Source organism: Peribacillus sp. YIM B13477 (assembly GCF_042787955.1).
Classification (GTDB): Bacteria; Bacillota; Bacilli; order Bacillales; family DSM-1321; genus Peribacillus; species Peribacillus frigoritolerans.
The window spans coordinates 57,672-99,598 of sequence record NZ_JBHZPD010000011.1 but is presented as its reverse complement, the minus strand read 5'-3'; the positions used below and the strand labels follow the sequence as shown (position 1 = coordinate 99,598).

Below are 41,927 nucleotides of genomic sequence, written 5' to 3'. Positions count from 1 at the left end.
CAGACAGTCGGCGGAAAGGGAGCGGATCTCTGAAATCAACTGTAATGTTTTCTTGAAAAAACTGTAGGCTAGTCTCAGCTATGTTTAGACTAGTTAATCCTTTAAGTTTTTTTCAGTATTCCTTAAAGGGTTGAAGAGATGTGCGACACTCCTGCTAGCCAAGACCACACAGGCGCATGCTTTGATGAGGCTTGGCAGACAGTCGGCGGAGATGGAACGGGTTTCGAAAATCAGCGGAATTTTTAAAAAGAAAAACTGAAGGCAAACTCACTTTAGGAATTGTCTACACGCTATAAGGGAGCGGATTCCTACACCCGCTCTCTTTTTTAATTTGTAAAAATAAATAGAAATTTTAGAGAAGTATCTTGTATAATGAGTAGGTACTAAGAGTTCATAATTGGAGGGGAAGAATATGAAGCGTGAAGACTTATTGGCTCCGGAACATTACAACTTAGTGAGTGAAATGGAACGTTATGCAAAAGATCCAGGTAAAGTTGCCGTACTTTGGGAGAACGAAACCGGAGATAAAAAACAACTTACATATGAGAATTTATTAAAAAGTGCAAATAAAATTGGAAATGCCTTCAAGAAAAAAGGACTGGGTAAAGGTGATACGGTCCTCATCATAATCCCCCGTTTGGTGGAAGCTTATCAAGTGTATTTAGCAGCATTGAAAATTGGCATGATTGTCATCCCTTGTTCTGAAATGCTTCGTGCGAAGGACTTGCAGTACCGAGTCAACCATGGTGATGTCAAAGGAATCATCAGTTATCATGAATATACTGACGAATTGAATGAAATAGAAGGAGCGGAAAGCCTCCTGAAGTTTTCAATCGGAAAACGAATCGAAAATTGGCTGGATTTGAATGAGCTCGCCGATGAGGAATCCGATCAGCTGACCATGGCTGACACGAAGAGTGAGGATATGGCATTCTTATCGTATACTTCCGGAACGACAGGAAATCCAAAAGGGGTCGTCCATACACATGGATGGGCTTATGCCCATTTGAAAACGTCCGCTGCAAACTGGCTCGGGATCAGCGAAACGGATGTCGTTTGGGCAACGGCAGGCCCAGGGTGGCAAAAGTGGATCTGGAGTCCTTTCCTGGCGGTTCTGGGAACAGGAGCGACAGGCCTTGCCTATCATGGAAAGTTCGAGGCGAAAAAATATCTTCAGCTGCTTCAGGACTACAAAGTGAATGCATTATGCTGCACGCCAACCGAATATCGATTGATTGCAAAGGTGGATAACCTTGATGATTATGATTTATCCCATCTTCACAGTGCTGTATCGGCGGGAGAGCCTTTAAATCAAAAAGTGTTCGAGGTCTTTAAGAACCATTTCCAGATTGAAGTGCGTGATGGGTATGGACAGACCGAAAATACCTTGTTGGTTGGTGTAACGAAAGGCATGGAAATTAAATTGGGCTCCATGGGCAAACCGACTCCGGGCAACCATGTGGAAATCATCGATGACTCCGGTAAACCTTGTTCGCCTGGCGTAGTGGGGGATATTGCCGTACATGTCGATACACCTGCTCTTTTTAAAGAATATTTTAAAGATCCCGAGCGGACATCGCAGCAATTCCGCGGGGACTATTATATCACCGGCGATCAAGCGAAAAAGGATGAGGATGGTTATTTCTGGTTTGAGGGTCGTTCTGATGATATCATCATCAGTTCGGGATATACGATCGGACCGTTTGAAGTGGAAGATGCACTCGTTAAGCATCCATATGTTAAAGAGTGTGCCGTTATAGCAAGTCCTGATGAAATAAGGGGAAATGTGGTCAAGGCGTATGTCGTCTTGATGGATGATATCGATCCGAACAGCCAGGACTTGATCAAGACGCTTCAATCGCACGTGAAAGAATTGACTGCTCCATATAAATATCCAAGGAAAATCGAATTTTTAGAAGAGCTGCCCAAAACGACATCTGGTAAAATCAAACGGGTGGATTTACGGAAAAGGGAAGAAGCACTCCTTAACAATTGATTGAAATGCATGAACGTCAGCCTTCAAGGCTGGCGTTTTTTATTGACAGGGGCTTGGGTAAAAGCATAAATATGGGAATTCGTGTTATGAGATGGTACACTTACTGCATATCTGCACAGTAACAATCATTTAATAAGGAGTGTAAAGCCGGAATGGGAACGTTATGGTTCAATGGGTCGATTTATACGATGATTAAAGAAAATGATCAAGTGGAGGCAGTCTTCACTGATAAGGGGGTAATTGTTGATACCGGCAGCCTGGACCATTTGAAAAATGAACATGCCGGCAATATTTCCAGGGAAATCGACTTAAAAGGACAAACGATGCTGCCGGGATTAGTGGATAGTCACCTTCATTTGGTCGGACATGGTGAAAGACTGCTTCGTCTAGACCTCTCTTTGATGGATAGCAGGGAGTCGATCATGAAATCCTTGAAGGAAAAGTGCTTAAAGACCCCGGCCGGAAAGTGGATCGTTGCCGAAGGGTGGAATGAAAATGAATGGCCGAGACCTGAATTGATATTACGGGATGAGCTTGACGCGATATCGGCAGATCATCCCATCGTATTGAAAAGGATCTGCCGTCATGCCTTGGTGGTCAATTCCCGGGCCCTTTTGGAAGCGGATATTAAAGAAGATATAAAAGAACCTTCAGGCGGGGTGATCTGCCGTTATCCTGACGGACGTTTAAATGGATTATTTAAAGAAAGCCAGGCGCAGAACCTTATTTTAGACAGCCTTCCCGGCATTGATCAAGAGTATATCGAAAACGCGCTCACAGAGGCCATAGAAGATGCATATAAGCTAGGTTTGACTGGCGGTCATACCGAGGACCTCCATTACTACAATGGCTTCATGCCGACATATCAGGCGTTTAAATCGGTAATCGAGGGCCGGGAAATGGCCTTTCGCGCCAACTTGCTCGTCCATCACGAAGCGTTAGAAGAAATGCTGGCAGCAGGCGGCGGCTATCAGAAAGGTACGCGATATATCAAATTCGACAGCATGAAAATCTTTACCGACGGCTCCTTAGGCGGACGCACAGCCCTGTTGAGCGAACCTTATGTAGATCAAAAGAATACGAATGGAGTCGCGATATTCACTGAAAACGAGCTTCAGGAATGGGTGAAAAAGGCAAGGGCTGCCGGAATGCCGATTGCTGTCCATGCGATTGGCGATCTCGCTTTTGAATACGTATTGAATGCAATAGAAGCCCTCCCCCCGAAAAAGGGACAGAGGGACCGGCTCATCCATGCGCAGATTGTACGGCCGGAGCTTTTGGAGCGGGCGGCAAAGCTGCCGGTAATCTTTGATATTCAACCGGGGTTCGTTCCGTCCGATTTTCCGTGGGTGGAAGAAAAGGTGCCAGCCGATCTATTGGAATCCTCCTATGCCTGGAGAACCTATTTGAACTTGGGCATCATTTGTGCTGGAGGGTCGGATGCACCCATTGAACCATTAAATCCGATTTTCGGCATTCATGCCGCTGTCACAAGGATGAAAATCAACAGTGAGGACCGTACCGTATATGGTTTGCCTGAAAGGCTTTCCGTTTTCGAGGCTTTCGCATTGTATACCAAAGGGAGTGCTGCAGCAATCGGCCAGGAAAAACGCCGCGGTGTGATCAATAAAGGGTACGATGCCGATTTTACCGTGTTTAATCTGGATGTCTTTGCTGTTGCACCGGATGATCTCCTGAAAGCTAAGGCGGTCATGACGGTCATCGATGACAAAATCATGTATGATAAAAATTAACAGTTGCAAAAATAGAAACGGAAATACAAAATTGTTAGATGGAATTAGATAAAGGAATGTAAATGGAAAGAAGGCTTGTTATGAAAGTGGATCAACAAAAAGAAGGAGCGATTTATGCAGCCCTTTCTTACATGATGTGGGGAGTTGTGCCGATTTACTGGAAGTTCCTTCAGGGAGTCGGTGCAATAGAGATTTTAGCTCAGAGGGTGTTATGGTCTTTCGTGTTCATGCTGGTTTTATTGATGTTCATGAAAAAATGGCAGGCGTTTCTTGATTATGTCAAAAACATACTGGGAAATCCGAAACTCTTTACGGCATTACTAACGGCGTCACTGCTTGTTACGGCCAATTGGGGAGTGTTCATATGGGCCGTTAACTCAGGACGGATCCTCGACACAAGCCTTGGATATTATATCAATCCGCTCGTCAGTGTACTATTGGGAGTGATAGTCTTAAAAGAAAAATTGAGCGGGGCCCAAATCATTTCATTCCTGCTTGCAGGAATCGGAGTCTTGATCCTTGGCATTCATTTCGGCACGATCCCGTGGATCTCTCTTGTTTTGGCCATGACCTTTGGATTATACGGTCTGGCAAAAAAAATGATCAAGGCTGAATCGGCAATCGGGCTGACGCTCGAAACGATGATGGTAACGCCTCTGGCCTTAGGTTACCTGATTTACTTGATGAACAGGTCGGAAATGCAATTCTTTACAGACGGGAGCACAAGCTTGCTGTTGGTGGGCGGCGGGATTGCCACGGCATTACCTCTTTTATATTTTGCAAAAGGGGCCGAGAAGATCCCGTTATCGATGCTTGGCATTTTTCAGTATATCGCTCCGACCTTATCTTTATTGATCGGGGTATTCGTCTATCATGAAAGTTTCACCAAAGCACATCTTTTAGCCTTTTTGTTCATATGGTCAGCTTTGGCTGTTTATACACTATCCATAACGAAATGGGGGCAGGCAAGTGCCCGCAGGTTCAAAGGCAAAGGGAATATTGGTGCGTGAAAAGAAAAAAATGCTTGGGGAGATTTCTGCCCAAGCATTTTTTATGTCGATATTCAATAAAACGGATTTATGGCATAGGCGAAATGCCAGGGTCATGAAAGGTATATCTTCGAACCTATTTCAGAAACAATACAATTGGAAAGGCTGGCAGGACTGTTATCGGGCATGGCACGGGGGTTATTTAGTTGGAATTGTCTATAGAAGGAACTATCCAGGAAAATGATATGCGTTGTCAGGAATGCTGATATGGTGGCGAATGGCTTTCTATTGCTATTTAATTCATCGATGATTCCCTGTGCAGTGGTAATCCCGATCCCGTGGCCATAAAAGAGGTTTCTCCCTAATAATATGGCATTTTCACCTTGCCATTCAGGGGTTGCCAAGTCGTGATCAGGGTTTTTGAAGTAAACGCAATCACCTGGTGAATAATCTCTTCCCTGGTGAACGATGAGAGCCATATTCCTTGGAGGGCGCCAGTCATATAAAAATAGGTCTGAAAAAAGATAGTCGAAATTCCTGGGTCCGATTAAATCCAAAATCGCCTTTAAAAAAGTGACGACTATTGCTGTCCCGCATTCGAAGGCATAAAGCCCTCCATTCATGAAAATGTCAACGAGCGCAGCATGAGGGAGAATCCCTGGCTGAAGGGTAAAGGTGCCATCCTTTGAAAGGTGCCAATAACGTTGATTGGATTGAGACTCCTCGAGTGTGGAAAATTCCGGACCGCTTTTATCCAACGCAATAGCTGCCTCTATGACTCGGTTCCTCAGCTGTATCTCGAAATTAAAATCCCCAAAGTTCCGGTATTCAAAAACGTTAGAATCTTCCGCCAAGCATTGAAGAGTTTCAAGCGATTTGGCAGAGGCTGTGCCTGGTTGGATTTGACTGACATCTAACCATTTGTGATTAATCTTTATCATGACATATCCACCTTTTGCTTATGAAATTAAGGGTTTAATAAAACCAGTAAACAAAAATGTCTACACGTAATGCTCATTATATGAATGCTTGCAAAGAAATGACTATTTGGAACGTGTCCGCCACCGTTGCAGCCAAGAATGAGCGGAATGGAAAGAGACGGAATCATTATACTTTCAATGATTTTCGTTCCAAAAGATGTTTTGCAAGACATCCTGAAGTGCCAGGAATACCTTTCCAATTAGAGAGTAGAAGCAAATTAGTATTCCTTTTTCCCTATGAATTGATATAATGAGAGAGAAAAGTTCATATGTGCGAGAAATGTAGGGGGGCCAGTACTGCTGGCTGAGATTGCATCCATTAGATGCTGACTCTTTGAACCTGATCTGGGTGATGCCAGCGGAGGGAACATATTATGACTGATTTTCTGTTTTGTATGTTAACGTCCGAATTCATCTTCGGGCGTTTTTTGCTGTTTTATCCAGTATTTGAATAGCCCTGGAGCCCCATCATGGTTCCGGCATATGAATCTTATAAGATGTGTAGGAGGATAATGACTTGAATAAATTCTTACCACTGTTAACTTCGTTCTTCCTTTTAGCTGGATGCGGAGCAGGCGGAACTAATGAAAAAGAAGAAGTATCTAAAAATGAAGAATTAAAGAAGGTATCGGTCGTGCTCGATTGGACACCGAATACAAACCATACAGGATTGTATGTAGCCAAGGAAAAAGGTTATTTTAAAGAACAAGGTCTTGATGTGGAAATTATCATGCCAGGTGAAGCTGGAGCTGATAAGCTTGTCGCTTCAGGGAAATCTGAATTTGGCGTGAGCTATCAAGAGGGGATAACGCAGGCCCGCGTACAGGGTGTGCCGATTGTTTCGGTAGCTGCCGTCATCCAGCATAATACTTCGGGATTCGCTTCCCCTGAGGCTAAGGACATTACGACTCCGAAGGATTTTGAAGGGAAAACGTATGGTGGCTGGGGATCTCCGGTTGAAAAGGCCATTATTGATTCACTCATGAAAAAGGAAAATGCGGATGTAAATGAAGTGGACATAGTCAATACAGGAGACATGGATTTTTTCACTTCGGTTAAAAGGGATATAGATTTTGCCTGGATTTATTATGGTTGGACAGGCATTGAGGCTGAGTTGCGAAATGAAAAGCTTAATATGGTGTACTTAACCGAATACTCTGATAAGCTTGATTACTATACGCCTGTTTTGACTACAAATGAAAAGATGATAAAAGAAGATCCCGAGACTGTTAAAGCATTCGTTCATGCAGCTTCGAAAGGGTACCAGTTTGCGATTAAGAATCCTGATGATGCAGCAGATATGTTAATTGAGTCTGCACCGGATCTTGATCCAAAACTAGTGAAGAAAAGCCAGGAGTGGCTTGCAGCCAAGTATCAGGATGATGCTCCGCGATGGGGTGAACAAAAGCTTGAAATTTGGAAGAATTACAGTGAGTGGATGACTGAAAATAAGCTTCTTGAAGGTGATTTCGATCCTGAAAAGGCATTTACCAATGAATTTTTACCAAAATAGGAGGAAATACAATGGCCAATTCATTAATTAGTATACAAATTATTCCTAAAGGGGAAAATGTCATCCCTATGGTCGATGAAGCAATCAAGATCATTGAAGAATCAGGTGTCAAGTATGAGGTTCACCCGCTTGAAACGACAATGGAGGGGGAGCTTTCCGAGCTTTTTGCCGTGATAGAAAAAATGAATGTAAGAATGATTGAAATAGGATCGCCGAATGTCATTTCCCAAGTGAAAATATTATATCAGCCAAGCGGGATTACGATGGATACGTTAACGGAGAAATATCGGGCATGATCGGAAGGGGAATTTGGAAGAAGGGGGCTCCCTTCTTTCTTTTATTATTGTTGCTGATTGTATGGGAGTCAGTGACAGTCTTATTGAAAGTTGAAGAATGGCTGCTTCCCGCTCCATCGGCCATTTTCATTGAAGGAATTGAGTCGTCCCGCAATCTTTACGGACACCTTATATCCACAACCGAGCTTGCGTTGTCGGGATTTTTTATTGGAAGCTGTATCGGCTTATTGATCGCGGCCATCCTACACCTATTTCCAGGTGTGAAGGACGCGGTTTATCCTCTGCTCATACTATCACAAAATATACCTATCATTGTTTTGGCGCCGCTTTTGGTGATCTGGTTTGGCTTCGGCATGCTGCCTAAGTTAATCGTGATTTCACTTGTATGTTTTTTTCCGGTTGCGGTCGCATCATTGGACGGTTTTCGCCAGACACCATACGAGCTTAAGCATTATTTCAAGATGATGGGAGCGGGGAAAAACCAGTTATTTTGGAAGCTGGAACTTCCTCACTCGATCCCGTTCATTTTCTCCGGCCTGAAAATTTCGGCTACCTATAGTGTAATGGGTGCGGTTATTTCGGAATGGCTTGGGGCAAAATCGGGGATTGGTGTTTATATGACTCTCGCTTCTTCAGCGTTCAGGACAGATCGGGTGTTTGTAGCCATTTTCATCATTATGGGAATGAGCCTGATTTTTTTTGGAATCATCACTTTCCTGGAGAAATACTTGGTTTCTTGGAAGAGAAAGGAGGGCGAAAAGGGTGAAGCTGGAAATTAAAGACGTCTCCTATTCTTTCGATGGTAAGCAGAATATATTGGAGAATATGAATTTCCATGTGAATGATGGGGAATTTGTTACGATCCTTGGACCATCGGGAAGCGGTAAAAGTACATTGTTCCACTTGATCGGCGGAATTTTGAAGCCTGATCATGGCATCATTTCATTGGATGGTAAAAAGATAAATGGCTTAAAGGGTCATATTAGCTATATGCCTCAGCAGCCTTCCCTTTTACCATGGAGAACGGTATTGGAAAATGTTTTGCTTGGAAGTGAACTTGCTGGGACCAGAGATAAAGAAAAGGCAAATAACCTTTTGATGAAAGCTGGTTTAGAAGAATACGATAAAGCATATCCCCATGAATTATCTGGAGGCATGAAGCAAAGGGCCGCATTCATTCGGAGTATCTTAAGTCCTCAGGACTTGATGTGCCTGGACGAACCCTTTTCTGCCTTGGATGAACTGACAAGATTGCAAATGCAGCAATGGCTGTTGTCGGTTTGGGAAGAAAATCGGAGGTCGGTGCTTTTTGTCACTCACAGCATAGATGAAGCGGTTTTCCTATCAGATAGAATTTATGTGTTATCAGCAAAACCGGCTGCTGTCATCAAAGAAGTGAAAGTTCCATTTTCCAGGCCAAGAAGAGAAGAACAGCTTCTTAGTGATGAATTTATTCATTTGAAGAGAGAATTATATGCAGCACTCAAGCCAACTTTCACTACTTAAGTAAGGAGGCGATACCATTTGAGAATCATCGACAGCCATATCCATTTGGATAAGTATGATATTGTTAAGCGGAGGCAGATCCTGAAAGACATGGAAAAGGTTCAGCTTGAATCCTTGCTGACTGTTTCCATGAATTTGGCTTCTTCGATTAACAATTATCAGCTCTCACTTAAAGATTCACGAATTAAGCCTGCCTTTGGTTTTCATCCAGAGCAGCCCCTCCCCAGTGATGAAGAAGTGAATGAATTATTGAGCTGGATGCGGGAACATCGTCACAATATGGTTGCGATAGGCGAAGTTGGGCTGCCCTATTACTTAAGGCAGGAAAACCCCAATATTGATAACTCAGCATATATAGTGATACTGGAGAGGTTCCTGGCCTTAGCTAAAGAGATTGAAAAGCCGGTTATCCTTCATGCCGTCCATGACGATGCACCTATCGTTTGCGACCTTTTGGATAAGCATCAAATCACAAGGGCACACTTTCATTGGTTTAAAGGCGATATCCGGACAGTTGAAAGAATGGCCAAAAAGGGCTACCGCATTTCGATTACACCTGATGTATGTTATGAGAGGGAAATACAGGAATTAGTTTCGGCCTATCCACTTAAGCTGATGATGATAGAAACGGATGGACCATGGCCGTTTGAAGGGGTTTTCAATGGGGAATGGACCCATCCCGGCATGATGCATGAAAGTGTGCGTCAAATTGCTTCGATTAAAGGATTGCCGATTGAGGATGTCTATGAAGCCCTTTATCAAAATACGAAAGATTTTTATCATATATAAAGGTACCGGTTATCATATCCGGTACCTTTTTTCGTTTGGCTCTTTTCGTAAAGATTGTTGTTTTTAAAACGAAACTATTTAAGGTTGATTGGAGCGGAAGTGCGAGACTCCTGCGGGAGCAGCGGGACAGGTGAGACCCCACAGGCGTTTACGCCGAGGAGGCTCACCGCCCGCCCCGCGGAAAGCGAGCATCTGGAGTGGAAATCAACCACAACTCACTACCTGGTAAATAGCAACAAATTATGTGAAAACAGCCTTTCGTTTAAAGAAAGGTCCTTTTAACCTTTTCCCAAAAGGAATTGTCTTTTAGCTTAACGGTCTTGATGACCTTACCGCTTAACCGGACCTTTACCTTTTCGACATGATTGATGCTTAACGCTTCATTGTCCATTCCGACGATCGGATAGCTTGGTCCGTTTTGTTCAAGGTGGACGGTCAACGTCTTAGCACCGCTTAAAATGAATGAGGAGCCTAGGGTCCGATAGGTATTATTATTGACGGAAGCAAGCTCGCTCACTTGGAAGCAAGGGAGAAGGGGATCGACAACGGCCCCATTGACCGATTTATTATAGGCGGTGCTTCCGGTCGGAGTCGCAATGATGATCCCGTCCCCGCGAAAAGTTTCAAAATGGAGTTGATCAATGAAAATATCCATGATGAACGTTTTGGTGATCGAAGAGCGGATACTGAGTTCATTAAGGGCATAGAAGGAGGGCTGATCGTCCAATTGGATAGAGATGGTTGGATATTTACGCACCTCGATTTGCTCCCTTGTCATGGCATCAATCATTTTATCACTGTCTTCCAAGTGGAAATCGCAATACATATTCAAGTTACCTGTCGTGGAAATTCCCGCATATAAACAGTCATCCCTGAACCCGGTTTTACGTGCTGCCTGCAGGAATGTGCCGTCATCACCGATGCTTACGATGATGTTCGCTTTTGTGAAATCCTGGATGACTTCATACGAATGTTGCTTCGCCAAGTCTGATAAGTATTCAACCTTGCTGAGCATCTCTTCATTCGGTGCATGGAAAAAATAAATATTCCTTCGATTGTTCATCATGTTCCCCCCTAGTATGTATGGTAATGAAAGGGCTTTCTATATCCTGGTGACGATAAATGCAATTTGTGCAAAGTGGACCAATTCATTTCCAATTTGAGGATTCTTTGCTACAATTTTATATGTCTTAGTTTATCATGGAATGAAACATTTTTGTTATTAGTTCGTATGGTAAGAAGGATACATATATTTAAGGGGGAAAACAGATGAATGGAAAGCGTTGGGCTGCACTTGGAATCGCAGCCGTTTTATTTTTTGTTTCTATTGCTGTAGGGGCGGCCACTACTCTATTTACAGCGGATACGGAAAATATCATTGATGAATTATTTGCTTCCGAAAGTGCATTTTACGAGGAAGTCATAGAAGGCGAGGATTACTCTAATGTTATTGCCGTATTTGATGTAGAGGGCACGATTCAAGATACAGGAGAAGCCTCATTACTTAGTTCAACAACATATAATCACCGTGCCTTCATGGATAAGCTGAAGATGGCAGAGGAAAATGACGATATCAAAGGAATCATCCTTCGGGTGAATTCTCCAGGCGGCGGTGTCGTCGAAAGTGCAGAGATTCATGAAAAGATCCTTGATATCAAGAAAGTGAAAAAACCTGTATATGTATCAATGGGGTCTATGGCTGCTTCAGGCGGATATTATATTTCTGCACCAGCCGATAAGATTTATGCCAGCCCAGAAACGATGACCGGTTCACTTGGAGTCATCATGCAGGGTTATAATTACGAGAAATTGGCCAAGAAGTATGGTGTTGAGTTCCAAACCATCAAAAGCGGACCACACAAAGATATTATGAGTCCAACCCGGGAAATGACTGGGGAAGAACGTGAAATACTCCAAGACATGATTGATAATTCTTATGATCAATTTGTAAAAATCATTGCAGACGGCCGCGGTATGACCGAGAAGGAAGTAAGGGAAATTGCCGATGGACGCATTTATGATGGACGCCAGGCTAAAGAAAACCATCTTATCGATGATTTCGGCCATTTGGATGATGTAATTGCCGCTATGAAAACGGATATCGGTAAAAAGGATGCTCAAGTTATCCGTTATACAGATGAAGCAGGTTTCGGTTCATTATTCAGTATGGGTGCGCAAAAAATGTTGGGAAATGATGTGGAAACGGCAGTCTTGACAAAAATCCTTTCCTCTTCAAATTCTCCACGCTTAATGTATTTGTATGCGGAATAGGGGGGCTGAAGGATGACGGAACGAAATGAAAACAATGAACAAATCGCTTCATCCAATCTAATGGCAGATCAAGAGGTTCCCGTTCAGCAGGAATTTACACCAGCCAAAAAGGTCGTGGATGATGACGAAGTCAAGAAAGTGCATTTTGCTGGTTTTTGGATGAGGTTTTGGGCCTATTTAGCGGATCTATTGGTTATTGGAAGCTTGAACCGGATTTTGATTCATCCCATCTTTAAATTTTATGAAGGGACAGATGACCTTTGGTTCTCCGCAGAGGGCTTCTTAACGGGGGTCGTATTCTTCCTATACTTTGTTTTGATGACCAAATTCTGGAATCAAACCCTAGGAAAGATGATTTTTGGACTGAAAGTCGTTGCCTTGAAGGAAGGGAAAAAAACCATTTCATGGGGTACGATATTGTTCAGGGAGCTGATTGGCCGCTATATTTCAAAAGTAACCTGGATTGGCTATCTCTTGGCAGGCCTATTACCGAAGAAACAGGCTTTGCATGATGTCTTTGCAGACACGGGCGTTGTGTTGATCAGAAGATGATTTTTTCCATTCATAAATCTGTAAGAGCGTGAATTTCGCTTTTGCAGGTTTATTTTTTTTGCATATGCCGATAATGATAGGCTGAAGGGGTGTGGGTGCATGAAGTGGCTTTTGTTGATTATGGGTATCCTCATTTTGGTGCTGCTTATTGTTGTTTTCACTAAAGTAAAACTGTCCATCGACTACAAACGTGTCCAGACGAATGACTTAATATATATTAAATTATCAGCTTGGTACGGGCTTTTTCACTATACATTCAAGGTTCCGGTCATGAAATTGGAAGATGACTTGGTAACCGTAGCAGTAAAGGAAGAGCAAGAAATGAACGGAAAAATAAATAAGGAAGAAAAGAAAAAAATCACGGCCGAAGATTTGCGGGACGGATTCGCAGACATACTGGAAATGCTTCAGCATATAATCGGATTCCATAAGATCGTCCGTCAATTCGCTGGGAAAGTCCAAGTCAAAAAATTCACCTGGCATAGTGAGGTCGGTACTAAAAACGCTGCACACACCGGTGTTTTAACTGGTGCATGCTGGGCACTTAAAGGTTCAATCATCGGTTTGCTGACAACCTATTTCAACTTTCGGATCATGCCCTCCTATTCCATTTCACCCGACTTTCAGAGATGGCAGGCAAACACGTCGATTTCCTGCATATTACAATTCAGAATCGGGCAGGCTATGGTGACTGGAATAAAACTGCTTCGTTATTGGAAAGGCGGAAAGCCGCATTTCAAGTCGAGGAAATTAGCGAAGCTATCAGGTGATTCCAATAAACAATCGTTCTAGAGTGGAGGGAATTTAAATGTCAGATCATCCGATTCAAGGTTTAATGAAAGAAGCGATGGAAAATCTTAAAGAAATGGTCGATGTGAACACGATCATTGGGGATCCGGTAGAAACACCGGATGGAAGTGTCATTTTAACTGTATCCAAAGTGGGGTTTGGTTTTGCAGCCGGTGGCAGCGAATTTGTGATGGATGGAAACCATCAAGGACAGCAAGGCGGTTCCAAGCAGCCTTTTGGCGGCGGTAGCGGCGGTGGAGTCTCCATAACGCCAATTGCCTTTTTGATTGTCGGTTCCCATGGAGTGAAAATGATTCATCTCGATGAAGGGACGCACCTTCTAGAAAAAATGATGGATTTAGCTCCTCAAGTCGTCGATAAGATTCAGTCCATGCTATCCAAGAAAGACAATAATCAAAAGCAAGGCAATAATCAAAACCAAAAAAATAATCAATACCAAGGCGGCAGTCAACCAGCTGTGAACAGATACCAAGAACCTAAACAGGATATAGACTTCTAATTGCGACTCGGCATCCGCCGAGTTTTTCTTTTTGCTGCATTCTTCCACTACACAAAAAAGCTCGGATGCAGAACTTGTACAAGCACCATTCACATTTTCTGATTCAATTAATTGCAAAATTCCGGCAAAACAAATATTATTATGCTTGTACATATAGCAGAAAAGGGAGGAATTATTAATGGCTTCAGTTACATTTAAAAACAACCCGATCACTTTAGTGGGACAAGAACTAAAAGTTGGGGACAAAGCACCTGATTTTACAGTATTGGCTAATGACTTATCACCGGTTACTTTAAGCGACTCCAAAGGTTCTGTCCGCATTATCAGCGTTGTTCCATCCGTGGATACAGGCGTATGTGATGCACAGACACGTAAATTCAATGAAGAAGCGGCAAAATTGGATAATGTGAAAGTACTGACGATCAGTAACGACCTTCCTTTCGCGCAAAAACGCTGGTGTGCTGCCAGCGGCTTGGACAATGTTCAAGTTCTTTCCGATCACCGTGACCTTTCATTCGGTGAAGCATATGGTGTCGTCATGCAAGAACTTCGTCTATTGGCTCGCTCTGTATTCGTTGTGAACAGCTCTGATGAAATCACATATGTAGAATATGTGAGTGAAGGTACCAACCATCCAAATTACGAAGGTGCAATCGAAGCGGCGAAAGCGGCAAAATAAGATGCGAATTTAAGAAACCGGGCACAATGTGCCCGGTTTTTTGTTATAATGTTGATTTTCTTGTTGATAAACACCTTGTCGTTGAAGTGGACAGGTCCTTTTTAGGATTTAATGTTCATTGGAGTTGTGTCGATCGATACATTTCATTTCTATTGAAGGGTATCATTTTTTATATCTGGATTCAGTTAAGGCTCGAAAGTCGGACCATTTTGTGGTAAAACAACTTTGCCAGACCATTCCTGACCATTAGGTGTTCCAACTCTTATGTCAATTTCATTAGGCCACGACGGCATTTGTCTTGGTCCTCCTGGGAAAAACCCCGCTTGTTGCCCTGCTCGATAACCTTCTCGATACCCTTGTCGATACCCTTGTCGAAATCCTTGTCGAAAACCTTGTTGAAACCCCTGCTGTTGCCTGTTAAATTCATCTGCTGACTGAATATCATGTTGCTGATTTATCGGATTAACCTGCCCATGATAGTTTTGATATTGATTATCCATATATGATCACCACCTCATGCATCGTATTCTGTTTGGGCCTTCATTGAGCCTATCCAAGTAATAAAAAAATGCAGGGCAACAAAACAACCCGTTTTAGACAAAAGGTTTTCTATCTAAATTTCAAAAAACAAAGTTGCTTGGAACGTAAGGTACGAGACTCCTGCGGGAAAAGCGTGTCTAGGGGAGACCCCGCAGGCGTAAGCCGAGGGCAGACCGCCCGCGGAAAGCGAGTGCCTGAAGTGGAAATCAACGTCCCAATGGTTAAAATTTTTTGAAATGGGAGTGGGCGCGAGAGATTCCTTATCAAACGGAAAACGGTACGTTAAATAATCGAAGAATGATGAGCAGGACGTACGGCTTGTATCTCTTTCTTCTTACCTTTAAAATAGGGACAGAAGCAAACAGGAGGAATTAATAAGTGAAGTCTACCCCAGTTGAACAATTATTTTATGAATTTGATGAAACAGCTCAAATATTGCAAAGTGAACTATCATGTACGTATCTGGACGCCTTGGGCGAAACGGGCGAGAATTTCTTCCAAGGGAAAGTCCTGCAGGATGAAATCAGTGAAGTATCAAAGAAAAGGTTAGCGAAGCATTATGCAGATTTTTCACCAGAGAAATATGAGAAGGAAGCAATCCGTAAAGCATATCAGCTTGCCATTTTAAAAGGCATGCAGCAGAGCGTTCAGCCGAATCATCATATGACTCCTGATGCAGTCGGCATGTTCGTCAGCTATTTAGTCGGTAAATTCACCAAGGACCAAAAAGAGATAGTCATGCTCGATCCAGCCATTGGGACGGGGAACTTACTATTTGCGATCATGAATCAACTTACTGATAAGAACATCGCTTCATATGGTGTCGAGATTGATGAAACCTTGATCAGGCTTGCTTATGCTGGTGCCAACCTGCAAGAACATCCACTGGAATTTTTCAATCAGGACAGCTTGGAGCCACTTTTCATCGATCCTTCGGATGTTGTGGTCAGTGATTTGCCGATTGGTTATTACCCGAATGATGTGCGTGCAGCTGAATATGAATTGAAGGCCGACAAGGGACATTCGTATGCACATCATTTGTTTATTGAACAAGGTGTTAAACACGCGAAGGATGGCGGACACCTATTCTTCATTGTCCCGAATAACCTGTTCGTCTCGGAGGAAGCTCCGAAACTCAATGATTTCCTGAAGAAGCATACACATATCCAAGGGATGGTGCAACTGCCGCTTTCCATGTTCAAGAATGAATCGGCAGCCAAAAGCATCCTGATCCTTCAAAAGAAAAAAGAGGGGATCGAAGCTCCGAAGAAGGCATTGCTTGTACAACTTCCGAAGTTGTCGGATTTCGAAGCGACAAGGTCTGTCATGCAACAGATGGATGATTGGTTTAAAGAGGAAAAATAATCAATGAAAGCTGATGCCGCAGGCATTGGCTTTCATTTTTTTTTGGAAAAGTGATGATTGGCCAATTTTTCATTATTATTTGGTTGTAATCGCATGCCATGATAAGATTGTACAATACACTGCACGTCTTCATTGAGATACATATGGAAGAACTAACTTAGGGTAAAGGAGCAGGATCGATGTCAAAAGTCATGGCTATTAATGCGGGCAGCTCTTCATTGAAGTTTCAGCTTTTTGAGATGCCTAGTGAAAAAGTAATTACAAAAGGTATTGTAGAAAGAATCGGCTTGAAAAATTCCGCATTCACTTTAAGCGTCGAAGGCGAAAATGTTTCTGAAACGGTGGATATACCCAATCATGAAGTGGCTGTAGGGCTTTTATTGAAAAAGCTCATTGACCATCGTATCATTGACTCCTTTGAAGAGATAGATGGCGTAGGGCATCGGGTGGTGCATGGCGGTGAGGTATTCAGTGAATCGGTTTTGATCACGGAGGATGTAATAGAGGAAATCGAAAAGCTTTCCGAGTTGGCGCCCCTTCATAATCCAGCCAATATCACCGGGATCCAAGCCTTCAGGCGAATACTTGATGATGTGCCAGCGGTTGCGGTGTTCGATACCGCCTTCCATCAAACGATGGCAGCAGGTTCCTATTTATACAGCTTACCTCTTGAATATTATGAAAAGTACGGAATAAGGAAGTATGGGTTTCATGGTACTTCACATAAATATGTATCGCAGCGTGCTGCCGAAATGATTGGCCGCCCAATTGAACAGCTTCGATTGATATCCTGCCATTTAGGGAATGGTGCAAGCATTACGGCCATAAAGGGAGGCAAATCGATTGATACATCAATGGGGTTTACTCCCTTGGCCGGTGTTACCATGGGAACGCGGTCAGGGAACATCGACCCTGCACTGATTCCTTATATCATGGAGAAGACGGGAAAAACGGCAGATGAAGTGCTGGATGTCCTGAATAAGGAAAGCGGAATGCTAGCCCTTTCCGGATTTTCCAGCGACCTGCGCGATATTCAAGTTGAAGCGGATAAAGGAAATGAGCGGGCTGAACTCGCACTTAAAGTATTTGCAGATCGGATTCACAAGTACATTGGCTCCTATTCAGCTAAAATGGGAGGTGTGGACGGCATCATTTTTACAGCGGGCATCGGTGAAAACAGTCAAACAATTAGAGGGCGTATCTTGGAGGGACTTGAATTCATGGGGGTATATTGGGATAAGGATCTCAATCGCACCAAGGGCAAGGAAGCGTTCATCAATACACCTTATTCCCCTGTCAAAGTCATGGTCATCCCAACCAATGAAGAAATCATGATTGTCAGGGATACCGTGAAAATAGCTTTGAAAGAAACCTGGAAAGCATGACTTCCTGTTTTTTATAATGATCTCCTTATCTCTTTGGTAAGGGGGTCTTTCCAGTGAATGAAGTCTATCGATTTTCATCAGCGGAATTCGACTTCTCATTGATATTATGTACTGGCAATCCATATCCTTGAACGCCGGATCGCCATCATCCATTCTCAGAAATGCTCCCTTCTATGGTATACTTAAGGGAGAATCCACCAATTCTGTACATAGGAGGCTTGATGCATGGAATTCACGAACCGGGAAATGAAAGTTTGGAATGAAATTAGTGAATGGCAGGAAAAACTCTATCAATATGAGCCAACGGATCTTGCTGCATTGTATGATAAATGGTTGGAGCAGGGGTTTGCCCTGCTACCGGAAAACGTCCAACAACAGTTTTTTGAAAAGCTTGATACTTGGCTTTTTCATTTGCATGCCATGGTTCAGAGCTCACAAGTTCAAATAGATGCAAGAGAGCGGATTTTAGCATCTGCGCGCGTGTTTAATGAAGAAATCGAAACGTTGAGTGATTTGAATCACTTATCGATCGATCAGGTGAATTACATAGCCAATCAGCATATCGCTAAGCATCGCTTATATTCTTTTGCACAAGGCGGGATGAGCGGATCAGGAGGCCTGCTTCTGCTGGGGAGCGATATTCCGGCCATGACCGTCATCAATGTCAGGATCGTACAGCTGATTGCGATGTCTTATGGTGTTGAGGTGAATACACCGTTTGAAATGATGCTGGCCCTTAAGGTATTCAATGCAGGAGCGATGCCAAAGAGGCTCCAAGGAATAGCCTGGGAAGAATTGATCCGTGAGGTACAGACAGCAGAAGATGACTATTTTTATTTAGGAATCGAAGAATTGACAAACCCTACATGGATGGAACAGCCGCTCAAGCAGCTATTGAAAGCATTATCCATTGCCGTTTTCCGCAAAAAACTGGTTCGGGGCATACCGTTCATCAGCATGGCCATCGGGGCTGGATCCAATTATCAAATGACCCGGAATGTCAGTGAATTTGCCCAGAAGTTCTATCAATATCGTTATTTACTGGAAAAGAAGGCTGATGGAGAATGAGTGTCAAGAATCATAAAAAAGCCGTCACGGAGGCAGTTCGCTGCATGGTGATAACCGTCAGCGATACGCGCGATGAAGAAACGGATAAAAGCGGGGCACTGATGAAGGAATTATTGAAATCGAGTGGTCATGAAGTGACGGAATATGTAATCGTTAAGGATGAGCGGAAGGCGATTCAGGATGCGGTCACTTCTGGAAGTCAAAGCGGCATGGTTGATGTCATATTAACAAATGGGGGCACTGGCATCGCCAAAAGGGATGTAACGATCGAGGCGGTCAAAGAATTGATGACTAAGGAAATACCCGGTTTTGGCGAGATTTTCCGAATGCTCAGCTATCAAGAGGATATCGGGGCGGCTGCCATTCTATCCAGGGCAATTGCCGGAGTCGTGAACAACAAAGCCGTTTTTTCCACACCAGGTTCATCAGGGGCGGTTCGGCTTGCAATGAATAAATTGATACTTCCGGAATTGGGACATGTCGTCGGTGAACTTCGCAAGGATTTATAAGAGGGATGCAAAAAAAGCCACAGTTTTAAACTGTGGCTTTTTTTGCATGGAATAGGCCTTAATTATGCATCTTTTCCGTCACGGCTTGATTGGCACGATACCAAAGCCATAAATCATTGATGATGGAAGCAAGTTCCGCAATTTCGGAATTGAGCTGGCATGATTTGGCGAAATTACTCTCATCGGAGAGCTGGAACTGCTTTCGGTTGATCGTGGATTCCAGTTCCTTGATGCGGTCCGGGATGCTTCCCCTGATATTCTCCCAATGTACGAGTATTTGCTGCTGCTCGCCTTTTGTATATTCATCCCACTCCAAATTCAAATCAGGAATGGAGATGCCGAGCCTTTCATCATAGATAAATAGTTCTCTCATATGCCCTCCGCTTTTCGATTTATCATACTCCTAGTTTACTATATTCTCGCGGAAGCATCCAATGTGTAAATTCCCTGAAAATAATAGGGGATTATTTAGCGAAATCTTTAAAATACCCCTTGTATTTCATTAATAAAGATGATAAAGTACTAATCATAGAATGAATAAAAATAACAAACGATGAATTTTTATTCACACGAAAGGACGATGGAAATGGAAAATCAAAAAGTTGTTTTAGCATATTCCGGAGGTTTGGATACTTCCGTTGCAATTAAATGGTTACAAGATCAAGGGTACGAAGTTGTGGCATGCTGCTTGGATGTCGGAGAAGGAAAAGATTTGGATTTCATTAAGGAAAAAGCGATCACTGTTGGTGCGGTAAGTTCCTATGTCATTGATGCGAAGGACGAATTCGCTGATGAATTCGCATTGACGGCTCTTCAGGCACATACTTTGTATGAAGGGAAATATCCATTGGTATCAGCTTTATCACGTCCGCTGATCGCGAAGAAATTAGTGGAAGTGGCTGAAGCGGAAAACGCGGTTGCCGTTGCGCACGGTTGTACGGGAAAAGGAAATGACCAAGTGCGTTTCGAAGTATCAATCTCCGCATTGAACCCTAATTTGCAAGTTCTTGCACCTGTTCGTGACTGGAAATGGTCTCGTGAAGAGGAGATTGAATATGCAGCGAAAAATGGCATTCCCGTTCCGATTGGCATGGCGAGCCCGTTCTCGATTGACCAAAACCTTTGGGGAAGAAGTAACGAATGCGGAATCCTGGAAGATCCTTGGGCAGCTCCGCCGGAAGAGGCCTATGATTTGACTACAAGCCTTGAATGTACGCCAGATACTGCAGATATCATTGAAATTGGTTTTGAACAAGGTGTGCCGGTTACATTGAATGATAAAAACTATAAATTGGCTGACCTGATCGTCGAGTTGAATCAAATTGCCGGCAAACACGGAGTTGGACGTATCGATCACGTTGAAAATAGATTAGTAGGGATCAAATCACGTGAAGTCTATGAAGCTCCTGGTGCGATGACATTGATAGCTGCACACAAAGAACTTGAAGATATCACGCTTGTTAAAGAACTGGCTCACTTCAAACCGGTGATCGAGAAGAAAATGACTGAATTGATTTATGAGGGACTTTGGTTCTCTCCGCTTCAAAAAGCTTTGGCTGCATTCCTGAAAGAAACACAAGTGAATGTAACGGGTACGGTACGTGTGAAACTATTCAAAGGTCATGCGATTGTTGAAGGAAGAAAATCCGAGTACTCCCTATATGACGAAAAATTGGCTACCTATACAAAAGCGGACGAATTCGATCATGATGCAGCAGTTGGATTCATTAAGCTATGGGGACTTCCAACGAAAGTGAACAGCATGGTCAATAGCAAGAAGGTGACAGTGTGAGCAGCAAGCTTTGGGGAGGAAGATTTACGAAATCTGCCGAAGAATGGGTAGATGAGTTCGGAGCTTCCATTTCCTTTGACCAGGAACTTGTACTTGAAGATATTCAAGGCAGTTTAGCTCATGTAACCATGTTAAAGCAATGCAGCATTTTACCTGAAGAAGATGCGGATCAGATCATTGCGGGTCTGAAAAGTTTACAGGAAAAAGCTGAGAAGGGTGAATTGACTTTTAAGGTTGAGATGGAAGATATCCACCTCAACCTGGAAAGTATGCTAATAAGCGAAATCGGTCCAGTTGGCGGAAAGCTTCATACAGGAAGAAGCCGTAATGACCAAGTTGCAACCGACCTTCATCTGTATATGCGGAACCAAACGAAAGTGATTCTGGAACTCATCAATGATTTGCAAATAGCGATTTTGGGACAATCCAAGAAAAATGTGGAAACACTGATTCCAGGTTATACACATTTACAGCGTGCACAGCCCATTTCTTTTGCCCACCATTTAATGGCCTATTTTTGGATGCTTGAGCGTGACAAGCAGCGCTTCACCGAGAGTTTCAAAAGAATCAACATTTCTCCATTGGGTGCTGGGGCATTAGCTGGGACGACTTTCCCGATTGACCGTGCCCTCAGTGCGGAGCTATTGGGGTTTGAGGGAATTTACGAAAACAGCCTTGATGCGGTAAGTGATCGTGATTTTGCCATTGAATTCATGAGCAACAGCGCCACAATGATGATGCATTTATCCCGTTTCAGCGAAGAAATCATTCTCTGGTCAAGCCAGGAATTCCAATTCATTGAATTGGATGATGCGTTTTCCACTGGAAGCAGCATCATGCCGCAAAAGAAAAACCCTGATATGGCGGAATTGATCCGTGGTAAAACAGGACGGGTTTATGGGAACCTAACGGGGTTATTGACTGTTTTGAAAGGACTGCCGCTTGCTTATAACAAAGATATGCAAGAAGATAAAGAAGGCGTTTTTGATACGGTTAAGACCATTGTTGGTTCACTTAAAATATTTGCCGGGATGATTTCAACGATGAAAGTGAAAACGGACGTAATGGAAAAAGCAACAAAAAATGACTTCTCGAATGCGACGGAATTAGCTGATTACCTGGCTTCAAAGGGAATGCCTTTCCGTGAGGCGCACGAAGTGGTCGGGAAGCTTGTATTGTTCTGTGTCCAAAATGGCTGCTATTTAGTCGACCTGAGCATTGAACAATTCCAGGAAGCTTCCGAGTTGTTTGATCAGGGTATTTATGATGCATTAAATCCTTATGAGGCAGTTAAACGCCGTAACAGTGCGGGCGGTACAGGTTTTGCCCAAGTCCTGCTGGCGATTGAAAAAGCGGAAAAACTGGTAAGTGAATAACAGGAAAAAGCTCGTTCACCAATTTGGCGAACGAGCTTTTTATCATTTTCTCTTATTGATTCGTACGTACGACCATTACATCACAGTTTGAATGGCGAACGATGCCTTCCGACACGCTGCCGATAAGGAAACGTTCGACTGCATTAAGGCCTGTTGCACCGCAGACAATTAAATCGATCGAATGCTTTTTCGCTAAATCCCTTGGAATTTGAACTTTAGGAGAACCATAGGCAACTTCTGTTTGGACCTTTGTAATCCCGGAGGCAATGGCTTCCGTTTTATACTTGTCCAATAGCTCATTGGCAAAGGTTTCAGAGTGATCACGGATAGTCATATCATAAGCTTCGACAGTAGGGAAATTCCTTGTATCCACGATGTGTGTGAGCACAAGGGTAGCATCACTGAGTTTTGCTAAGTAGATGGCCTTTTTTAAGGCCCACTCTGCTTCTTCCGAGCCGTCCACTGCTACAAGAATATTTTTATAATCTATACTATTCAAGTGAATCTCCTCCTTCTATTTCATTCCTATTATACAATGATTTACCTTATGGATCTGATTTCAATTGTAACAAATTAGCGAATGTTTATGCCAATAATCTGGAAATTATATGATTCCAACCTTATTATGATGTGATGAATCATTGCATGACGAATATCTATTCTTTTTACCTTATTTGTTTATTTATGGTAACCTCTAATGTGAGAGGGGAGTTTTTTTCTTTGAGTGTTTCAAAAATAGTAAACTATGCATTATATTTATACGTGCTTTTGTATGCTTTGATCTATTTCATTTTTATTTCTTACATCAATTTTGTACATGCTACGATCAGTTTAATGAGTATATCAGCACTGCTGCTTCCATTTATACTATTACTATTTTTTCAAAGGATTTCATGGAAATATACCAATAAGCATAATAAAAGGAAAATCAAAATTAGATTTATAGTCATATCAAGCCTTGGCTTTGCCCTTCTGGTTCTTTGTGTGGTTATGTTAGGGGTAAATGAATCTGAATTAAGGTTCACCACTGAAAGATGGTTAAATGATGTTGAAGGAAGAGTCTACCTGGTAGATGACTTAATCAATGAACATGAATTGATAGGCATGACAAAAGATGAAGTGTTCACCCTTTTAGGGTCTCCAACAGAAACGGAATATTTTAAAGAGGAAGATAATGTTGTTTATTATCTCGGTGCCGAGAGGGGAATAATAAGAATAGATAGTGAATGGCTGGTCATTTGGTTTGACGGCAGTGATAAAGCAATGAAGTATGAACTGCGGACCGATTAGTTGATATGTTGGATAAATACCCCCGTCTTAAATGAAAGGCGGGGGTATTCGGATTTCGTTATATTAAATGGTTCATGCATTATCACTTTATGATTTGCAGGCTCTTCGGGAATTTGGTCAAAACCTCACAGCCGGCATCGGTGATCAATAGATCATCTTCAATCCTGACACCTGCAACATTTGGAACATATATGCCAGGTTCGATGGTATAAACCATTCCGGATTGAAGTTCGAGTGAATTCGTTTCAGTCAAGGATGGATACTCATGGACACTGATCCCAAGTCCGTGGCCGAGCCTGTGCGGGAAGAATTCACCGTATCCTTTATCCCTGATGATGTTTCTGGCCGTCAAGTCTATCTCGGAACAGGATACACCAGGTTTACTGGCTGCAACGGCAGCTTCTTGTGCTCTACGTACAGTTTCATATATTTCTGCCTGTTTATCATTGATATCTCCGTAAGCAACCGTTCTAGTAATGTCAGAGCAGTACCCTTCATGAACGACGCCAAGGTCAAAGAGGACAAGGTCGCCGCGCTGAACTTTCGTATTCCCAGGTGTGCCATGCGGGGAAGCGCCATTTTTACCAGTCAGGACCATGGTGGAGAAAGACATTTGGCTCACTCCGGCCTTTTTCAATTCGTATTCAACCGCTGCAAGGATTTCCATTTCCGTTTTACCTTCGTGAATTTCGCTGACACCCACTTCTATCGCAAAGTCGGCAAGGCGGCATGCTTCACGGATTTTGACCATTTCATCTTCCGATTTGATCATTCGCATCTTTTGAAGTTTTTCTTCTGCGGAAACAAGCTTCGGTGCTCCGAAGTGTTGTTGGACCTTTTCATAACGCTCCACATTCATATGCTCTTTTTCAATGGCCATTGTATGAATGGTTAAACCGCGATCCTTGACTGCCTGCTCAACTTTTCCCCAAGGGTTTTCAATGTCGGTGTAACCGATGATATCTCCATCCCATCCAGCTTGTTTAGCATCCGGAACTTCCATCTGCGGGCAGACAAGGAAAGGTTCGGCATTTGCAAAAATGGCAAGTGCCAGCAGTCTTTCATGAGGATCACTAAAAAACCCGCTCAAATAGAAGATGCTCTCTGTAGATGTAAGTAAAGCGGCTTCAGCCTCATTCGCCTGTAGCCAAGTTTGTAGTTCTTTCAAACGTTCATTCATGACGGTACCTCCATTAATAAGATATAATTACCTTAGCAATATTTAAAAGTATAGTAAATGGGAAAGGCCTAAGAAAGCTACATAAAAAAATTGTTGGTATGGGAAGGGAGCATCAAAAATGAAAGTATCTTTTCATGGACATGCAGTTGTAAAAGTCGAAACGAATGGTAAAACGATTTTAATCGATCCATTCATTACTGGAAACGAATTGACCGATTTGAAGGTGGAAGATGTGAAACCGGATGTGATCATCTTAACACATGGCCATAATGACCACGTCGGTGATACGGTTGAATTGGCCAAAAGGCATGATGCGCTTGTCATCGGCATTGCAGAGATTGCCGATTACCTGGGTGCTCAAGGGGTCAGGACCCACGGGATGAGCATCGGCGGAGCTTTCGAGTTCGACTTTGGAAAAGTGAAACTGACGCCAGCTTTCCATGGAACGGGATTCAATAATGGAGAGGGGCAAATCATTTATTTAGGAATGCCTGCTGGAATATTGCTTACGATAGAAGGGAAAACGATCTATCATGCAGGGGATACAGCGGTATTTTCCGATATGAAACTGATCGGGGAACGACATCCGATTGACTTGGCATTCTTGCCTATCGGCGACAATTACACCATGGGCCCGGAAGATGCAGCACTTGCAGCGAAATTCCTTCAAGCCAAACAAGTCGTGCCGATTCATTACAATACTTTCCCTGTCATCAAACAGAATCCTGGAAAATTCCTCGACCTGCTTGAAGAGGAAAATGGACTGATCATGGAAGCCGGGGATGAAATAGACTTTTAAAAGGAGCGGGAGCCTGCAGGGGCTTCCGTCAGACTATAGATAAGCTCGATGATAATGGAGTGTGTCGACAGTTTTTTTTAGGTTTGTAAAATTTAACCGTTTCTTTCCACTGCAGGCACTCGCTTTCCGCGGGCGGTCCGGGAGCCTCCTTGGCGCTTTTGCTCCTGCGGGGTCTCCCTTGGACTCGCATTCCCGCAGGAGTCTCGCACACCCGCTCCAATCAACTCTTAAATCTAAGAGAGAAACCCAATTGCCCTCAGTTTTGGAAGGTTTGTAAGTTGACGGTTTCTTTCTCCATTAAGACTTAACAATTTATATCCGCCTTTACTAAAGACTTTTTGTTTTTTATTAGAAAAGGAGAACTTTAGGAAAATAAGTCAAGTTCATTATTTTACATATACACTTCCGTACATCTCATTATCGAGATGGCGTCCAGTTTCCAAAATCTACTGCATGGGAAAGTCGTGGTTGCTGGTGTGTTTGTCTGCACCGCTGTGGACCAAGTGATGATTGGTGTTTTACCAATACTACTGCTTCCTGTTTTCCTTGCAAACTACCTCGTACAGTGAGTTTCTTTTCTAAACTTCATTTTTATTTCTGACACTTCTTTATTATCTGTCTGTTTAGAATCATTTTCCTCTCCATTGACTGCCGCTTTGGTACCTGCTTCGGAACATCCAACTATAGTTAGGTCGCTCAAAGCAACTATTATTGAATGGATATGTTTAACAAAACTAATCCCTCCTTATGTATATCGAGTAAATGAACCCCTCTTTTATGAAAAAAGAATCCATTCAAAGTGAATCTATCTGAAAGTAAACTCTCGCTAAGCAGCCAAGTCTTTTTTTCTTTCACAGGCATAAAATGAATAGATGAAAAAAAAGGGGGGATTGGATGAAACAGAGGTTATTACTGTGTTTGCTTTTATGCGGTGTGATGCTGTATTATGCCGTGCCGCGCTTGTCGTTGGAAAGTGGCGGTCTGGAGGGTCTGTTTGCTGGATCCTGGCTGTTGTTTGCATTGTTGGCGGTAGCTGGAAACTTGACGGGCATACTATATTCTCCTAAGAAACAAAAGGTAAAACGACAGCCGGAATACAAAAGGTTGCGCCAATACTAGTAGTTGTTTGATAAACTAGGCTCTTTGACCTTATAATGGAGAATAGGAATACCGTGAAAAGGGTGAAGCGCTTGGCTACAAAGCATGAACAAATATTGAAACATATCGATGGGCTCCCTGTCGGCGAAAAGATTTCCGTCCGTCAAATAGCGAAAGCATTGAATGTTAGTGAAGGTACGGCATACCGGGCAATTAAAGAGGCGGAGAACCAGGGATACGTGAGCTCGATTGAGCGGGTAGGCACGATCCGCATTGAGAAAAAGAAAAAAGAGAATATTGAAAAGCTCACTTTTGCAGAGGTAGTCAATATTGTTGACGGACAAGTTCTTGGAGGGAAAACGGGACTTCATAAGACATTAAATAAATTCGTCATCGGGGCGATGAAGCTGGATGCCATGATGAGATATACGGGGGCAGGAAACCTGCTGATCGTCGGGAACCGTACACAGGCCCATGAGCACGCGTTAAAAGCGGGTGCAGCGGTGCTGATCACTGGGGGATTCGATACTGAAGAGCCCGTTAAAAGGTTAGCCGATGAATTGGAGATGCCTGTCATCTCAACGAGTTACGATACGTTTACCGTCGCAACGATGATCAATCGGGCGATTTATGACCAATTGATCAAAAAGGAAATCTTGCTGGTGGAGGATATTTTGACACCCGTACAGGAAACGACCTTTTTGACAGTGGGTGACCGGGTTCAGACCTGGCATGAACTGAATCAGGAATCGGGGCATAGCCGTTTCCCTGTTGTCGATGACAATATGAAGGTTCAAGGAATGGTCACATCAAAAGATATCATCGGACAGGAAGAGATGACTCTCATCGATAAGGTGATGACGAAAAACCCGATGACCGTAGGCGATAAAATGAGTGTGGCATCTTCTGCACATATGATGGTTTGGGAAGGGATCGAGTTAATCCCGGTCGTGAATGACAGTCATATCCTAAAGGGTATCGTGAGCAGGCAGGATGTGCTGAAGGCATTGCAAATGAGTCAAAGGCAGCCTCAGGTCGGCGAAACGATCGACGATACGATCACCAGCCAGCTTGTGATGACTTCGAATCGCGGCAAGGGCGAGGAAGTGTATAACTATGGCGTCACCCCGCAGATGACCAATTACCTTGGTACCATTTCAAGCGGTGTGTTCACGACATTGGTCACCGACTCGGCAAATCGAGCACTTAGAAGCTATAAGCGCGGTGACTTGGTCGTGGAAAACATGACGATCTACTTCATCAAGCCAGTCCAGATTGACAGTACGCTTGAAATCCATCCCCGTGTTCTTGATGTAGGACGTAAATTCGGAAAAGTCGATGTCGAGGTGTTTAACCAAGGCAAACTTGTCGGCAAGGCGATGTTGACTTGTCAATTGCTGGACCGATCATGAAAAATAAAAAGGATAATCGAAATTCGATTATCCTTTTTGATTTGCAGCTTCTTCGATTGCATGCGGCAAATAAAATTTATACATTTTATAGCCGCCCCAAATACTGAATAAGCCAACGAAGATGAAAACGGCGGCAATGATATAAGTGATGGTCGTGTGGAATAGAAAAAGCTGATTGATTCCGAATAGTGCGACAAACGCACCGAGGGCAATGGAAGACTTCCCTGAAATCCACTTTTTCTCCATCGGCATTCTGGTTCGGACCGATTTGATTTTATAAAACAGATAGACCCCTAGTGAAAGAACGATCAAGGTGACAAGAATAGGCATCGTTTGAAATTCCCCCAATTTAACATATGTACCTTTTTATTGTAGCGGGAAATGAAAGAGAATGCCACAGTAAACAAGATGAGTCTTCCTATTTCCGCAATTTTTTGATTAAATGAAATATATCATCTTTATAAGGCTCGATAATACATATGTTAAGGGGAGATCAATATGAAAGCTGAAATATTAGCAGATATAAAGCGTTATGATACTATCATTCTCCATCGTCATGTCCGTCCAGATCCGGACGCTTATGGTTCACAGGGGGGATTGGCGGAAATCCTGAAAGCATCTTTCCCCGAAAAGCGAATTTATACGGTCGGGAAAGAAGAACCGTCATTGAATTATTTAAGGAGGCTCGATGTGATTTCGGATGAAACATATCAAGGTGCCTTGGTCATCGTTTGTGATACCGCAAATACGGACCGGATTTGTGATGCACGTTACACTACGGGGGATAAACTGATTAAAATCGATCATCATCCTAATGAAGATCCATATGGGGATATGCGTTGGGTCGATACATCGGCAAGTTCCACAAGTGAAATGATTTACGAGTTTTACCAGTTCGGTAAAGAGCAAGGCTTGAAGATGAGTGATGAAGCGGCACGCCTTCTATATGCAGGCATTGTTGGCGATACAGGTCGTTTCCTATTCCAAAGCACGACTGAAAAGACATTTGCTTATGCCAGTGAATTGATTCACTATTCGTTCTCCCGCCCGCAGTTATATCAGGAGATGTATGACGTCGAAGAAAGCATAGTCCGGTTGAATGGATATGTGCTGCAGCATTTTGAAATCCTTCCATATGGAACGGGGAAAATGATCATCACGAAAGATATACTTGAAAAATTCAATGCTTCCACATCTGAGGCATCGCAGCTCGTTTCCTCGCTAGGTTCGATTAAAAATGTTAAGTCTTGGGTCTTTTTCATTGAAGAGGATCAAGAAATCAGGGTTCGTTTCCGTTCTAAAGGACCGGTCATCAATATGATTGCCCGTAAATATAACGGCGGAGGCCACCCGTTTGCAGCAGGGGCTTCGATCTATTCTTGGGATGAAGTGGATAATATCCTTGCCGACATGGAAGAGTTGAATAAAGCGGAATGATAAAACTTAAAGACCAAATCAAAAATGATTTGGTCTTTTAAATTCGGTGGATATTCACCCATCCTTAAGAAGTAGTCCTTTTTAGTCTGATTTCTATATTCATTTTCGTATAAAACATGATTTCAACGACTTCAAGTCGATAGCGCTTTTTATTGATGGTCATGATCTTATTTTCAATCGATTTTTTCAACAGCACCTTACCGTCATAGACACTGGCGACATCTTTGGCGAGAAGAGAGGATAGGTCGTCCTCAATCACATCCTCCGCTTCTGCAATACTCAACTGATCCAGACTGTATTTTTCATTCGTGATCGTTACTTCCACTTCCTGAATCGTCAGGATTTCCTCGTTTTTCTCGTTCAATTTTTTATAATCCTGCTCCCAAATTGCGATTTTCCCGTTTAAATCCTTGATTTCTTCTCTTTGTTCGTGAAGGGTCCGGATCTGCTTCTCCTGCTGGACGCCATGCATATAAAAGAAAATCACCCAGCTGATCAATCCGCCAAGTGCGGCCCCGGCAAAAAAACGCTGCCAGGTGGGAGTCCGGTGATAGGGAGGAATCCTCATGGTGAAATATGCTCCTGCGTGAACCAGTTGATGATCAATGCTCCTGTCTGTGCCCCTCCAAGTGCAGATAGTATCAAAAGGACCTGCTTGACTATATCCTTCGTTTCCCCGTGGAAAATACCGCGTTCGAAATTATAGACCATATCAAAAGTTCCCCCGATCGCAGCGACAATCGCCCAAATACGAAGGCTGTCCGACAGCCGGAATACAGTCGTCATCGGGGCTTGTCCAGTAAAAAACGCGGCGAGGCCCCCGATTATCGAGCCGCCAAGCAATACGCCAAGCGATATGAAAAAGCTGTTGAGGAAGGCTGGAACAAAGGCTTCATTCATATATCATCATCCTTTTTTGCTTGATATTCTTCTAATTCATTTATATGGGATGTTCAGAGGTATTATGATAGTCGCGGGAAATCAGGAGGTTAAATTGCATTGGTAATGAGAACATATTTTCTTTTTTTGAAATAAACACTATAATGAAAAGAAACATGCCTTACAAAGGTGGGAGAAAAAAACGTGTATACTCATCTCCATATTCAGAGCGGATACAGCCTGCTGACAAGTACGGTGAAGATCACTGAACTTGTGGCCAAAGCGAAAGCGGATGGCTGTACAAGTCTTGCCTTAACCGATCGAAATGTTATGTACGGTTCGGTCTATTTTTATAAAGAATGCAAGAAGCAGGGCATAAAGCCGATCATCGGCATACTTGCGGATGTCCTTGATGAACGGGAATCGCCACATGGACTTCTTTTATTGGCAAAGAATCTGCAAGGATATCAAAACCTGCTTAAAATAAGCAGTGCCATAAAAACGAAATCCCCGTCAGGCATTCCAATGAATTGGCTTAAAGCCTATTCCGGGGGCTTGATTGCAATCACACCAGGTGCAGAGGGGCAAATAGAAACGCTATTGAGAGAAGAAAACCCTGAAGAAGCCAAACAGGCAGCAGGGCGATTTCTGCAAATTTTTGGTCAGGATAACTTTTATGTATCCATACAGAGACTGTCGATTGCGGATGAGGAAAAAGGTAACGAAGCCATAAGTCAGTTGGCGAGAGATTTAGAGATAAAGATTGTCGCGACGAATCCAGTCTATTATTTGAACGAAAGCGATGCACTCGCTCATGAAGTCTTATTGGCAATCGGAAATGGCGACAAGCTGGCGGATGAGACGCATACGGTTCTTGAATCCGATCAATTTTATATGAAAAGCCGGTCTCAGATGGCAGAACTATTCCATGACAGACCGGATGCACTCGAAAATACCCTGCATATTGCCGCGCAATGCAATCTGGACATTCCATTTCATCGTTCACTTCTTCCTAAGTACCCTACTGAAGATGGAGCCACAGCCGAGGAAATGCTCGAAGCCATCTGCTTCCAAGGGCTGAAGAAAAGAGTGCCGGAGCCATCCATTCAATATGAAGAGCGCCTGCGATATGAATTGGATATCATCACCAAGATGAAATTCAGCGATTACTTTTTAATCGTTTGGGACTTCATGAAATTCGCTAAGGATCACCAAATCCTGACTGGTCCAGGAAGGGGGTCAGCCGCAGGGTCGATGGTCGCTTATGTGCTGTCGATCACGGATGTCGATCCAATCGAACATTCCTTGCTGTTCGAGCGTTTCCTGAATCCGGAACGTGTCTCGATGCCGGATATCGACATTGACTTTCCGGATAACCGCCGTGAAGAAGTGATTGCCTATGTCGCGAAGAAATACGGGGAACTTCATGTAGCACAGATCATTACATTCGGGACATTGGCTGCCAAGGCTGCGTTAAGGGACACAGGACGTGTTTTCGGCCTGAATTCAAAGGAACAGGAAGCGGTATCGAAAATGATTCCAGGCCGTCTGGGCATCACGCTTCCCGAGGCTTTCAAGGAATCGAAAAGGCTTAGGGAATTCGTAAATGAGAGTGACCTGAATCAAAAACTATTTCAAACCGCGTTATTGCTTGAAGGGCTGCCTCGCCATGCTTCGACACATGCCGCCGGCGTCGTCATCAGTGACCAGGCACTGACCGGGCATATCCCGATTCAGGGAGGGCATGACGGCATCCACCTGACTCAATATCCAATGGACCTTCTCGAAGAACTGGGACTTCTTAAAATGGATTTTCTTGGACTCCGCAATTTAACGCTCATCGATAATATTTTAAATAACATTAAAAAAGGAACGGGGAAAAAGCTCGACTTGTCCCATATTCCGATGGATGATCCCGAGACGCTGGCCACTTTAGGCAGAGGCGAAACAACCGGGGTGTTCCAATTTGAATCGGATGGCATCCGTAAGGTTTTGATCAAGCTGAAACCGAACCGATTCGAGGATATCGTTGCGGTCAATGCCCTATATCGTCCAGGTCCGATGGAAAATATACCGCTGTTCATCGAGCGGAAACATGGACTTGCTTCGATCGATTACCTTCACGAGGATTTGAAGGATATCCTCGAGCCTACATATGGGGTCATCGTTTATCAAGAACAAATCATGCAAATCGCCGCCCGCTTAGCCGGGTTTTCATTAGGGGAGGCTGACCTGCTCCGACGTGCCGTTTCGAAGAAGAAGAAGGATGTTCTGGATCAAGAGCGGCAGCATTTCGTGAGCGGCGCATTGAAACAAGGATACTCCGAAAAAACGGCAGATGAGATTTATTCCTTGATTGTCCGCTTCGCTAACTATGGATTCAACCGAAGTCATGCGGTGGCGTATAGCTTCATCGCTTATCAGCTGGGTTACTTGAAAACCCACCATCCGGAATATTTCATGGCAGCACTTTTGACATCGGTTGTCGGGAATGATGAAAAGATTTCGCAATATATCCGAGAAGCAAAAAAGAAAGGGATAGCGGTTCTGCCTCCCTCGATTAACCGGAGCGGTTACCCGTTTTTACCGGAAAAGGAAGGGATCCGTTATAGCCTTGGAGCCATAAAAGGGATAGGCGGGACGGTCCTAAAAGATATCTTCGCTGCAAGGCGTCAGAAGAAGTTCGCTGATTTATTCGATTTCTGTTTGCGCGTTTCGGGGAAAATCGTAAATAGAAAAGTGTTGGAGGCGCTTGTCCATTCAGGTGCATTTGATGAATTCGGTGAAGACCGGGCAACATTGTTGGCGAGCCTGGACGTAGCGATCAATCATACGGAATTGGTTAATCCGGATGATGACCTATTCGATATGTTTTCGGATGGCGAGTTTTCACTCAAACCGAAATACCACCGGGTCGATCCTATCCCAATCGAGGACAAACTCTCGTTGGAAAAAAGCGCATTGGGGCTTTATCTATCGAATCATCCTGTGACAAGCTACAGAGAACTTTTTCAGCACTTCGGCTGTTTGACTATAGATGAAGCTATTAATAAAAAGGAATCGAAAGTCTTACTTGGCGCTTACATTACGTCGGTTAAAACCATAAGGACAAAAAAGGGCGATGTGATGGCTTTCTTGAGCGTCAGTGATGAAGAGGGGGATATTGAAGCGGTCGTTTTTCCAAATGTTTATAAAAACCACTCTGCCGACTTGAATCATGGACAACTCGTTATGCTGCAAGGGACATTGGAAGAGCGGGATGGAAAAACACAGCTGCTGATCCGGAATGTATACCCGCTAGAAAAAGTGAAGCAGATGAAAGAGGAAAAAAACGGAACGATATTCCTGAAAATTGAGGCTGGCAAGCAAACGAAGGATACACTGCAAAAAATAAAAAAAATTTTAATGCAGCATAGCGGTGAAACCAAGGTCATGCTTTTTTACGAGAGGGAAAACCGCTATGTACAGCTATCTTATTGGGATTGGGTCAATCCTACAGATAGACTGATGCAGGCATTATTTGACTTGGTGGGAAAAGGGAATGTGGTTTACAAGAAAGAATAACTGTTTTACAACTTTAATAGTTATGTTATATTGAAAACAGGCCGCTGTGGTCTGACCACTAGATTTCAGCATAATTTCAGCATATAAGATAATGGGTTACCCAATTTGTTTTAGGAGTGAAACTATGACATTAAGAGAAGAAGCATTACATATGCACCGCTTGAATCAAGGAAAATTAGAAACAGTTTCGAAAGTGCCGGTTAGGAACGCAGTAGATTTAAGCCTGGCTTATTCTCCTGGTGTCGCAGAACCGTGTAAAGATATTTACGATAAGCCGGAAACCGTTTATGACTATACAATGAAGGGGAATACGGTTGCCGTCATTTCTGATGGAACGGCTGTTTTGGGACTTGGAAACATCGGTCCGGAAGCTGCTATGCCGGTCATGGAAGGAAAAGCCGTTTTATTTAAAAGTTTCGCGGGAGTGGACGCTTTCCCGATTTGTTTAAAAACGACGGATGTGGACAAAATTGTAGAGACCGTTAAATTACTCGAACCGACTTTCGGTGGAGTGAACTTAGAAGACATAGCCGCACCAAATTGTTTTGAAATTGAAGAACGACTCAAAAAAGAAATGAATATTCCTGTTTTCCATGATGATCAGCACGGTACAGCCATTGTTACTGTTGCCGGTCTTGTGAACGCGTTACGACTGGTGAATAAATCAATGTCAGAAATTAAAGTGGTAGCGAATGGCGCAGGCGCTGCGGGCATTGCCATCATTAAATTGCTTTATAGCTATGGAGTTCGCGACATCATCATGTGTGATACGAAGGGTGCCATTTATGAGGGCCGTTCGACAGGTATGAATGATACAAAAGAACAAGTGGCGAAAGTGACCAATCGAAATAAGGTTTCAGGGCCTTTGGAGTCTGTCATTGAAAACGCTGATGTATTTATAGGAGTGTCTGCCGCAGGTGCATTGACAAAAGAAATGGTTTCTTCGATGAATCGGGATGCGATCATTTTCGCGATGGCTAATCCAGATCCGGAAATCATGCCGGAAGATGCAAAAGCAGCGGGTGCCAAGGTTGTTGGAACTGGCCGTTCGGATTTCCCGAATCAGGTCAATAACGTCCTTGCTTTCCCAGGGATTTTCCGTGGGGCTTTGGATGTACGTGCGACTCATATCAATGAAAAAATGAAGGTTGCTGCAGTAAAAGCCATTGCTGGATTAATACAGGAGCATGAGTTGAACGAAGACTACGTGATCCCTGCTCCATTTGATGAGAGGGTGGCACCTGCCGTTGCGGCTGCTGTTGCCAAGGCAGCGATGGAAACCGGAGTAGCTAGAATCAATGTAGATCCAGAGGAAATTAAAGAAAAAACAAAGAAATTAGCGATCATTGGAAAAAGTGAGGAATAATTAATTTGGCAGGTCGTACTTCTTCATCCAAAATTTATCTCGATGTCGTTGAGAGCCTACGTAGCATGATTGAAGCGGACAGCCTCTTGCCGGGAGATAAAATCCCATCAGAACGGGAGTTATCGGATCGTTTTAATGTTGGGCGTTCCTCTGTCCGTGAAGCATTGCGTGCCTTAGAGCTATTAGGTTTAATAGAAACAAGGCGTGGTGAAGGGACGTTTATCAGGGATTTCCAGGAGCATAAGCTAGTCGAGCTTCTGGGAACCTTTTTTTTGCAAGATAAAAAAGTACAAGAAGATTTGGCTGAGACGAAAAGGCTGATTGAAATTGACTGTTTGCGGATCGTCGCCTTTTTCGCTACGGCTGAGGACATCAAAAGATTAATGGCCTGGGTCAAAGCGGATATGTTTCATGATGATGATTTCTTTTTAAGAATTGCCATTTTGAATCGCAATCGATTGCTGGAAAGAATTTGGCGCATTGTCAACAGCTATGCTAGAACATCAGAGATGGTACAGGGTAATGTGAAAAAAGAAGACTATCTGGCACTTCTTACATATTTGCTCGAACGTGATGAAGAAAAAGCCATCGAAACGTATCTTATTAGAATTAGAAATATGTCGAAGGGCGAATGACACCTTTTTACACGATACTAATTTTATTTCTGATATAGTTTGTACCAAGTATCATAAAATAGATAATTGGTGGTAAAGGGAGGATTAAGCTTGCTTAAAGAGCTATTTGCGAAGTCTAAGAAGAAATATGCAACGGTTCCTTTAGATCGGGAGAAACAAGATGTACCAGAAGGAATCATGACAAAGTGCACCGGCTGTAAAAAAATCATGTATACAAAAGAATTGGTGAAAAACAAGAAAGTCTGTCTGCATTGCGGGTACCATCATCCGATGTCTTCCCATGAGCGCATCGAATTTTTATTCGACGCAGGCACTTTTAATGAATTTGATAAAGAAATGATATCCGTTAACCCGCTTGATTTTCCGGATTACTTAGAAAAACTGGAAAAAGATAGAAAGAAAGCCAAGATTAATGAGGCGGTTGTCACAGGAGTCGGAAGCATAAATGGCTACCAAGTTTCAACAGCCATCATGGATTCGAATTTCCGGATGGGAAGCATGGGATCCGTTGTTGGCGAAAAAATTACCCGTGCCATTGAACGTGCTGGTGAATTGAAGATTCCATTCATCATATTTACGGCATCAGGCGGCGCCCGGATGCAGGAGGGTGTTTTGAGCTTGATGCAGATGGCAAAGACAAGTGCAGCACTCAAGATATTCAGCAATGAAGGCGGACTGATCATATCAATGATGACCCATCCTACCACAGGCGGGGTTTCGGCAAGTTTCGCGTCACTTGGCGATATTAATCTAGCCGAACCTGGAGCACTTATTGGTTTTGCGGGAAGAAGAATCATTGAGCAGACGATTCGTGAAGAGCTTCCTGAAGATTTCCAAACGGCTGAATTCTTGTTGAAGCACGGTCAATTGGATGCGGTCGTCAAACGTACGGAAATGAAGGAAACCTTGACGACGATCCTTAAAATCCATGCCCCGGGCGGTGAGTGGTTATGATTTACGAATTAGAGTTCGAGCGTCCCATTACGGACCTGAGAAATAAAATTAAAGAGCTAAAGGCAATCTCGAAGGATGCTGATGTAGACCTTACAGCAGAAATCGAAACATTGGAAAAGCGTTTAGAGAAGCTGGAAGTGGATATCTACAACCATCTTAAACCGTGGGATCGTGTTCAGATTGCCCGGCATCCAGCCCGTCCGACGACGCTTGATTACATTCCGCTGTTATTCAATGACTTCATCGAGTTTCATGGAGATCGTTATTATGGGGATGATGAAGCGATTGTTTCTGGAATCGCAGAATTCAATGGACTTGCCGTGACTGTCATCGGTCATCAACGCGGGAAGGATACGAAGGAAAACATCCGTCGTAACTTCGGCATGCCCCATCCTGAAGGCTATCGAAAAGCTTTGCGTCTGATGAAACAGGCTGAAAAATTCAACAGGCCGATTATTTGTTTCATTGATACGAAGGGAGCTTTCCCTGGTAAAGCTGCTGAAGAGCGCGGGCAAAGTGAAGCCATTGCGAAAAACCTTTTCGAAATGGCAGGGCTGAAGGTGCCGGTCATCAGTATTGTCATTGGTGAAGGCGGAAGCGGCGGTGCATTGGCGCTTGGCGTCGGAGACCGAATTTTCATGCTTGAGAACTCAACATATTCCGTGATTTCCCCTGAAGGGGCTGCAGCCTTGCTGTGGAAGGATGCCTCTCAGGCTAAGAGGGCTGCGGAAACGATGAAAATCACGGCTCCCGACTTAAACCGCCTAGGAGTCATCGATGAAATCATTCCTGAAGTGAGGGGCGGCGCCCATCGGGATTCGAATTTACAGGCAGAAGCCATCAAGGAAATCCTGAAACGTTCATTCAATGAACTATTGCCATTGAATAGTGATGATCTTATCAACCAGCGTTATATGAAATTCAAGAAAATCGGTGAATATGAATTTGCAAAACAACAACCTGAGGGCGAACCTAAGGAAGTGGAACAGCATTCATAAACACATTTTGGAAAAGGAAAAACGTGCTGCCTGGGGCAACACGTTTTTTCATCCTTTCATTCGTGTATATGAATTCATTACCGAAACGAGTAAAGAATATGGTTTGTGTGTAGAATGTAAAGTTTCACACCATTTTACTTCAATTTCTGAAGAGAATCGGTTAGGCTTATAACATCAAGTATGCATAAGTGAAACAGTTACTGCTTATTGAAGCTTGAAAAAGGGTACAATGATATAGCGAAGCTTAAAATTGATTAGTGCTGTAGAGAGGTGACATTTATGAAAAGAATAGGTGTATTGACAAGTGGAGGAGATTCTCCAGGAATGAATGCGGCAGTCCGAGCAGTTGTCCGGAAAGCAATTTTTCATGAAATGGAGGTCTTCGGTATTTATCATGGCTATCAGGGTCTGATAAATGGCAATATAAAAAAGCTTGAACTTGGGTCGGTCGGGGATATCATTCATAGAGGCGGCACGATGTTACATACGGCTCGCTGTCCGGAATTTAAGACGGAGGAAGGCCAGCTGAAAGCGATTGAACAATTGAATAAACATGGTATCGAGGGCATTGTCATAATTGGTGGCGATGGTTCTTACCGCGGGGCGAGAGCTTTAACTGAAAGGGGTTTCCCTTGTATCGGGGTTCCTGGAACGATTGATAATGACATTCCGGGTACGGACTTTACGATTGGTTTCGATACGGCCCTGAATACAGTCATCGATGCTATCGATAAAATTCGGGATACGGCCACTTCTCATGAGAGGACTTATGTGGTTGAAGTGATGGGAAGAGATGCCGGCGATATTGCACTTTGGGCTGGATTGGCTGGCGGAGCTGAAACGATTCTTTGTCCTGAATATGAATATGATATAGAAGACCTGATTGGGAAGCTGAACCGCGGTCATGATCGTGGGAAAAAGCACAGTATCATCATTGTAGCCGAAGGTGTGGGAAGTGCCGTTGATATCTCCAGGAGTATTGAGGCGAAAGCAGGAATTGAAACCCGTGTAACGGTCCTGGGCCATGTTCAGCGCGGAGGATCTCCCTCTGCAAATGACCGGGTATTGGCAAGCCGTCTTGGGGCAAGAGCGGTTGAATTGCTTCTAGAAGGAAAAGGGGGCAGGGCAGTCGGAATAGAACAAAATCAACTTGTTGATTATGATATCATCGAAGCTCTTGCAAAACCGCATACAATTGACAAGAAAATGTATGAATTATCCGCTGAGCTATCCATTTAATCATTTTTATTGACCGATAGGAATCGCTTTTTAGTAATGGGTATTTAAAAGAAGACATAAAACACTGCGCCCCCTGTCTTCAAGAAGTGGACAGGCGGCGAGTTTTCCTTAAAGGAGGATGACACTATGCGTAAAACCAAGATTGTTTGTACGATTGGCCCCGCAAGTGAAAGTATAGAAAAGCTGGTTCAATTAATAGAGGCGGGAATGAATGTAGCACGGCTTAACTTTTCTCATGGAAATCATGAAGAACACGCAGCTAGAATCCGCAATATCAGAGAAGCGAGCGAAAAAACAGGTAAACAGGTTGCCATCCTGTTGGACACAAAAGGACCTGAAATACGGACAAATAATATGGAAAATGATTCCATGGAGCTTGTAGCCGGCAACGAAGTCATTATTTCCATGAATGAAGTCCTGGGAACACCTGAAAAATTCTCCATTACCTATGAAGGGCTTCTGCATGATGTTCACCCAGGATCTAAAATCCTTTTGGATGATGGATTGATCGGGCTTGAAGTGTTGAAGATTGATGAGGTCAGAAAAGAAATCCATACGAAAATCTTGAATAGCGGCACACTTAAGAACAAAAAAGGCGTCAATGTTCCAGGAGTTTCGGTTAACCTGCCTGGCATAACGGAGAAAGACGAACAGGATATCCTTTTTGGGATCGAACAGGGAATCGATTTCATTGCTGCCTCATTTGTACGCAGGGCTTCCGACGTGCTTGAAGTAAGTGAATTATTGCAGCAAAATGGTGCGGAACATATTCAAATCATCCCTAAAATCGAAAATCAAGAGGGCGTGGACCGTCTTGATGAGATCTTGGAAGTTTCAGATGGCTTGATGGTGGCACGTGGAGACTTGGGAGTGGAAATTCCTGCAGAAGAAGTGCCATTAGTCCAAAAACAAATGATCAAAAAATGTAATAATGCCGGGAAACCAGTCATAACGGCTACACAAATGCTCGATTCGATGCAGCGTAATCCAAGGCCGACCCGTGCAGAAGCAAGTGACGTGGCCAATGCCATATTTGATGGAACGGATGCCATCATGCTTTCTGGCGAAACAGCTGCTGGAACCTATCCTGTCGAAGCGGTGCAAACGATGCATAACATTGCTTCACGTGCTGAAACTGCCCTTGATTATCGGGATATATTATCAGTCAGAAGCAAAGTGAACCGTCATAATGTCACGGATGCCATTGGTCAATCCGTTGCCCACACTGCGCTTAATCTTAATGCAGGGGCAATCATCACCCCTACAGAAAGCGGTCATACGGCAAGGATGATTTCCAAATACCGCCCTAAAGCACCGATCATTGCGGTTACATCCAATGATCATGTTACAAGAGGGCTTGCATTGGTTTGGGGAGTCTATCCGCAGATTGGTCCAAAAGCGACGACTACCGATGAAATGCTTCAAACAGCAATAGATGAAAGCCTTCATTCCGGCTTAGTTTCCCATGGGGATTTAGTCGTCATTACAGCCGGTGTGCCTGTAGGTGAAACGGGTACGACTAACTTGATGAAAATTCATGTGTTAGGAGAGGTTCTTTTGAAGGCTCAAGGAATCGGCAGGAAATCAGCGAAAGGTGAAGTGGTTATCGCTAAGAATGCCAAGGAAGCTTTGGAAAAAGTGAAGGAAGGCTCTGTATTGGTTACGATCGGTTCTGACCGCGAAATGATGCCGGCAATTGAAAAATGTGCGGCATTGATTACGGAAGAAGGCGGTTTGACAAGCCATGCAGCTGTTGTGGGAGTCACATTGGGCATACCGGTAATCGTTGGGGCGGAGGACGCGACCAAGGTTTTCACGGATGGTCAAAGAATAACGGTCGATGCAGGTCGTGGAGTCATTTATGATGGACATGCAAACGTTCTGTAATACGAAATTTTGGCTGATTCCTTGCCAATGAGGTAAGATGGATGTACCGCACCAGAAATGGGCTGTGCAGGAGGAATGAAGATGAAATATTTTTTAATGTTTATCATTGCGATGCCGGTCGTTGAAATTATTGTCCTTTTGCTGTCAGGCAATCTGATTGGTTTTTGGCCAACGCTGTTCCTGATTGTAGCCACAGGTTTGATTGGAGCTTATTTGGCTAAACGGCAAGGGATGGAAACGTGGAAAAAGGCACAGGAACAGATTCGTTACGGAATGATGCCAGGAAATGAAATCATTGATGGAATCTGTATCTTTATCGGAGCTGCACTGTTGCTGTCCCCTGGGCTCATCTCGGATATCATGGGATTGATCCTTGTGTTTCCGCCAACCCGGAATCTCCTCAAACCGATTGTTATCCGGTTTATCATGAACAGGATGAATAAAGGGAAAGTTACCATTATTCGGCATAAATAATATAAGGCTGTCTATAGGCGTAAGCTTTTAGGCAGCCTTTTTGGTC

At 43.5% G+C, this 41,927-nt stretch carries 41 protein-coding genes and 1 riboswitch; of the genes, 32 read left to right on the top strand and 9 right to left on the bottom strand.

The window, feature by feature from the left end; genetic code table 11:
* The first annotated feature begins 412 nt into the window (after window positions 1-412).
* The 3 genes from mbcS (at window position 413) to rarD (ending at window position 4,760) form a co-directional block, all read left to right on the top strand.
* On the top strand, window positions 413-1,996 hold the full coding sequence (mbcS, locus tag ACFX4H_RS23610; RefSeq protein WP_048677943.1) for an acyl-CoA synthetase MbcS: 1,584 nt from the start codon (window positions 413-415) through the stop codon (window positions 1,994-1,996).
* Window positions 1,997-2,148: 152 nt separating this feature from the next.
* Window positions 2,149-3,750 carry an amidohydrolase gene (locus ACFX4H_RS23605; RefSeq protein WP_377436358.1) on the top strand — a complete coding sequence of 534 codons (1,602 nt, stop codon included), beginning with the start codon at window positions 2,149-2,151 and terminating at the stop codon, window positions 3,748-3,750.
* An 80-nt stretch (window positions 3,751-3,830) separates the two neighbouring features.
* Window positions 3,831-4,760: an EamA family transporter RarD gene (rarD, locus tag ACFX4H_RS23600; protein WP_034309196.1), complete on the top strand. Its 930-nt coding sequence runs from the start codon at window positions 3,831-3,833 to the stop codon at window positions 4,758-4,760.
* 92 nt (window positions 4,761-4,852) lie between these two features.
* Here rarD and ACFX4H_RS23595 read toward each other — a convergent pair whose 3' ends face one another.
* A complete protein-coding gene (locus ACFX4H_RS23595) occupies window positions 4,853-5,680 on the bottom strand; it encodes a protein-glutamine gamma-glutamyltransferase (RefSeq protein WP_052137311.1) in 828 nt (275 codons plus the stop codon).
* Between the two features lie 313 nt (window positions 5,681-5,993).
* Window positions 5,994-6,103: riboswitch (TPP riboswitch) on the top strand.
* Window positions 6,104-6,236: 133 nt separating this feature from the next.
* On the opposite strand from ACFX4H_RS23595, the gene ACFX4H_RS23590 reads away from it, so the two are divergent.
* Genes ACFX4H_RS23590 through ACFX4H_RS23570 form a run of 5 tightly spaced genes read left to right on the top strand, consistent with a single transcriptional unit; the run spans window position 6,237 to window position 9,823 of the window.
* A complete protein-coding gene (locus ACFX4H_RS23590) occupies window positions 6,237-7,232 on the top strand; it encodes an ABC transporter substrate-binding protein (RefSeq protein WP_323602930.1) in 996 nt (331 codons plus the stop codon).
* 11 nt (window positions 7,233-7,243) lie between these two features.
* The gene (locus ACFX4H_RS23585; protein WP_034309193.1) at window positions 7,244-7,528 is read left to right on the top strand and encodes a thiamine-binding protein; all 285 of its coding nucleotides are present in this window, start codon (window positions 7,244-7,246) and stop codon (window positions 7,526-7,528) included.
* A complete protein-coding gene (locus ACFX4H_RS23580; protein WP_053535931.1) occupies window positions 7,525-8,307 on the top strand; it encodes an ABC transporter permease in 783 nt (260 codons plus the stop codon). The genes ACFX4H_RS23585 and ACFX4H_RS23580 overlap by 4 nt, the downstream gene beginning before the upstream one ends.
* The gene (locus ACFX4H_RS23575) at window positions 8,297-9,034 is read left to right on the top strand and encodes an ABC transporter ATP-binding protein (protein WP_283867966.1); all 738 of its coding nucleotides are present in this window, start codon (window positions 8,297-8,299) and stop codon (window positions 9,032-9,034) included. Before ACFX4H_RS23580 ends, ACFX4H_RS23575 begins: the two co-directional genes overlap by 11 nt.
* A gap of 18 nt (window positions 9,035-9,052) precedes the next feature.
* The gene (locus tag ACFX4H_RS23570; RefSeq protein WP_377436357.1) at window positions 9,053-9,823 is read left to right on the top strand and encodes a TatD family hydrolase; all 771 of its coding nucleotides are present in this window, start codon (window positions 9,053-9,055) and stop codon (window positions 9,821-9,823) included.
* A 262-nt stretch (window positions 9,824-10,085) separates the two neighbouring features.
* Here ACFX4H_RS23570 and ACFX4H_RS23565 read toward each other — a convergent pair whose 3' ends face one another.
* The gene (locus tag ACFX4H_RS23565) at window positions 10,086-10,886 is read right to left on the bottom strand and encodes an NAD kinase (protein WP_377436359.1); all 801 of its coding nucleotides are present in this window, start codon (window positions 10,884-10,886) and stop codon (window positions 10,086-10,088) included.
* A gap of 206 nt (window positions 10,887-11,092) precedes the next feature.
* Here ACFX4H_RS23565 and sppA point away from each other — a divergent pair, with 206 nt between their 5' ends.
* From sppA to tpx, 5 genes are all read left to right on the top strand, one after another.
* Window positions 11,093-12,094: a signal peptide peptidase SppA gene (gene sppA, locus ACFX4H_RS23560; RefSeq protein ID WP_034309182.1), complete on the top strand. Its 1,002-nt coding sequence runs from the start codon at window positions 11,093-11,095 to the stop codon at window positions 12,092-12,094.
* A 12-nt stretch (window positions 12,095-12,106) separates the two neighbouring features.
* Window positions 12,107-12,646 carry an RDD family protein gene (locus tag ACFX4H_RS23555; protein ID WP_241634855.1) on the top strand — a complete coding sequence of 180 codons (540 nt, stop codon included), beginning with the start codon at window positions 12,107-12,109 and terminating at the stop codon, window positions 12,644-12,646.
* 99 nt (window positions 12,647-12,745) lie between these two features.
* Window positions 12,746-13,438: a DUF2953 domain-containing protein gene (locus ACFX4H_RS23550; protein WP_328138634.1), complete on the top strand. Its 693-nt coding sequence runs from the start codon at window positions 12,746-12,748 to the stop codon at window positions 13,436-13,438.
* Between the two features lie 16 nt (window positions 13,439-13,454).
* Window positions 13,455-13,955, top strand: a complete 501-nt coding sequence (gene ytfJ, locus ACFX4H_RS23545; protein ID WP_048677933.1) for a GerW family sporulation protein — start codon at window positions 13,455-13,457, stop codon at window positions 13,953-13,955.
* A gap of 178 nt (window positions 13,956-14,133) precedes the next feature.
* Window positions 14,134-14,634: a thiol peroxidase gene (gene tpx, locus ACFX4H_RS23540; protein ID WP_034309176.1), complete on the top strand. Its 501-nt coding sequence runs from the start codon at window positions 14,134-14,136 to the stop codon at window positions 14,632-14,634.
* A gap of 185 nt (window positions 14,635-14,819) precedes the next feature.
* Here the strand turns inward: tpx and ACFX4H_RS23535 are convergent, their stop codons facing one another.
* Window positions 14,820-15,134, bottom strand: a complete 315-nt coding sequence (locus ACFX4H_RS23535; protein WP_241634851.1) for a hypothetical protein — start codon at window positions 15,132-15,134, stop codon at window positions 14,820-14,822.
* Window positions 15,135-15,552: 418 nt separating this feature from the next.
* Here ACFX4H_RS23535 and ACFX4H_RS23530 point away from each other — a divergent pair, with 418 nt between their 5' ends.
* The 4 genes from ACFX4H_RS23530 (at window position 15,553) to ACFX4H_RS23515 (ending at window position 19,501) form a co-directional block, all read left to right on the top strand.
* Window positions 15,553-16,539: a class I SAM-dependent methyltransferase gene (locus ACFX4H_RS23530; protein ID WP_034309170.1), complete on the top strand. Its 987-nt coding sequence runs from the start codon at window positions 15,553-15,555 to the stop codon at window positions 16,537-16,539.
* A 179-nt stretch (window positions 16,540-16,718) separates the two neighbouring features.
* Window positions 16,719-17,924 (top strand): acetate kinase, encoded by a 1,206-nt coding sequence (locus ACFX4H_RS23525; protein WP_328138632.1) that lies wholly within the window; start codon window positions 16,719-16,721, stop codon window positions 17,922-17,924.
* A gap of 225 nt (window positions 17,925-18,149) precedes the next feature.
* Entirely contained in the window at window positions 18,150-18,992 is an 843-nt protein-coding gene (locus tag ACFX4H_RS23520) for an EcsC family protein (protein ID WP_034309165.1), read from the top strand.
* Entirely contained in the window at window positions 18,989-19,501 is a 513-nt protein-coding gene (locus tag ACFX4H_RS23515; RefSeq protein ID WP_034309163.1) for a MogA/MoaB family molybdenum cofactor biosynthesis protein, read from the top strand. Before ACFX4H_RS23520 ends, ACFX4H_RS23515 begins: the two co-directional genes overlap by 4 nt.
* A gap of 58 nt (window positions 19,502-19,559) precedes the next feature.
* Here the strand turns inward: ACFX4H_RS23515 and ACFX4H_RS23510 are convergent, their stop codons facing one another.
* Window positions 19,560-19,874, bottom strand: coding sequence for a hypothetical protein (locus ACFX4H_RS23510; RefSeq protein WP_063590452.1), 315 nt, complete (start codon window positions 19,872-19,874; stop codon window positions 19,560-19,562).
* Between the two features lie 213 nt (window positions 19,875-20,087).
* Here ACFX4H_RS23510 and ACFX4H_RS23505 point away from each other — a divergent pair, with 213 nt between their 5' ends.
* Both ACFX4H_RS23505 and argH read left to right on the top strand, forming a co-directional pair.
* Window positions 20,088-21,293, top strand: coding sequence for an argininosuccinate synthase (locus tag ACFX4H_RS23505; RefSeq protein ID WP_034309158.1), 1,206 nt, complete (start codon window positions 20,088-20,090; stop codon window positions 21,291-21,293).
* Window positions 21,290-22,669, top strand: a complete 1,380-nt coding sequence (argH, locus tag ACFX4H_RS23500) for an argininosuccinate lyase (RefSeq protein WP_377436356.1) — start codon at window positions 21,290-21,292, stop codon at window positions 22,667-22,669. The genes ACFX4H_RS23505 and argH overlap by 4 nt, the downstream gene beginning before the upstream one ends.
* A 52-nt stretch (window positions 22,670-22,721) precedes the next feature.
* On the opposite strand, the gene ACFX4H_RS23495 is transcribed toward argH, so the two are convergent.
* A complete protein-coding gene (locus tag ACFX4H_RS23495) occupies window positions 22,722-23,159 on the bottom strand; it encodes a universal stress protein (RefSeq protein WP_034311454.1) in 438 nt (145 codons plus the stop codon).
* Window positions 23,160-23,389: 230 nt separating this feature from the next.
* Here ACFX4H_RS23495 and ACFX4H_RS23490 point away from each other — a divergent pair, with 230 nt between their 5' ends.
* Window positions 23,390-23,959 (top strand): hypothetical protein, encoded by a 570-nt coding sequence (locus ACFX4H_RS23490; protein WP_328138630.1) that lies wholly within the window; start codon window positions 23,390-23,392, stop codon window positions 23,957-23,959.
* Window positions 23,960-24,041: 82 nt separating this feature from the next.
* Here ACFX4H_RS23490 and ACFX4H_RS23485 read toward each other — a convergent pair whose 3' ends face one another.
* A complete protein-coding gene (locus ACFX4H_RS23485) occupies window positions 24,042-25,139 on the bottom strand; it encodes a M24 family metallopeptidase (protein WP_034309151.1) in 1,098 nt (365 codons plus the stop codon).
* Window positions 25,140-25,257: 118 nt separating this feature from the next.
* Between ACFX4H_RS23485 and ACFX4H_RS23480 the strand changes: the two genes are divergently transcribed.
* From ACFX4H_RS23480 to ACFX4H_RS23470, 3 genes are all read left to right on the top strand, one after another.
* The gene (locus ACFX4H_RS23480) at window positions 25,258-25,938 is read left to right on the top strand and encodes a metal-dependent hydrolase (RefSeq protein WP_328138629.1); all 681 of its coding nucleotides are present in this window, start codon (window positions 25,258-25,260) and stop codon (window positions 25,936-25,938) included.
* An 894-nt stretch (window positions 25,939-26,832) separates the two neighbouring features.
* Window positions 26,833-27,057 carry a hypothetical protein gene (locus ACFX4H_RS23475; protein WP_034309145.1) on the top strand — a complete coding sequence of 75 codons (225 nt, stop codon included), beginning with the start codon at window positions 26,833-26,835 and terminating at the stop codon, window positions 27,055-27,057.
* Window positions 27,058-27,128: 71 nt separating this feature from the next.
* Complete coding sequence (locus tag ACFX4H_RS23470; RefSeq protein WP_034311452.1) at window positions 27,129-28,448, top strand: DRTGG domain-containing protein; 1,320 nt, start codon at window positions 27,129-27,131, stop codon at window positions 28,446-28,448.
* A gap of 27 nt (window positions 28,449-28,475) precedes the next feature.
* On the opposite strand, the gene ACFX4H_RS23465 is transcribed toward ACFX4H_RS23470, so the two are convergent.
* A complete protein-coding gene (locus ACFX4H_RS23465) occupies window positions 28,476-28,778 on the bottom strand; it encodes a YtpI family protein (protein ID WP_034309143.1) in 303 nt (100 codons plus the stop codon).
* Window positions 28,779-28,946: 168 nt separating this feature from the next.
* Between ACFX4H_RS23465 and ACFX4H_RS23460 the strand changes: the two genes are divergently transcribed.
* Entirely contained in the window at window positions 28,947-29,885 is a 939-nt protein-coding gene (locus ACFX4H_RS23460) for a DHH family phosphoesterase (RefSeq protein WP_328138628.1), read from the top strand.
* Window positions 29,886-29,949: 64 nt separating this feature from the next.
* Here ACFX4H_RS23460 and ytrI read toward each other — a convergent pair whose 3' ends face one another.
* Both ytrI and ytrH read right to left on the bottom strand, forming a co-directional pair.
* Window positions 29,950-30,453, bottom strand: coding sequence for a sporulation membrane protein YtrI (gene ytrI / locus ACFX4H_RS23455; RefSeq protein WP_377436355.1), 504 nt, complete (start codon window positions 30,451-30,453; stop codon window positions 29,950-29,952).
* On the bottom strand, window positions 30,450-30,785 hold the full coding sequence (gene ytrH, locus ACFX4H_RS23450) for a sporulation membrane protein YtrH (protein ID WP_034309135.1): 336 nt from the start codon (window positions 30,783-30,785) through the stop codon (window positions 30,450-30,452). The genes ytrI and ytrH overlap by 4 nt, the downstream gene beginning before the upstream one ends.
* A gap of 183 nt (window positions 30,786-30,968) precedes the next feature.
* Between ytrH and dnaE the strand changes: the two genes are divergently transcribed.
* The 8 genes from dnaE to ACFX4H_RS23410 all read left to right on the top strand — a co-directional run bounded on the left by dnaE (window position 30,969) and on the right by ACFX4H_RS23410 (window position 41,881).
* Window positions 30,969-34,328 carry a DNA polymerase III subunit alpha gene (gene dnaE, locus ACFX4H_RS23445; RefSeq protein ID WP_377436354.1) on the top strand — a complete coding sequence of 1,120 codons (3,360 nt, stop codon included), beginning with the start codon at window positions 30,969-30,971 and terminating at the stop codon, window positions 34,326-34,328.
* Window positions 34,329-34,452: 124 nt separating this feature from the next.
* Entirely contained in the window at window positions 34,453-35,694 is a 1,242-nt protein-coding gene (ystJ, locus tag ACFX4H_RS23440; RefSeq protein ID WP_034309132.1) for an NADP-dependent malic enzyme, read from the top strand.
* A 5-nt stretch (window positions 35,695-35,699) separates the two neighbouring features.
* Window positions 35,700-36,329, top strand: coding sequence for a FadR/GntR family transcriptional regulator (locus tag ACFX4H_RS23435; protein WP_096337904.1), 630 nt, complete (start codon window positions 35,700-35,702; stop codon window positions 36,327-36,329).
* 90 nt (window positions 36,330-36,419) lie between these two features.
* The gene (gene accD, locus ACFX4H_RS23430; protein WP_034309130.1) at window positions 36,420-37,283 is read left to right on the top strand and encodes an acetyl-CoA carboxylase, carboxyltransferase subunit beta; all 864 of its coding nucleotides are present in this window, start codon (window positions 36,420-36,422) and stop codon (window positions 37,281-37,283) included.
* Window positions 37,280-38,281 (top strand): acetyl-CoA carboxylase carboxyl transferase subunit alpha, encoded by a 1,002-nt coding sequence (gene accA / locus ACFX4H_RS23425; protein WP_034309128.1) that lies wholly within the window; start codon window positions 37,280-37,282, stop codon window positions 38,279-38,281. Before accD ends, accA begins: the two co-directional genes overlap by 4 nt.
* 279 nt (window positions 38,282-38,560) lie before the next feature.
* On the top strand, window positions 38,561-39,520 hold the full coding sequence (pfkA, locus tag ACFX4H_RS23420) for a 6-phosphofructokinase (RefSeq protein ID WP_034309127.1): 960 nt from the start codon (window positions 38,561-38,563) through the stop codon (window positions 39,518-39,520).
* 126 nt (window positions 39,521-39,646) lie between these two features.
* Window positions 39,647-41,407, top strand: a complete 1,761-nt coding sequence (gene pyk, locus ACFX4H_RS23415) for a pyruvate kinase (RefSeq protein WP_063590456.1) — start codon at window positions 39,647-39,649, stop codon at window positions 41,405-41,407.
* An 81-nt stretch (window positions 41,408-41,488) separates the two neighbouring features.
* On the top strand, window positions 41,489-41,881 hold the full coding sequence (locus ACFX4H_RS23410) for an FxsA family protein (protein ID WP_034309123.1): 393 nt from the start codon (window positions 41,489-41,491) through the stop codon (window positions 41,879-41,881).
* Window positions 41,882-41,927 lie beyond the last annotated feature (46 nt).

Excerpts from the sequence above, each read along its gene's own strand:
- mbcS (WP_048677943.1), top strand. The coding sequence starts at position 413 with ATGAAGCGTGAAGACTTATTGGCTCCGGAACATTACAACTTAGTGAGT.
- ACFX4H_RS23605 (WP_377436358.1), top strand. The coding sequence starts at position 2,149 with ATGGGAACGTTATGGTTCAATGGGTCGATTTATACGATGATTAAAGAA.
- rarD (WP_034309196.1), top strand. The coding sequence starts at position 3,831 with ATGAAAGTGGATCAACAAAAAGAAGGAGCGATTTATGCAGCCCTTTCT.
- ACFX4H_RS23595 (WP_052137311.1), bottom strand. The coding sequence starts at position 5,680 with ATGATAAAGATTAATCACAAATGGTTAGATGTCAGTCAAATCCAACCA.
- ACFX4H_RS23585 (WP_034309193.1), top strand. The coding sequence starts at position 7,244 with ATGGCCAATTCATTAATTAGTATACAAATTATTCCTAAAGGGGAAAAT.
- ACFX4H_RS23580 (WP_053535931.1), top strand. The coding sequence starts at position 7,525 with ATGATCGGAAGGGGAATTTGGAAGAAGGGGGCTCCCTTCTTTCTTTTA.
- ACFX4H_RS23565 (WP_377436359.1), bottom strand. The coding sequence starts at position 10,886 with ATGAACAATCGAAGGAATATTTATTTTTTCCATGCACCGAATGAAGAG.
- sppA (WP_034309182.1), top strand. The coding sequence starts at position 11,093 with ATGAATGGAAAGCGTTGGGCTGCACTTGGAATCGCAGCCGTTTTATTT.
- ACFX4H_RS23555 (WP_241634855.1), top strand. The coding sequence starts at position 12,107 with ATGACGGAACGAAATGAAAACAATGAACAAATCGCTTCATCCAATCTA.
- ACFX4H_RS23550 (WP_328138634.1), top strand. The coding sequence starts at position 12,746 with ATGAAGTGGCTTTTGTTGATTATGGGTATCCTCATTTTGGTGCTGCTT.
- ytfJ (WP_048677933.1), top strand. The coding sequence starts at position 13,455 with ATGTCAGATCATCCGATTCAAGGTTTAATGAAAGAAGCGATGGAAAAT.
- tpx (WP_034309176.1), top strand. The coding sequence starts at position 14,134 with ATGGCTTCAGTTACATTTAAAAACAACCCGATCACTTTAGTGGGACAA.
- ACFX4H_RS23535 (WP_241634851.1), bottom strand. The coding sequence starts at position 15,134 with ATGGATAATCAATATCAAAACTATCATGGGCAGGTTAATCCGATAAAT.
- ACFX4H_RS23525 (WP_328138632.1), top strand. The coding sequence starts at position 16,719 with ATGTCAAAAGTCATGGCTATTAATGCGGGCAGCTCTTCATTGAAGTTT.
- ACFX4H_RS23520 (WP_034309165.1), top strand. The coding sequence starts at position 18,150 with ATGGAATTCACGAACCGGGAAATGAAAGTTTGGAATGAAATTAGTGAA.
- ACFX4H_RS23515 (WP_034309163.1), top strand. The coding sequence starts at position 18,989 with ATGAGTGTCAAGAATCATAAAAAAGCCGTCACGGAGGCAGTTCGCTGC.
- ACFX4H_RS23510 (WP_063590452.1), bottom strand. The coding sequence starts at position 19,874 with ATGAGAGAACTATTTATCTATGATGAAAGGCTCGGCATCTCCATTCCT.
- ACFX4H_RS23505 (WP_034309158.1), top strand. The coding sequence starts at position 20,088 with ATGGAAAATCAAAAAGTTGTTTTAGCATATTCCGGAGGTTTGGATACT.
- ACFX4H_RS23485 (WP_034309151.1), bottom strand. The coding sequence starts at position 25,139 with ATGAATGAACGTTTGAAAGAACTACAAACTTGGCTACAGGCGAATGAG.
- ACFX4H_RS23480 (WP_328138629.1), top strand. The coding sequence starts at position 25,258 with ATGAAAGTATCTTTTCATGGACATGCAGTTGTAAAAGTCGAAACGAAT.
- ACFX4H_RS23475 (WP_034309145.1), top strand. The coding sequence starts at position 26,833 with ATGAAACAGAGGTTATTACTGTGTTTGCTTTTATGCGGTGTGATGCTG.
- ACFX4H_RS23465 (WP_034309143.1), bottom strand. The coding sequence starts at position 28,778 with ATGCCTATTCTTGTCACCTTGATCGTTCTTTCACTAGGGGTCTATCTG.
- ACFX4H_RS23460 (WP_328138628.1), top strand. The coding sequence starts at position 28,947 with ATGAAAGCTGAAATATTAGCAGATATAAAGCGTTATGATACTATCATT.
- ytrI (WP_377436355.1), bottom strand. The coding sequence starts at position 30,453 with ATGAGGATTCCTCCCTATCACCGGACTCCCACCTGGCAGCGTTTTTTT.
- ytrH (WP_034309135.1), bottom strand. The coding sequence starts at position 30,785 with ATGAATGAAGCCTTTGTTCCAGCCTTCCTCAACAGCTTTTTCATATCG.
- ystJ (WP_034309132.1), top strand. The coding sequence starts at position 34,453 with ATGACATTAAGAGAAGAAGCATTACATATGCACCGCTTGAATCAAGGA.
- accA (WP_034309128.1), top strand. The coding sequence starts at position 37,280 with ATGATTTACGAATTAGAGTTCGAGCGTCCCATTACGGACCTGAGAAAT.
- pfkA (WP_034309127.1), top strand. The coding sequence starts at position 38,561 with ATGAAAAGAATAGGTGTATTGACAAGTGGAGGAGATTCTCCAGGAATG.
- pyk (WP_063590456.1), top strand. The coding sequence starts at position 39,647 with ATGCGTAAAACCAAGATTGTTTGTACGATTGGCCCCGCAAGTGAAAGT.
- ACFX4H_RS23410 (WP_034309123.1), top strand. The coding sequence starts at position 41,489 with ATGAAATATTTTTTAATGTTTATCATTGCGATGCCGGTCGTTGAAATT.